This window comes from Endozoicomonas sp. Z74 (assembly GCF_057680865.1).
This window is the reverse complement of the sequence record NZ_JBLYZI010000048.1, coordinates 1-40,867: the sequence shown is the minus strand read 5'-3', so window position 1 is coordinate 40,867 and position 40,867 is coordinate 1. Positions and strand designations below refer to the sequence as shown.

General features: G+C 50.5%; 38 protein-coding genes. 22 read left to right on the top strand and 16 right to left on the bottom strand.

The window, feature by feature from the left end; translation table 11 throughout:
- Positions 1–110 precede the first annotated feature (110 nt).
- On the bottom strand, positions 111–911 hold the full coding sequence (locus ACNRUY_RS14650) for a UvrD-helicase domain-containing protein (protein WP_488112381.1): 801 nt from the start codon (positions 909–911) through the stop codon (positions 111–113).
- Positions 896–2,899, bottom strand: a complete 2,004-nt coding sequence (locus ACNRUY_RS14645; protein WP_488112380.1) for an ATP-dependent nuclease — start codon at positions 2,897–2,899, stop codon at positions 896–898. The genes ACNRUY_RS14650 and ACNRUY_RS14645 overlap by 16 nt, the downstream gene beginning before the upstream one ends.
- A gap of 1,079 nt (positions 2,900–3,978) precedes the next feature.
- On the opposite strand from ACNRUY_RS14645, the gene ACNRUY_RS14640 reads away from it, so the two are divergent.
- Positions 3,979–5,313 carry a Na+/H+ antiporter family protein gene (locus ACNRUY_RS14640; RefSeq protein WP_488112379.1) on the top strand — a complete coding sequence of 445 codons (1,335 nt, stop codon included), beginning with the start codon at positions 3,979–3,981 and terminating at the stop codon, positions 5,311–5,313.
- Between the two features lie 186 nt (positions 5,314–5,499).
- Here the strand turns inward: ACNRUY_RS14640 and ACNRUY_RS14635 are convergent, their stop codons facing one another.
- Positions 5,500–6,000 carry a hypothetical protein gene (locus tag ACNRUY_RS14635; protein WP_488112378.1) on the bottom strand — a complete coding sequence of 167 codons (501 nt, stop codon included), beginning with the start codon at positions 5,998–6,000 and terminating at the stop codon, positions 5,500–5,502.
- Positions 6,001–6,105: 105 nt separating this feature from the next.
- A complete protein-coding gene (locus ACNRUY_RS14630) occupies positions 6,106–6,297 on the bottom strand; it encodes a hypothetical protein (RefSeq protein ID WP_488112377.1) in 192 nt (63 codons plus the stop codon).
- Between the two features lie 367 nt (positions 6,298–6,664).
- Here ACNRUY_RS14630 and ACNRUY_RS14625 point away from each other — a divergent pair, with 367 nt between their 5' ends.
- From ACNRUY_RS14625 to ACNRUY_RS14615, 3 genes are all read left to right on the top strand, one after another.
- Complete coding sequence (locus ACNRUY_RS14625; RefSeq protein WP_488112376.1) at positions 6,665–7,291, top strand: hypothetical protein; 627 nt, start codon at positions 6,665–6,667, stop codon at positions 7,289–7,291.
- Positions 7,292–7,567: 276 nt separating this feature from the next.
- Complete coding sequence (locus ACNRUY_RS14620; protein ID WP_488112375.1) at positions 7,568–8,164, top strand: acetate uptake transporter; 597 nt, start codon at positions 7,568–7,570, stop codon at positions 8,162–8,164.
- A 178-nt stretch (positions 8,165–8,342) separates the two neighbouring features.
- A complete protein-coding gene (locus ACNRUY_RS14615; protein ID WP_488112374.1) occupies positions 8,343–8,831 on the top strand; it encodes a DUF29 domain-containing protein in 489 nt (162 codons plus the stop codon).
- A 43-nt stretch (positions 8,832–8,874) separates the two neighbouring features.
- Here ACNRUY_RS14615 and ACNRUY_RS14610 read toward each other — a convergent pair whose 3' ends face one another.
- The gene (locus tag ACNRUY_RS14610; RefSeq protein WP_488112373.1) at positions 8,875–9,510 is read right to left on the bottom strand and encodes a hypothetical protein; all 636 of its coding nucleotides are present in this window, start codon (positions 9,508–9,510) and stop codon (positions 8,875–8,877) included.
- Positions 9,511–9,693: 183 nt separating this feature from the next.
- Positions 9,694–10,695, bottom strand: a complete 1,002-nt coding sequence (locus ACNRUY_RS14605; RefSeq protein WP_488112372.1) for a PstS family phosphate ABC transporter substrate-binding protein — start codon at positions 10,693–10,695, stop codon at positions 9,694–9,696.
- 362 nt (positions 10,696–11,057) lie between these two features.
- Between ACNRUY_RS14605 and ACNRUY_RS14600 the strand changes: the two genes are divergently transcribed.
- The 3 genes from ACNRUY_RS14600 to ACNRUY_RS14590 all read left to right on the top strand — a co-directional run bounded on the left by ACNRUY_RS14600 (position 11,058) and on the right by ACNRUY_RS14590 (position 13,467).
- On the top strand, positions 11,058–11,624 hold the full coding sequence (locus ACNRUY_RS14600) for a TRAP transporter small permease subunit (protein WP_488112371.1): 567 nt from the start codon (positions 11,058–11,060) through the stop codon (positions 11,622–11,624).
- Positions 11,621–12,997, top strand: coding sequence for a TRAP transporter large permease (locus ACNRUY_RS14595; protein ID WP_488112370.1), 1,377 nt, complete (start codon positions 11,621–11,623; stop codon positions 12,995–12,997). The genes ACNRUY_RS14600 and ACNRUY_RS14595 overlap by 4 nt, the downstream gene beginning before the upstream one ends.
- 62 nt (positions 12,998–13,059) lie before the next feature.
- Positions 13,060–13,467, top strand: coding sequence for an acyl-CoA thioesterase (locus ACNRUY_RS14590; RefSeq protein WP_488112369.1), 408 nt, complete (start codon positions 13,060–13,062; stop codon positions 13,465–13,467).
- Positions 13,468–13,532: 65 nt separating this feature from the next.
- Here ACNRUY_RS14590 and ACNRUY_RS14585 read toward each other — a convergent pair whose 3' ends face one another.
- The 3 genes from ACNRUY_RS14585 to ACNRUY_RS14575 all read right to left on the bottom strand — a co-directional run bounded on the left by ACNRUY_RS14585 (position 13,533) and on the right by ACNRUY_RS14575 (position 15,996).
- A complete protein-coding gene (locus ACNRUY_RS14585; RefSeq protein WP_488112368.1) occupies positions 13,533–14,726 on the bottom strand; it encodes a hypothetical protein in 1,194 nt (397 codons plus the stop codon).
- Between the two features lie 21 nt (positions 14,727–14,747).
- On the bottom strand, positions 14,748–15,164 hold the full coding sequence (locus ACNRUY_RS14580) for a response regulator (protein WP_488112367.1): 417 nt from the start codon (positions 15,162–15,164) through the stop codon (positions 14,748–14,750).
- A gap of 169 nt (positions 15,165–15,333) precedes the next feature.
- Positions 15,334–15,996, bottom strand: coding sequence for a fumarylacetoacetate hydrolase family protein (locus tag ACNRUY_RS14575; RefSeq protein ID WP_488112366.1), 663 nt, complete (start codon positions 15,994–15,996; stop codon positions 15,334–15,336).
- A gap of 157 nt (positions 15,997–16,153) precedes the next feature.
- Here ACNRUY_RS14575 and ACNRUY_RS14570 point away from each other — a divergent pair, with 157 nt between their 5' ends.
- The 7 genes from ACNRUY_RS14570 (at position 16,154) to ACNRUY_RS14540 (ending at position 27,098) form a co-directional block, all read left to right on the top strand.
- On the top strand, positions 16,154–16,414 hold the full coding sequence (locus ACNRUY_RS14570; protein WP_488112365.1) for a DUF4404 family protein: 261 nt from the start codon (positions 16,154–16,156) through the stop codon (positions 16,412–16,414).
- Positions 16,415–16,760: 346 nt separating this feature from the next.
- On the top strand, positions 16,761–17,990 hold the full coding sequence (gene serA, locus ACNRUY_RS14565; RefSeq protein ID WP_488112364.1) for a phosphoglycerate dehydrogenase: 1,230 nt from the start codon (positions 16,761–16,763) through the stop codon (positions 17,988–17,990).
- Positions 17,991–18,085: 95 nt separating this feature from the next.
- The gene (locus ACNRUY_RS14560; RefSeq protein WP_488112363.1) at positions 18,086–18,565 is read left to right on the top strand and encodes a CreA family protein; all 480 of its coding nucleotides are present in this window, start codon (positions 18,086–18,088) and stop codon (positions 18,563–18,565) included.
- A gap of 92 nt (positions 18,566–18,657) precedes the next feature.
- On the top strand, positions 18,658–19,953 hold the full coding sequence (gene sbcD, locus ACNRUY_RS14555) for an exonuclease subunit SbcD (RefSeq protein ID WP_488112362.1): 1,296 nt from the start codon (positions 18,658–18,660) through the stop codon (positions 19,951–19,953).
- A complete protein-coding gene (locus tag ACNRUY_RS14550) occupies positions 19,950–23,627 on the top strand; it encodes an AAA family ATPase (RefSeq protein ID WP_488112361.1) in 3,678 nt (1,225 codons plus the stop codon). The genes sbcD and ACNRUY_RS14550 overlap by 4 nt, the downstream gene beginning before the upstream one ends.
- Positions 23,628–24,066: 439 nt before the next feature.
- Positions 24,067–25,350, top strand: coding sequence for a hypothetical protein (locus ACNRUY_RS14545; protein WP_488112360.1), 1,284 nt, complete (start codon positions 24,067–24,069; stop codon positions 25,348–25,350).
- A gap of 416 nt (positions 25,351–25,766) precedes the next feature.
- Entirely contained in the window at positions 25,767–27,098 is a 1,332-nt protein-coding gene (locus ACNRUY_RS14540; RefSeq protein WP_488112359.1) for a hypothetical protein, read from the top strand.
- A 12-nt stretch (positions 27,099–27,110) separates the two neighbouring features.
- Here the strand turns inward: ACNRUY_RS14540 and urtE are convergent, their stop codons facing one another.
- The 5 genes from urtE to urtA all read right to left on the bottom strand — a co-directional run bounded on the left by urtE (position 27,111) and on the right by urtA (position 32,701).
- A complete protein-coding gene (gene urtE / locus ACNRUY_RS14535) occupies positions 27,111–27,806 on the bottom strand; it encodes an urea ABC transporter ATP-binding subunit UrtE (RefSeq protein WP_488112384.1) in 696 nt (231 codons plus the stop codon).
- 8 nt (positions 27,807–27,814) lie between these two features.
- Positions 27,815–28,573 (bottom strand): urea ABC transporter ATP-binding protein UrtD, encoded by a 759-nt coding sequence (gene urtD / locus ACNRUY_RS14530; RefSeq protein ID WP_488112358.1) that lies wholly within the window; start codon positions 28,571–28,573, stop codon positions 27,815–27,817.
- Positions 28,566–29,657 (bottom strand): urea ABC transporter permease subunit UrtC, encoded by a 1,092-nt coding sequence (urtC, locus tag ACNRUY_RS14525; protein WP_488112383.1) that lies wholly within the window; start codon positions 29,655–29,657, stop codon positions 28,566–28,568. The genes urtD and urtC overlap by 8 nt, the downstream gene beginning before the upstream one ends.
- Before the next feature lie 102 nt (positions 29,658–29,759).
- Positions 29,760–31,367, bottom strand: a complete 1,608-nt coding sequence (gene urtB / locus ACNRUY_RS14520; protein ID WP_488112357.1) for an urea ABC transporter permease subunit UrtB — start codon at positions 31,365–31,367, stop codon at positions 29,760–29,762.
- A 104-nt stretch (positions 31,368–31,471) separates the two neighbouring features.
- Positions 31,472–32,701 carry an urea ABC transporter substrate-binding protein gene (gene urtA, locus ACNRUY_RS14515; protein WP_488112382.1) on the bottom strand — a complete coding sequence of 410 codons (1,230 nt, stop codon included), beginning with the start codon at positions 32,699–32,701 and terminating at the stop codon, positions 31,472–31,474.
- A gap of 501 nt (positions 32,702–33,202) precedes the next feature.
- Here urtA and ACNRUY_RS14510 point away from each other — a divergent pair.
- The 8 genes from ACNRUY_RS14510 to ACNRUY_RS14475 all read left to right on the top strand — a co-directional run bounded on the left by ACNRUY_RS14510 (position 33,203) and on the right by ACNRUY_RS14475 (position 38,690).
- Entirely contained in the window at positions 33,203–34,093 is an 891-nt protein-coding gene (locus ACNRUY_RS14510) for an urease accessory protein UreD (protein ID WP_488112356.1), read from the top strand.
- Positions 34,094–34,132: 39 nt separating this feature from the next.
- A complete protein-coding gene (locus ACNRUY_RS14505) occupies positions 34,133–34,435 on the top strand; it encodes an urease subunit gamma (RefSeq protein ID WP_488112355.1) in 303 nt (100 codons plus the stop codon).
- A gap of 9 nt (positions 34,436–34,444) precedes the next feature.
- Positions 34,445–34,813 (top strand): urease subunit beta, encoded by a 369-nt coding sequence (locus tag ACNRUY_RS14500; RefSeq protein ID WP_488112354.1) that lies wholly within the window; start codon positions 34,445–34,447, stop codon positions 34,811–34,813.
- Positions 34,810–36,516: an urease subunit alpha gene (gene ureC, locus ACNRUY_RS14495; RefSeq protein ID WP_488112353.1), complete on the top strand. Its 1,707-nt coding sequence runs from the start codon at positions 34,810–34,812 to the stop codon at positions 36,514–36,516. The genes ACNRUY_RS14500 and ureC overlap by 4 nt, the downstream gene beginning before the upstream one ends.
- Before the next feature lie 9 nt (positions 36,517–36,525).
- Positions 36,526–37,017, top strand: coding sequence for an urease accessory protein UreE (gene ureE / locus ACNRUY_RS14490; protein ID WP_488112352.1), 492 nt, complete (start codon positions 36,526–36,528; stop codon positions 37,015–37,017).
- Positions 36,923–37,675: an urease accessory protein UreF gene (locus tag ACNRUY_RS14485; protein ID WP_488112351.1), complete on the top strand. Its 753-nt coding sequence runs from the start codon at positions 36,923–36,925 to the stop codon at positions 37,673–37,675. The genes ureE and ACNRUY_RS14485 overlap by 95 nt, the downstream gene beginning before the upstream one ends.
- A gap of 122 nt (positions 37,676–37,797) precedes the next feature.
- Positions 37,798–38,484, top strand: coding sequence for an urease accessory protein UreG (gene ureG, locus ACNRUY_RS14480; protein WP_488112350.1), 687 nt, complete (start codon positions 37,798–37,800; stop codon positions 38,482–38,484).
- Between the two features lie 2 nt (positions 38,485–38,486).
- Positions 38,487–38,690, top strand: coding sequence for a HupE/UreJ family protein (locus ACNRUY_RS14475; RefSeq protein ID WP_488112349.1), 204 nt, complete (start codon positions 38,487–38,489; stop codon positions 38,688–38,690).
- Between the two features lie 56 nt (positions 38,691–38,746).
- On the opposite strand, the gene ACNRUY_RS14470 is transcribed toward ACNRUY_RS14475, so the two are convergent.
- Both ACNRUY_RS14470 and ACNRUY_RS14465 read right to left on the bottom strand, forming a co-directional pair.
- Complete coding sequence (locus ACNRUY_RS14470; RefSeq protein WP_488112348.1) at positions 38,747–39,826, bottom strand: hypothetical protein; 1,080 nt, start codon at positions 39,824–39,826, stop codon at positions 38,747–38,749.
- A 35-nt stretch (positions 39,827–39,861) separates the two neighbouring features.
- The gene (locus ACNRUY_RS14465; protein ID WP_488112347.1) at positions 39,862–40,698 is read right to left on the bottom strand and encodes a hypothetical protein; all 837 of its coding nucleotides are present in this window, start codon (positions 40,696–40,698) and stop codon (positions 39,862–39,864) included.
- Positions 40,699–40,867: the final 169 nt, after the last annotated feature.

Here is a 40,867-nt window from a genome sequence, read left to right as displayed (position 1 = left end):
CAACAAAATACCTGTCTCGTTACCTCGGGTGGAAAAGGTTTCTTAAAACTCAACTCTTCTCAGAGGAGGCTTTTTTAGATCAAGTTTCTATACATTGGGTAGAGCAACACTTAATTTGAACAGCGCCTGGTTTCCCTACTTGTAGGGAGATACTTTAAGAACGCTTCAACCACGTCTTCGTGAGTATCTTGATACTCGTCTATTAGAATAAAATCATACTTATCACACAAGATTCTTCCTAACTTTGGATAGCGTCTAAATAGCAAGGTTGCAATCTTGAGTAGGCTATCATGCCCAAATGAAAGGTCACTGAACCTGTCAAAACGTGAATCATTGTATTTTATGTTTCTATGATCCTTACTATCAATTATCTGTCGAACTTCATTGTTCAACTCGGCTATTCTTTCATTTAGTTCCTGATTGATATCATCTGCTGCTTTATCATAGTCCTTTTTTCCGACCTCTTTGGGTGAAGGTTCACCTTTAACAATGTATTTTAACCTTGCATACTTCTTATAAGCACTCTTGTAGTTTTCATGATTAGCTTTTTTGAGGTCATTACCAGTTAACCCGGAACTCTCCTCAGTCTCAACTTCTGCATTAGCGACTATAAATATTTCATGTATAACTTTGTGAATTGCTTTGGTGTGGTTCTTGATTAGGGAGCCGAGAAACGAATGTATAGTGGATACGTTGTATCCTTCTCCTACACGATCAATGATTTCATTGACCGCCAAGTTGGTGTGGGTGATACACGCAATTCTCTTCTTGGGATAATCTTTGGATAGAAACTGTAGTGTTTGTTTTAGTGTTTCAGTCTTCCCACAACCAGCTCCTCCCTGCAAAACAAAACTCGTCTTATCGACAATGCATTCTTGAATTCTTTGCTGTGGTGTTACTTGGCGATCCACTTTAATCCCTCCTTGATATATGATGGGGGATTCCACTTAAGGTTATCCTTTGAAAGAGCGAGGTAGAGTATAGATGAGGCAAAACTAGACTTCCCTTTGCTATCAAGAATTTCCTCCACAAACTTGTCAGGGTCAGATTTGCAGTCATCAAACCTATTCTTGTTTTTAAGTCCATCGACATCGTCTAGATTAATGCCTATAGCCTCCATATTCGCACTCACAAATGCTTCTTCAAAGCTTCTACCTTGGTACCCGTCTTGAACATCCTGATAAGCAACCTTGATCAATGGTGATGGGTCATCATGGCTATGTTTTTTTAGCTTCTCCATCCATTCTGAAAAGCCCTTCGCGCTAAACTCCGGTGATTTATAGTAATGCCGTAAGGTTGCATTGCTGGTGTGTGTACCAATCTTTGCAGGGCAAGCCTTGTAAGTCTTTCTTCCCTTTTCACTTCCACTCTCTTCTGTTGTATCCAGATCTGTAATAATAAGCGTCTTTATCTCAAGGAAGTCGAGAAAATGCTTGAATGCTTTTGCATTGGCTCCGACTTCGAGGATTGATATGTTTTGAGAGGTAAGTGCAACATCCCCTTCATCACCTATGCCATCTGTATCAAATTGATTGATGAAGTATGGAAGGAGCATCTTTTCAGAAGTTCCTTCGATAAAGATTATCTTTTCTGCAAAGAATAGTTCTGAGGACTCAATTGTTAAGTATTGGTTGAGAAACTTGAAATTTTTCTTCTCGACCTTGTCAATATCAGTATTCTCTTCATCAGCATATCTTTCTTGTAACTCTATGTAGAAATTCCGTATCTCTGTATTAGCTTCGTCCTTTGAGGAGCGAAAGTAACGAATATCCTTGAAATTACATTTCTTGACGATATGAGCAGAGTGAGTGGAGATGAAAGTTTGAAGCCCTTTAATTCCTTTTAGAGTTTTTGTAATTTGGTCAATAAAAACATACTGTAATTGTGGATGGGTGTGAGCTTCAGGTTCTTCAATAAATAAAAGGTTTATATCCCGCTCGGTCTTTTCAAAATCAGCCTTCTCAATCTCTATGTTTAGAAGAAGGTAGAGTATGTTCATGTACCCCAAACCATTTTGATGTTCAGGAAGTTCGGCGTCATTTTTTCCATAGGTGATCTTAGAATGACTTGCCATAACCTCCTTGGACTGAAGATCGGATACAACGTTTAGGTCGGTAAGTCCAAGAAAGGACTTAGCGTTCTGAAGGAAAGGCTCAAAAAAGGTTTTGTAGTTACTGCTAAGTTGACTGTCTGCTTCAATAATTGATGAATTAATCCCGTCTAGGTCATCATGAGAAATCTTGACTTTACTATTGTAGAACTGAGTTGTTAGGTGTGAAAGAATCTTTCGTTCTTGAGGCTTTGCATCCGAACTCGTTACATTTCTATTTGCTTGGATTATCTTTAAATTGATTAGGTTATTAACATCAGATGCATCTTTTTGGATTAGGTTAGAACGATGTTTCGGCTCAAAATCACTATACTCATTAAAGATGTAGCAATGAACTTGAATATAATCAGAAAGGTTTTTTTTGATGAACTCATCTTTTCTTTTGGTAACACCATCAAGATCCTTTAACAGTTTTGATTTGTTGATCGTTGCTTCAAAGGAAATTCGTGCTGTGTTGCATTTCGGGTCAAGATCTACAATGAATTCAGAAAGGTTCTGTAGATTATCTTCTTCGCCATATTTAATACTAAGGGATAGCCTTATTGCTAGCGAATACTCATCTGTCTCTTGACTGAGCTTGAAGATATCTTCACGCTGACTCAATGGAAAGTCATCGTAGTAAAACTTCTTTGACTTCAAAAATTTTTCAAACAGTACGATGAAAGATGTTTTACCAGAATTATTTTTCCCTATCAGAAGAGATAGCTGATTATTTAACTCATCTTCCAGATCTAGTGTTGTGTCTTTAAGTAACCTGAAATTCTGTATTCGTATCTTGCTTATGTGCATTTTTTCTCCTTCTGAAAAAGAGGGAAGTAGTTGGGTATCCCTATTTTGAATTCTGATTTCGAGAATCCGGGTTTAATGATATTACGAAAATATCCATGAATATCCTCGACTATTCAGGCTGACAGCTATTAGATCTCAACCGAGTAATATTGGATATTGACCTCACTTGCCAGATATTACCGGATTTCCTTTCTTATGAACTCACATGAGTTATATTATCTTTTTTGGAGATCTTATATAACCGACTGTAATTAAAGAAGAAATCCGTCAATATCAGGAACAGGCTCCCAATATCTCTCACTTGAGTTATTTGCAACAATAAATATTTGATCAAAGACACTGACTATATATTCAGCACTCTGCACCAACTGAAAGTTGTAAAAATGGGGCTCTGGATCTCAAAATCCTGCTTGCATGCACGCTACCGCCCATCCCGGCCATATCAGGAATCATCAGGCCCTGCGATGTATACGACTGAAATCACATAGTTTATGCAGCGTGAAATAATACCATCGTCCAACATTATTTGACATTGCCCAATATCGTTCTTTCCTGCACTTTTCCAAGTGTCGGATGAAACCGCTGTGCAATTTGAGGGCCAAGGAGATTCCTTTGACTTTTCTGGCGGTATCATTGTAAGTTAGCGAGTGCTTGCCGCTGTCCGTTTTTCAGAGAGAACTCTGGAAGGCCGATGGTTTAGCTGGCAATCCTTTGAGCACTTTTTAATGCATTCTCTAATACCCAGAGCAGCCAACAAGCTGGATCTGTGGAAAAACAGAGTGAGAGCGTACGCTATGATGTTACCCGGCGTTTATTCAGGAAAATCATCCCGTTGCCTTGACTCCGGTTCCCCTGCCCGATTCACCGCCACTGCTGTTACCTCCTCTGTCCATCCCCACCGACACCCCCACCACCATTGATCCGTCCCTTTCGGGTTACGCTCATTTCGTTTATTTTTACAGTCTGAACATCTGAACCCAGTGATGGCCACTCTTTTGCGTTTGCGCCCACCGGATCGTACAGAGACCAGGCAAAACCAACCGCCGTAACAGCGGCGACTATAACAAAACTGGATTTTTATGAACGCAGTCATTTTGGCCGTTGCCATCATGCTGACCCTGAGTGTCATGCGTGTAAATGTTGTACTGGCTCTTTTCATAGGAGCCATGGGTGGAGGCCTGGCGGGCGGTCTGGGCATGACCGAGACTCTGGATGCCTTCACCAGCGGGCTGGGAGGGGGGGCCAGCATTGCCATCAGCTATGGCATGCTCGGCGCCTTTGCCATGGCCATTTCCGCCTCTGGCATTCCCCAGTGGCTGGCCGACCGGATCATTCTTAAAATTTCCCAGACCCGGAAAACCGGCAGAATACGCCTCTCTCTGCTGGTTAGCATTGGTCTGATGGCCTTTGCTTCCCAGAACCTTGTGCCCGTGCACATCGCCTTTATTCCCATTTTGATCCCACCCCTGCTGGGCGTGTTCAGCTCCCTGCAACTGGATCGCCGGGCAGTTGCCAGCACACTGTCGTTTGGGTTGATTGCCACCTACATGCTGGTTCCCATTGGTTTCGGCAATATTTATCTGACCCAAATCCTGGCGGGCAACCTGAATAACAATGGCCTGAACATCAGCCCTGGCCTGATGCCGGTGGCCATGGCTCTGCCCGTATTCGGTATGTTCCTGGGGCTTCTGGTGGCGATCTTCTGGAGCTATCGAAAGCCCCGTCACTACCGGGTTGAAGAGCCCGAACTGCCTGCAACACCGGAGAGCACAGGCAGCTCACAAAGTGAGTCCCTGAGCACCCGCTCAGTCACCACTTCTTTTCTGGCCATTGGCCTGGCCCTGGGCGTGCAGCTCACCACCGGCTCAATGGCCATGGGTGCTGCAATCGGGTTTCTGGTGATGATGATCGGTGGTGTGGTTCACTGGCGGGAGGCAGACAGTGTCTTTACCCAGGGAATGAAAATGATGGCCCAGTGCGGCTTTATCATGATCAGCGCCGCAGGGTTTGCGGAGGTGCTAAGAGCCACCGGCGATATTCCGGCACTGGTCAGTATGGTGGAACAATTGGTATTCGGCAGCCAGGCTATTGCCGCACTTCTGATGCTGGTAGTGGGATTGCTGATCACCATGGGCATCGGTTCTTCGTTCTCAACCATCCCCATTATTGCCACTCTTTATGTGCCACTGGCTCTGTCCCTTGGGTTTTCCCCTCTGGCCACGGCCGTTCTGGTGGGCGCCTCCGGCGGCCTGGGCGATGCAGGCTCACCGGCCTCTGATTCAACCATTGGCCCTACCGCGGGTTTGAATGTGGACGGTCAGCATGACCACATCCGGGACACCGTTATTCCCACCTTTATTCACTACAATATCCCGATGATTCTGTTTGCCTGGGTGGGCGCGATGATTTTTTAACGGTGCTCTGTCGGCCAGCTGTGGGTACTTCTATTTCTTGGTATAAAACGTTTTGTAATGACATAAAACCACTTATGCGAGACTGACCCAGGAAGGGAACAGCAATGCTCATTACAGCACCTTAACCCGGAAGTCGGGCATGAACTCCGGGTTAAGGTGCTGTCATTCAGTTGACCCCAGGCCGATTTACAGGTCAATGATGCCCATTTTCATTTCACTGACTTTCCCGAGGTAACTGGCAAAAATCACCTTTGCCGGAAGCGCGGCCACCCCCTGTTTGTCAAACGTCTGAGCGGCGGCGGCAAGTGCTGTGCCCCATGAAGTAATTTCTGAAACATTGGGACCACCCAGCCACCAGTTGTTGCGTAGCCGGGCATTACTGCCCTGGGCGAGCACGATTTTTTGGCCAGTATAGGTCTTTCCTTTATGTTGAAAAGACATTGTTCCGATAAAGGCAAAATTGAGTTTGCCGGGCAAACCATCATAGCTATCGCAGGCTATGGCGGAGCCAGGTTTGATTGCCGACTTAAACCAATGGGCTACTTCAGTTGATTTACTCCTTCCTGCACCAACAACAATGGTAGCTCCTGTTTCATCGGTTTCGATGCATTCAATTCCTTCCCATGGCTGACCTTTGGTTATGCAGTGGTCTTCAATGTCAAAGGACAGATCGGAAAGCCCTGTCATGGATAAACGGAATTCATTGTCACGAAGTTTGGTCATTTAAGTTTCCTTGAATTGTTATTCAATGGCCAAAAAATTATGTCTAGTCCTGTCCCACACTGGCTGACTTTACATATTACAGCGCAGGGTTACAGTAACTTCGTCATCTATCTGATCAACATCCGGTTGCCAGGCATTGCAACCTGGACGCTCCAGTGCAGTGAAATGCCAGGTGTTTTGTCTACATTCTGCTTTTAGGCCAGTGCGCCCCGTATCACCGTCGCTTTGCACCCATGCGATCAAGGTAAACCCATCTTTCATTTCCCCCTCTGCCCGAATTTCTTCGGCGTCTTCAGATTCGGGAGTGTATTATTTCGACAAGTAATAGGATTTCATTACCCTTGAATTCGTCACGCCTTGTGGGACTGAAATGATTTCAAAATATCAGAGATGAACCACTGATATTGATATGCGCCCCATAGACCACTTCAGTGAGTCGTAAAGGGAGCGGCTGGGACAGCAGAGAGCTTCTTTCATACCCTGCTGATCACATGGTCTAAGCTGTCAGATTTCATTCAGGTAGCCTGTAGTGATGTTCAAAACCCTCACCTCTCTTATTTTGACCCTGCTACTCAGCTTACTTCCTGCCCTGGTTTACGCCACTTGCGACAAGTGCACAGGAGGGTGTATGTGCAAAAGTGAAAGCAAAACTCTCAATCAGCCCAGTGCCCCAGAAGGCACTTCAGACCCTGGCCATAGTGAAGAAAAAACGAATAATACTCATCAAGGTTCAGGAAAAAATCACTCAAATTCTCTTAAAATCGCACAGACTCCAGCCCTTCCCGGCGTCCAGGCATCAGCAGCCCCAATAACGGATATCTGGCATACATGGGTTGACGGGTTAAGTCTATCCATTACAAACCAGGATCACCCTTTTCCTGAGCTATCTGCATTTACACAATCTCAGGGCTACTGTCTGGAAGAGCTGGAATTACAATCCTCAGAATCCCCCTCAAAGAGGCGTGACATTCTATCCGATATCAAGAAACACCTGGAAAAGGGAAACACTCTATTCTACCGTGACACCCGCATTGGCCGTAACAGAGTACCCACCACCCAAAGATGGCGTGCTCTTGTTCCTATGGCCCATAGAAACCAAGGGTCCCCAGGGTATGTTGTATACGATTTAAAACCAGAAACAGGCAAATTTAACAATGTTGGTACCGGCCCAATATCAAATGTTATAGAGACATTGAGATTTGAAATAGACTTGATATTTCCCGCTAGCCCAATTACACAGCCTGCCACGAAATAAAATCAACCTTTCTTGACGAGCAAACTAGACGGCTCCGTCAATGTTGCGACAGACTTCCACCCCATAATACGTGTCCCTACGATAACTGGGTGAGTTGCCGCAAGAGTGGTTGTCACCATGGTGACAGCCTCATAAAATCGCGCGCGCTGGCTATTCAGTGTTCCAGGAGCCTGTCATTTACCTGAACCGAAGTATCCAGCAACCATTTAAATGTATAAAAGTTATCAACCGTTGCAGGCAACGCCTGTTTGCAACTGACCTCCGTCAGGACACCCAATGAGCACAAATTACGCGAATCCGGCCCCCCTGGGTCTCTGTGGTTTTGGTATGACCACCATTCTTCTTAACCTGCACAATGCCGGTTTTTTTGAAATCAGTGCGGTCATTCTGGCCATGGGTCTGTGCTATGGCGGCCTGGCTCAGGTACTGGTGGGCATGATGGAATTCCGTCGTGGCAACACCTTCGGCACCATGGCTTTCACCTCCTATGGCCTGTTCTGGTGGTCACTGGTGCTGATCTGGGTTCTGCCTGCCACCGGTGTCACTCCTGCATCTCCCGCCGGATTCGTTGGCTGGTACCTGTTGCTCTGGGGCATCTTCACCCTGTTCCTGTTTGTTGGCACCCTGAACGCCTCCCGGGCCGCCCAGTTTGTCTTTGGCTCCCTGACCACCCTGTTCTTCCTGCTGGCCTACAAAGACTTCACCGGTAATGCTGCCATCGGAACACTGGCGGGCTATGTAGGTATTGTCTGCGGAGCCAGCGCCATCTATGAAGCCATGGGCCTGGTACTGAACGAAAAGCTGGGACGCACCGTTCTGCCTCTGGGGGAACCCAAGCCCAAGGCAGCCATTGGCCAGACCGTCGCCGCCTGACCTCAGCCCTCTTGCAGCACCTGAAAAAGGAACCATTTACTGGTTCCTTTTTTGTATCTGGCTAACCTGTTGCACGGACGCTGCTCTCCTTCAGGAAAAGAATCTGCCATTCATGGTGCCACCCAGTCCTATGAGCTAAAGTTGAAAAGCGATACTAAGTGGGTAAAGGAGATGATTTATGGAAAATCTGTATGAACGTGATTACAACCTGTGGGCCGAGCAGCAAAAAGAACTGCTGAGAAGCGGCCGGTTTGATGCCCTGGATATCACGAATCTGATTGAGGAGTTAGGGGAAGTGGGTGGCAGTAACAGAACAGCACTGAAATCTCACTTCAACATTCTCCTTATTCACCTGCTGAAGCTGGATTACCAGATGCGGGTGCTTCAGGACCCCTGGATCGCTGACAAAGTGGCCTACACCTGGCTCCCCAGCATCCATAACTCCCGTTCTGGCATTGAGGATCTGCTGGAGGCCAGCCCATCACTGAAAACAGAGCTGAATGACGTCATTGAACAGGTTTACCCCAGGTCAAAAAACAAAGCCATTGAGCAAATGAACAAATACATCCAGCCCCCGGAAAAAAAGCTGACTCAGGCCTCTTTCCCCCATACCTGCCCATGGACTCTGAAGGAGTTGATGTCTGTTACTCTGTTGCCGGAAGGTTGATGCGGAAGCTACCGGCAATAATCGGGTTCGGGACTCGATAAAACTAACTGAACTGATACTCCCCAGTCTTACTCTGTCTCACTTGATAGAAATTCACCCCGGGGTACAGCTTGTTTTTGATGTACCAGACATAGGCAATCATGGCGACAGAAATGGTCAGGCTGGCAGCGGTCATCAACGGTGCTTCCGAAAAGCCCTGCAAGGCTTTGGGCAACTGGGTGATACTCAGAATAAGGTAAACGTTATAGGTCGCCAGGCTGTATTTATAGAATCCCCAGACAAATAACAGCGCCACGGCTGAGACCGAGCCCGCCAGCCAGAAAGGCGCATTCCCCCCCAGGGCCGACCCAATGATGAAAGCATTCAAAACGGCAAAACCGGAAAACACCAGCATCAGGGTGATCAGAATATTGTTCAGTCGATCATACTGGAGACACAACCCCTGATCCTTGAGGGTTGCCACCATATGGGCCACCTTTTTTTCCTTGATGTCTCCCCCTTTGAAACGCTGGAAAATCTCGTCTTTACTGACACCACTGTCAAGCAACCGCTGCATTTCTTTTCTGGTCTGTTTTTTGTTCATTGTCTGGTGAGCCCACTGGCAGTATTCAATCCGTCGAGACAGCACCACGTCGGTTTCAACTCGCAGTATGTCCCCGAAAATTAACAGCAGGCCCATTGTGCCACTTCCCGCAGGAAAAAGAAGGCAGTCGTATAAGTGGTGTCAGCTGCGAGCCGCTATTGCTATGCAAAGGTGTATAAAAAGGGTTCAACGGAAGCGATATAGAAAATAAAACCCGGGGATGATTTATAACGAAAAAGGGGCTCATTTGAGCCCCTTTTTCAATGTTCCAAAAACCCTTTATTTACGGGCAAGTGTCGTATTATCCAGGCCAAGCTGAGCCAGATACTTTTCAACCACTTTGCCTGGCAGAGGGATGTAGCCATCCTTCACCACCACTTCCTGCCCCTGCCTGGACATCACCAGCTTAACAAATTCACGCTCCAGCGGAGAGAGAGGTTTGTTGGGCTGCTTGTTGATGTACACATAAAGGAAGCGGGACAGGGGGTAGCTGCCGTTTACTGCATTGAGCGGAGAGGCATCCACAAATTGCTGACCCGATTTTTTAGCCAGGGGCACAGTGCGGACACTGGAAGTTTTATAGCCTATTCCAGAGTAACCAATGCCATTCAGTGACGCAGAGACAGACTGGACAACGGATGCAGAGCCCGGCTGCTCGTTAACACTGTTCTTGAAGTCCCCTTTGCACAGTGCTTTTTTCTTGAAGTAACCATAGGTACCGGAGACAGAGTTACGCCCATAAAGCTGCAGAGAGCGATTCTTCCAGGCACCCTCCAGCCCGGCATCCCCCCAGGTACGGATATCAGTGGCACCACCGCACTTGCGGTTAGAAGAGAAAATGGCATCCACCTCCGCCATGGTCAGCCCCTTGATGGGGTTGTCCTTGTTCACAAACACCGCCAGGGCATCAATGGCTACTGGAATAGCCGTGGGCTTATAACCGTGCTTCTTCTCAAAAGCAGCCAGTTCCTTATCTTTCATCTTCCGGCTCATGGGCCCGAAGTTAGCCGTCCCTTCGCTCAGTGCTGGCGGAGCCGTAGAAGATCCAGCGGCCTGGATCTGTACATTGACATTGGGATATACCCGCTTGAAATCTTCCGCCCACAGGGTCATCAGATTGGCCAGGGTATCAGACCCCACGCTGGACAGGTTCCCGGATACACCCCTGGACTTTTCATAGACTGGCAGTGATGGATCCAGCGAGCTGGCGGCTGCAGCGCCACTTCCCACCACCAGAGCGGTAGCCGCCGAAAGGGCTGTCATCAGTTTCGTTATTTTCATCCTGGAGCTCTCCCGTAAGTTGATGATCAAGAGGCTATATCACTGACTACTATCGTTGCTGCCTGGGTCGCTGGTTAAGTTTCTGCAGCGAGACAGCCTCCTGGTGTAACCTCTGGAGCCCACTATAGGGTGCAAATATGACAGTTCTGTGAAAAGCCCGCCAATAATTCAGAACATTAGTGCCAGTCAATTGATCCTTTACCTGGGGCAGGCCTATAATGGCGCCGTAAAGCCATCGCTCTCGAAATAATGAGAATAACAAACAGCCCGTTAGCGGGAATGCCCGGACACTCCAGGAACACGACACAAGTCATCTGCATCCAGGACATTCACCAGACTTCGGCTGTCGGGGGAATAAAAGTATGCATCCCGTCCGGAAGCTATTCACACAAGCCATCCATCAATCCGTCAAGGCACTGGATCTGATCACCGAACACACCGGAAGACTGGTCAGCTGGGCCAGCCTGCTGCTGGTATTGGTGGTTTGCTGTGTCGTGGTGCTTAGATACCTTCTGAACATGGGCTCCATCGCCATGCAGGAGTCCGCCATGTACCTGCACGCCCTTCTTTTTCTGGGCGCCAGCGCCTATACCCTCAAACACAATGGTCATGTCCGGGTGGATGTATTCTATCGCCGGATGAGCCCCCGCCAGCAGGCACTGGTCAACAGCCTGGGTACCGTCTTTCTGTTGATTCCGGTTTGCCTGTTTATCGGATTCATGAGCTGGGACTACATTGCCCGCTCCTGGAGCATTATGGAGACGTCCCAGGACCCGGGCGGCCTGCCGTTTATTTACCTGTTGAAAAGCCTGCTGCTGGTCATGGTTTTTACCCTTCTGCTGCAAGGCGTTGCCGAGTTGCTGCGCTCCCTGATGATCCTTACCGGACAGGGCGCCATGGAAACCAGTGAAGAAGGAGCACAGGTATGATGGACTTTATCCCCCTGTTGATGTTTGCCTGTGTCTGCCTGGTGTTGCTCGCGGGCTACCCGGTGGCTTTTTCACTGGCGGGCACAGCCCTGCTCTTCGCCGGCGTCGGTTCCGTCACCGGAGCCTTTGACCTGTCTCTGATGAATGCTTTGCCCAGCCGACTGTTTGGCGTGATCACCAACCAGACACTGATCGCCGTTCCCCTGTTTGTGTTTATGGGGGTGATGCTGGAAAAATCGAAAGTGGCGGAAAGCCTGCTGGAAAGCATGGCCCGGCTGTTTGGCAAAACCCGGGGTGGGCTGGGATTGTCGGTAACCGTGGTCGGAATGCTGCTGGCGGCCAGTACCGGCATTGTTGGCGCCACCGTGGTCACCATGGGGCTGCTGTCACTGCCCACCATGTTACGTCGGGGTTACTCGCCGGCACTGGCCACCGGTACGATCTGCGCAACGGGCAGCCTCGGCCAGATCATCCCGCCCTCCATCGCCCTGGTTCTGCTCGGGGACGTACTCTCCAGTGCCTACCAGCAATCACAGATCAAAATGGGCGTGTTTTCCCCGGACACCGTATCCGTGGGTGATCTTTTTGTCGGGGCGGTGATCCCTGGCCTGCTGCTGGTCGCTGCTTACGCCCTTTATCTGGTCATCGTTGCCAGAGTCCGGCCTGACGCTGCTCCGGCCCTGAATGACGACGATATTGAAGCCCTGGGTAACAAAGAGCCGCTCTGGATCAGCCTGCTCCCTCCCCTTCTGTTGATCGTGGCCGTCCTGGGCTCCATTCTGGCTGGAGCCGCAACACCGACAGAAGCTGCCAGTGTCGGTGCAACTGGCGCTATTCTGCTGGCGGCAGCCAAAAAACAATTGTCGTTTAACACCCTGAGAGAAGTGGTTCGCTCCACCACTCAGGTCACCTGCATGGTTTTCCTGATCCTGATCGGAGCTTCGGTATTCTCCCTGGTGTTTCGCGGGTTCAATGGCGATGAGCTGATTCACGGACTGTTCGAAACCATGCCCGGGGGCACATTTACAGCGGTCCTGGTGGTCATGGTGGTGATGTTCCTCCTGGGCTTTATTCTGGATTTTATTGAGATCACCTTTGTGGTGGTTCCCATGGTAGCCCCGGTGCTGCTGGCCATGGGGCTCGACCCGGTATGGCTGGGAATCATGATCGCGGTCAACCTGCAGACCTCTTTCCTGACTCCTCCCTTCGGGTTTGCCCTGTTTTACCTGAGAGGCGTTGCGCCCCCGGAGGTGGCTACTGCTGATATTTACAGAGGCGTAGTTCCCTTTATCGTTATTCAGCTTCTGGTGCTCGGTGCCCTGGCCATCTGGCCACAACTGGCCACATGGCTGCCACAGACGCTTTATGGATAAGCTCTCCATAGAGAAAAATGCCCATAAAGAAAGAAAAACAATAAGAAAATGGAAGTAATCCCATGAATACCACCAAAGAACATCTGGACAACACGCCCTCCCCGGAAGGGGAGCTGACCCTTAAAGTGCTGGCGGACCACCGGTCCGTCAACAGTGCCGGGGATGTATTCGCCGGCTGGGTCGCCATGAACCTGGACCAGGCCGGGGAAATCCGGGCCAGAAAAGAAGCCAACGGCACCCGCCTTGTTACCGTCAGCATTGGTTCCATGAGTTTTCTAAGGCCCGTTCAGATGGGAGACCTGATCGGCCTGTTCACCCGGGTGACTGAGATCGGTACTACCTCCATTAAAGTGGCCGTTGAAGCCTGGATTGAAAATCATCAAGGTTGGGAAAAACTGACGGAAACCAGCATGGTGTTTGTGGCTATTGACCGGGGTGGGCGCACGGTGAGAGTCAGGAAAACCGGGTAAATTCAGTTTTGCTGGTATATAGGATCTTCTTTCAGTGGCAGAGTACAAAAAAAGTCTTATTGACTTTATTTTTTGCGGTTTGCGGCTGAAAGTACTTTTTCTCTGTAATCACTAAAAGACAGTTTTGTTCGAGGGTATTTCTGTATGGTTTTAAAAACAGAAGAGTCCTTTGCGACAACTTGTATTTCGCAATGACCATGCTCAATCGCATTCTTTGACTTTAAAACATTAACCATTGCTCTCAAATTTTGCTCCATAGGGCAAAAATGACCACTGGTGTTATCCAAATAAATAATTTTTCCATTTTGATCCGTATGAATGTTGCCAGCAGCCACTGGCCAGTCATTAACAGCCAGGCAGGAATGAACCACTGTTTTATTACGATAAGGCCCAACTGAAGAGTGGGGCGCTCCATAAATATTACCTTTCTTATCCATGACAATTTTAAACTCAACATCTTCCAGAACCTCTACCCCAGGCTCTTTCTTAACTCCAAGAAGCCTCGATGTATCTAGTATTTCTCCCTGCCAGATGACGTGACCATCAGGATCAATATTAAGTTTGAAATGATCAATCTCCGCTTCACCAATAATTAAAAGCTCTCCTTTTTTTGCCATCAAGCAATCCTTAGAGGTGATGTTATCATCCAGTACCTGGAGAGGCTTTAAACCTCCCGGTTTATCAGCAATTTTATCCTTAGCTTCGCCCAGTGAAAGTGTTTCCAGGTCAAGTAACTGTTCTTGCTTCCAGCCAAATGCAGAGTCCTGATTTTTCAGTGCTATCTGTTTAATATCCTCTGCGGCTTGCTTTGCCTCTTTGTGATAACGTTTCTGATCTTTCTTGTTGATCCAATCTCCTACTACAGGCACTTTCCTTACAGCACTTCCTAAAGCACTTGATTCAGCTTTATCTCCTACCTTTAAGCGGCCATCTTTCACTCTAAGAAGACCATCGACAGGGGATTCCTTTATATTTTCCTCAGAGAATTGTCGTTTGGGTAACCTCTTCAAGTTTTTGGTTGGTCTGGAATCATGATGAGACACATTAGCATCAAGAATCTTTTTCTGAAAATCTTTGACTTTCTCCCCAACCTTTTTTAAATATTGGGAAGATTCTTTTACCACGTGCGCAACGGATCTGCCCTTAAGAAAGCCGGTTTTCTTTTTGGTTTTAGGAGCAGCTGTATTTTCATTGCCAGAATCTATACCAGTAACCTGATGGTTAGGAATACGGTTTGAGTAGTCATTGTCTGTGCCCATTATAATTCCTTTTAAGGTTCATCAACTGTGACTGCTCATTAATTTCACTCGCCACTTTTCCAGCAACTCCCGCATACGCTCCATGGTCACCGGCTTATCAACGCATTCATTCATACCGGCTGCCAGGCAGGCCTGATGGTCTGACTCCATGGCGTTGGCACTGAAAGCAATAATGGGGATATCAGCACAGTGACTGTGAGAGGCACGGATACGGCGGGTGGCTTCCAGTCCATCCAGTTCAGGCATCATGCAGTCCATCAGCACCAGGTCATAGCGATCCCGGCTCAACCTCTCAATGCACTCAAGGCCATTAGCGGCGATGGCACAGCTGCACCCCAGTTTTTCCAGGAGCTTGGCAACTACCATCTGATTGACCGGGTTATCCTCCGCAACCAGTATATGAAGCCCGATGGCTTCCCTTCCCTGATGATCTGTCACTGACCCCGTGCCCTTGCTTTTCCCTCTATCCCTATTGATATCTGGCACAGGGTGCAGGACTTTAGAAATGGCACAACAGCTGGGCTCTTGCTTTGGCCACCAGAAAATGAAAATCGTCAGAGTATTTTTTCTATGACAGTGCGCTTATGGCAGCTTAATTTACACCCTCTTATACACAACGGGTCTTGACCGAAAAACTGTCTTTCAGGCTGACGTTTAACTCATCCCCGGGCTCCAGGGGGCCGACACCCTCAGGGGTTCCGGTCAGCACCACATCCCCAGGCAGCAGGGTAAAGTGCCGACTGATATAGCTCAGCAGCCCAGGAATAGAGGTCAACATATGAGCCGTTGTTCCCGACTGCCTGGGCTGCTTGTTCACATCCAGTGAAAACTCCAGCTCCCCCAGACTGTCAAAGTGCTCTTTGGCCACAAACCCCGTGAGCGGGCTGCTGTTATCGAAGGATTTGGCCACCTCCCAGGGAAGGCCTTTTGCTTTCTGCTGGCCCTGGAGGTCCCGCAAAGTCAGATCCAGCCCAAGCCCCACCGCCATAATGGCATCCATGGCCTCCTGCTCACTGGCGTTCACCAGGGCCGACTTTATCAGCAGGGCCACTTCCGTCTCATGGTGCACAGCACCACGATTCCGGGGTAATGAAACAGGGTGTTCAAGGCTGGTCAGTGCCGTACTGGGCTTGATAAACAGAACCGGATCATCGGGCAGGGGGTTATTGAGCTCCCGGATATGAGCCGCGTAATTTCGCCCCACGCAGACCACTTTACCGGCAGGCAGGTCAATCCGGTCGCCACTGATCCAATGGTGCCTGTACTTCATACAGCATCCCTTGTTGAGCCCGGTTATGGCGGTTAAAAAGCAGACAATACAACCGTCACCCGGGAAGATTATTATTAGTCATTCAATAAAAATGCTGCCATTTTACCCAGAGTGAGGACTATCATAGGGAAAGGCCGCACCGTGGAAGGAGCATATCATGTCAGAAGAACTGCACCTCAACATCCAGAGCCTTCACGACATACTGGAAGGGTCTCCGGTAGATGAGTGCACTGCCAGCACTCTCAAGCAGATTACCGGAGAGATCCAGATTGCTGTCGCCCAGGCAGAAGGGGATATCCCACTCCAAAGTTATAACGAACAACTGGAACAGGAGGCTATCCGCTTCAGCGAAGACCACCCGGCACTGACCCAGGCCATAAGGCAGGTTATGACAGTGCTTTCAAGCATCGGTATCTGAACAGTTAACCGGTCGTTCATTGCCAGAGAGTTTCTGGACTGAGGTCCCAACAGTAAATGGTTACAGCCAATCATCTTACCGTGGACCAGCCCATGGCTCTAGCCTATTTATCGATGAGGTGGATTATTTCACCTCTTTCCCCCTGGAAAGCGGCCTCACTGCTCATAAGAGAACATAACCTGCGCCGTTCTTACATCAATTTGCAAAACAGCACCACCTGTACAAAGCACTAGTCATTATCCCCTCCATCCGTAGCCCAGACAGAAGATCACGTAAAACCCGAAGCCCAGCTGTGCTATGATGCCTTGCCTGACATCTCCCAGAAAAACCAGAAGCAGAGTTTCACATGCCGGAAATATCCCTGGATAAAAGCAAGATCCGTTTTCTCCTCCTTGAAGGGGTTCACCCATCTGCTGTCGACATCCTGAAAAACAGTGGCTACACCAATATTGATTATGTCACCACAGCACTCCCCCCCCAGGAGCTGAAAGAGCGTATCGCTGATGCCCACTTCGTGGGTATTCGTTCACGGACACAGCTGACCGACGACGTATTTGAAGCCGCTAAAAAACTCTGCGCAGTGGGCTGTTTCTGCATCGGCACCAACCAGGTAGAACTGCCTGCAGCGACCCGGCGCGGTATTCCTGTCTTTAACGCCCCCTATTCCAATACCCGTTCCGTAGCCGAGCTGGTTCTGGCTGAAGCCATCCTTCTATTGCGGGGTATCCCGGAAAAAAATGCCATAGCCCACCGGGGTGGATGGAAGAAAAGTGCCGCTAACTCCCATGAAATCCGGGGGAAAAAGCTGGGAATCATTGGTTATGGCAATATCGGCAGCCAGCTGAGCATCATGGCCGAATCCATGGGCATGGAGGTTTACTTCTATGACATCGTCACCAAACTCTCCATGGGCAATGCCACACAGATCAACGATTTGAATACGCTGTTGAGCATGTCCGACATCGTCAGCCTTCATGTCCCGGAAACTCCGGAAACCCAATGGATGTTTGGGGAAGAACAGCTGGCTGCCATGAAGGACAACAGCATTCTGATCAATGCCTCCCGGGGTTCCGTGGTTGTGATTGAGGCCCTGGCGGAATACCTTGAAAACGGCAAGCTGCTGGGGGCCGCTATTGATGTCTTTCCTGAAGAGCCCCGGGGCAATGACGACGAGTTTGTCAGCCCTCTCAGAGGCAAAGACAATGTGATTCTCACGCCCCATATTGGGGGCAGCACCCAGGAAGCCCAGCAGAACATCGGGCGGGAAGTGGCCGAGAAATTCATCATGTACAGCGATAACGGTACCACCCTGTCATCGGTCAACTTCCCACAGGTGGCGCTCCCGGCCTACCCCGGAAAACACAGGCTGCTTCACATCCACGAAAACATTCCGGGTATTCTGGGCCAGATCAACCAGGTCTTCTCGGAAAACAACATCAACATCAGCGGCCAATACCTGCAAACCAACGAATCGGTTGGTTATGTTGTCATTGATGTGGATGCGGAACACAGTGAAATGGCCATGCAGAAAATACGACACATTGAGGGTACTATCCGCTGTCGAATACTTTACTGATCGCCAAAAGGCCTGGCTGGAGTGGTGCGGTTGCACCACTTGGCCCTCCAATAGGCCCTCCCAAATAGCCCCCAGAGAAAAACGGAGAATAACCTATGATGATCCGACCGGCTGCAGCCCTCACCCTGCTGGCTTCCTTGTGGCTCTCGGGTTGTTCCGACAACGAAGTGGGCGATGTCAGCCTGGGGCTGTTCACCACCAAGGACATCAAAATCCAGACCTTCAATGACCCCATCGTCTCCGGGGTTACCTGCCACATCAGCCACGTCAAGGCGAATCTGGATTTTGCCGACCCTTCGGATATGGGAATTTCCTGCCGTCAGACCGGCCCGATCACCCTGGGGATGATCGAAGCCATCGATAAATCGAAAAGCGGCGAAGTGATCTTCAAAGCCTCCAAAAGCATTCTGTTTAAATCCCTGAAAATCCGGCGTATCTGGGACGATAAAAACAAGACACTTATTTATCTGGGCTACTCCACCAAAGAGACGGAAGGCAGTGAAAAACACTCTTTATCCACTGTCCCGCTCTGGGGGAGCCCGGTCTGGAAGCAGCTGCCTGCCAAATCGAAATAAAAAGCATTCCCCCAATAACTGTGAATTGCAGTTGAAGTTCTGATATAAGATTCTCTCTGCCACTTTTCAGCGACTGCAATTCCACAGACATCATGCGCATTCTGCACACTTCTGACTGGCACCTGGGCCAGCACTTTCTGGGTAAAAGCCGGGGGCCAGAGCACCAGGCCTTTATTGACTGGCTTCTGAACACCGTGACCCGGCATAACGTGGATGCGCTGATCATTGCCGGGGACGTTTTCGACACAGGTACGCCACCAAGCTATGCACGAACACTGTATAACCGGTTTATTGTTGAACTTCAGAAGACACCCTGTCAGCAGCTGGTCATTATTGGCGGCAACCACGACTCAGTGGCCACGCTGAATGAATCCAGGGAGTTGCTGGCCTGCCTGAATACCCATGTAGTGGGCGGAGTAGCCAGCCAACCTGATGATCAGGTACTGGTACTCAATGATAACAACGGCCAGCCGGGAGCTGTGGTCTGCGCCATCCCCTTTATCCGCCCGAGAGATGTGCTGGAAAGCCAGGCCGGTGACACCGCAGAAGCCAAACAACAGGCTCTGCAACAGGCCATTGCCGATCATTACCAGACCATCCACCAGCGGGCGAAGGAAAAGGTGGACTTGCCACTTCCTATTATTGCCACCGGTCATTTAACCACCGTAGGGGGGCAGCTGACGGAATCTGTGAGAGAGCTTTACATCGGCACTCTGTCTGCTTTTCCGGTCAGTGCCTTTCCTGAAGTGGACTACATAGCCCTGGGTCACCTCCATCGCCCCCAGACCGTGGCTCAACAGGAGCATATCCGCTATTCCGGCTCTCCCATTCCCCTGAGTTTTGATGAAGCCGGGTCATCCAACAAGGCAGAAAAACAGGTGGTGCTGGCGGATTTTGCCAATGGCAAACTTCTCAAGGTGACCCCCCTGCCCGTTCCTGTTTTCCGCCCGCTCATCAGTATGAAAGGTTCCCTCGAGGCCATAGACCAGCAACTGGGGCAACTGCCCGAATCGCCAATGCTTCAGCCCTGGCTGGAAGTGGAAGTGGCAACGGATGACTATCTCCATGATCTGCAAAATCAGGTTGAACGTCTTCTGGAAGAGAGGGAGTTATCGACCCAGGTTGAGCTGTTGAGGGTCAGAAGGAAGCGCAAGCAAACCTCTGCCAGCTTTTCCAGCCAGCACGTTGGCGAAAACGACACACTGGCTGAATTAACGGTCTGTGACGTCTTTCAACAGCGACTGGCGGAAGAAACACTCACGGAAGAGCAACAGCACCAATTGACGGAAGCCTTTCAGGAAGTTCTCAGCGACCTGGAAGATACCCGGGAAAAAGGCTCTTATGAAAAACAGCCTGCGGTGGTGGTTTCAGAAGGGAGTATGCCATGAAGATTCTCAGCCTGCGCCTGAAGAACATCAACTCCCTGAGGGGGGAGTGGAAAATCAACTTTCAGGACCCGGAATTTACCAGCAACGGTCTGTTCGCCATTACCGGCCCCACCGGCGCCGGGAAAACCACGATCCTGGATGCGATCTCCCTGGCGTTGTATCACCAGACCCCACGGTTGAACACCATCTCCGCTTCCGAAAACGAACTGATGAGCCGCCACACCGGAGAAGCCCTGGCCGAAGTGGAGTTTGAAGTAAAAGCCAAAGTCTACCGGGCTTTCTGGTCCCAGCGCCGGGCCCGGGGTAAGGCAGAAGGCCGACTGCAGGCTCCCCAGGTGGAACTGGCCCAGGGGGATGGCACCATCATTACCGACCGGATTAATGACAAACTAAAAAAGGTCAGTGAGCTGACCGGGCTGGACTTTGGCCGGTTTACCAAATCCATGATGCTGGCCCAGGGAGGCTTTGCGGCTTTTCTTGAGGCCAGTGCCAACGACCGGGCAGAGCTGCTGGAGGAGCTCACCGGCACCGAAGTGTACGGAGAAATCTCCCGACGGGTCTTTGAGCGGATGCGTCATGAAGAGAGCCAGCTGAAACTGCTGAAAGCCAGGATAGAAGGCGTTCATTTACTGGACAGTGAACGTCTGCAAACCCTGGAACAGGAACACAAACAATTAGGTGATCAGCAGGCATCGCTGCAAACAGAGCAACAAAAACTGGGCAGCCAGAAAACCTGGCTGGAACAGCTGGCCAGCAAACAGCAGGAAAAAACCACTGCAGATCAACGTCATCAACAAGCCCTTCACGAGAAGTCCCGTCATCAGGAAGACCTGACACGGCTTGAGGCATCCGCCCCGGCGATGGAAATCCACCCTGTCTACGAGCGATTGAAAGAGACCGAGCAGCACCAGCAGGAAAGCCAGCTCAAGATTACCCGGCAGCTGGCGGAACTCAACGCTTCCCGTCAGCAGTCCAGCGATGCCCGGCAACTTTATGAAACCCATCAGCTCAGCCTGGAACAGGCACAACAGGAACTCTCCAATACAGAAGCCTTGCTGGTGGAAAAAGTCATTCCCCTGGATGAACAGATACGCCAGCTCGAAAATGAACGACAGAGGATCGGCGAACAATCCGGTGCCAGCCATAAAGAGCAAGATCAACTGCAGCAAGCCATCACTGACATCAACACCGGAAAAAAACAACTCTCAACCCATATTGCCCGGATTTCCACCTACCGGCAGGAACACGCGGCCCATGAAAAACTGGGAGAGCAGCTGCCCCTGCTGCGGTCATGGTTCGAACAGCGCAGCCAGCAATACCAGGAACAACAGCAGACTCAGAAGACCATTGAGCAGCACGAGAAAGCCGCTGCCCGGCTCATGGATCAAGAAAGCAAAACCGCGGAACAGCTGCACTCTGTGATTAAGGCGTCAGAAAATCGGAACAGCCTGTTCAAGACCACCGTCACCCAAAGGGAAACCTTGCTCAACGGCTCAGACGAATCTTCACTCAGGGAAAAGCTGCAGACCTGGAATGACCAGCAGCCCCTGTTTTCCCAGTTGGAAAACCTTGGCAGGCAACAGTCCCGTTACCGGGAAACCCTGCAACAGGAACAGGGCCAGCTGTCAGACTATCAGCAACAGCTGAAGCAACAGGAAGCCCAGCTGGAGGCTCTGAGAAAACAGTACAGGGCCACCCAGCAGCATCACAACGATCTGGACAACCTGCTGAAACAGGAGCGGCAAATCACCAGCCTGGCAGAACATCGCCAGCGCCTTCAGGAAGGAGAGGCCTGCCCCCTGTGCGGCGCCACAGAGCATCCTGCCATTCAGGCTTATCAACAGATTGATGTATCCGATACCGAAGCAAGACTCAGTGCCAAAAAGCAGAAACTTGAACAACTCCAGAATCAGGGGTCAGAGGTCAGTAACCGTGTGTCAAAGCTGCAGGCTCTTCTGTCCTCTGCCAATGACAACATCCAGAAAATTCAGCAGCAAACCTCCCTCCTTCAGGAAGAGTGGAATACCCTCTGCCAGAAGCTTGGCCTTGAGTTGAAACCAGACGACACCAGCACCCTGAACCATGGGCTGGCAACCTTCCATCAATCCGGCAAGACCCTCAAAGAGCAAATACATCAGCTGGACCAGCTGAACCAGACGCTTCAGGAGCACCAGGCCCATATTGACCGGCACCAGAAGCAGATGACTGACCTGCAGCATCAACAGGCATTACAGGCTCAGCAAAAGCTCGACCTTGAAAGACAGCTGTCTGAAGAGAAAACACGACTGGCCCGGCATATTGAAACCGCATCCGGGCTGGAAGAGCATCTTCTGTCTCTGACCCACAGCAATCCAGGACTGGAGCTTCCCACACTCAATGATCAGCAGCAGTGGCTGGAACATCAGGAACACCACTGGCAGACCTGGCAAACCTCTACTGAAGAGTTGGAGGCATTGCAGGAACAACTTGGTCAACTCAATCAGCAGCTCGCATTGAAAGGCCAGGAAAAAAACAGTGTCGACAAGAGAGTCCTTGAGCTGGAAACACAACGGTCTGCCCTCCAGAAACAGTCAGAAGACAAGCGCATGGAGCGCCACTCACTGTTTGCAGACAAAGATCCCCAGGGCGAAAGAAAGCAGAAGAAACAACAGCTGTCCGATGCCGAAACCCTTCTTCACAAAGCCCGGCAGCAATCACTGACCGCAGAACAGAAGATCAGCCAGCTGACCGGTGGGTTGGCGGAGCTGGAAAAAGAGCAGAAGACGTTGTCAGAGGCGCTGGACGATGCCCGTCACCACTGGCAGCAGGCATTATCCGGCAGTCCGTTCAAAGAGATCAGTCACTTCCTCCTGGCCTGCCTGCAGAAACCGGAACGGGAAGCCCTGGCCTCCCTGAAAGAACAGTTGGAACAAGCCCTTAATCAAACCCTTGGGCAACTGAACGCCACAGAAACCCGCCTGAGCCTTCACCTGAAAGACTCCCCAACGGATCAGTCCCTGGAGCAGGTCATGGAAAAACTGGGCCACCTGGATAACGATGTGCGACGGATTAACCAGCGTCAGGGGGAAATCAGTCAGGCTCTCCGGGATGACCAGACCAAACGCCAGGAGCAGGCCAGCCTGCTCACCGACATTGAGCAACAGCAGATCCGCCTGGATACCTGGGCACGACTCAGCAGCCTGATCGGCTCCAGCAAAGGCGACCGGTTTCGTAAATTTGCCCAGGGGCTGACGCTGGACCACCTGATCCACCTGGCCAATCGGCAACTGGAACAGCTCCATGCCCGTTATCTGCTGAACCGGAAAGAAACCGACGAACTCAGCCTGGAAGTGGTGGATACCTGGCAGGGAGACACCCCACGGGATATAAAAACCCTTTCCGGAGGTGAAAGCTTTCTGGTCAGTCTGGCCCTGGCTCTGGCCCTGTCAGACCTGGTCAGCCATCGAACCAGTATCGACTCACTGTTTCTGGATGAAGGCTTTGGCACACTGGACCAGGAAACACTGGAAACCGCACTCAATGCCCTGGACCGCCTCAATGCCAGCGGCAAAATGGTAGGCGTCATTTCCCATGTGGAGTCCCTGAAAGAACGGATTCCCACCCGGATAGAAGTCCACAAGGAAACAGGGCTCGGCTATAGCCGACTGGATAAACGGTTTGCTATTTTACCCTGATATTGCTTTTCCCTGATCAGCTCAGGCGCTCTAGCCTGAGCAGGGTCAATTACATTGGCTTTTGAAATATTGAATCTTAAGAATCATTTATTTTTTCATAATGAGTTCAAAAACCTAATTTTGATCTATAAAGATAGTTTGAAAATAACATCTGTTTAATAGATTCACCAGGCAAACAAAGCAGCACAGCAATTAAGGTTAATAGTGTTTTTATTACTGTGAAGAATGAGCCATGATACTCTCAGTGTTTTCCTTAAGTAAACGACAACAGATTGCATATCTTCTGAATATTGTTGCTTTATTCTCAGCTTCCTCTTTGTATGCCTCCCCTACTACGAATAACAGTGATTCAGACTTTTCTTTCCAGGATAAATTTTCAGAAACAACAGCGCAGAATATAGAGCTTAATCACGATAAAAGCACCCGACCGCTTATAAAAATGGAGGGAGGCAATGAGTGCCATGGCTATCTCATCACTCAGAACAAGCTCTTTTTGCCAGAGAGCTGCAAAGATAAAAGCGGCTTATTTCCTGAACGTGCCCAGTTAACCTTTTATGACTGCGAAGAAGGTCCTGTTTCCATTCGATGGCCTGATGGAGCCCTCCAGGAACCACCACCATTGCACCTCTCTACCAATCAAGACGCAGCCATTCTCACTTTTCAGCCCGACAGCCTGTATGATACCTGCTGGGTTAGAGAACATACCGGCCTCAGCCTCGAGCCACTTGCCGATGAAGACATAGAAACTTTGACTGAGTCCGGATCTGGATCCGGCTCAAGCTTATCGGACTCTGACTACGATCATGAACTCCATGAGTTGTCAGGCTCAGGGGATGATGAGGCCATTCCCCTCAGTGAGAACGTGGAGAAGAACGGCCTGGTCAAAGAAGACGCACAGTACAAATCACTCTTCTATATAAAGGATGATATCAAGCAGTTCATTGCCAGGCATACCGGCTGTCACACTATTGAAAAGCTCTGCCACTCTCCGAAAAGCAGTGCTGAACTCAAATCGGAAGATAGCCAACCCGACCTTGAAAGCAGGAATCAGGTCTGTGCTGACCAGGAAAACCCGGAGAGAATCTGTATTTTTCAATACTCTGAAAGCCATCCTGAAGGTCAGTGTGAATGCAAGTTAGCCGACCACCCTGGCATGGAAAAAGCCTCCAAGCCTGTGGCGATTTTATCCTTAAATACCGATGTACACTGGGTCAACCAGACGGAAGGCATTAAACCCGATGAGCAACCGTTCAGGTTACAGGCAAAAAAAACCAGGAAAACCACCAGTACTCCACGAATAGAGAGTGATACACCAGAGCCCAGGGAGGCCTTTCCTGAGAAAGAAGACATCTTATGTCAGTGTGAGGGTAAATCATCAACAACGAACAGCATAGGCTTTTCAGTTTATGAATATGAGCACCCAAATGAAGCATTTAATGGGGAATGTCATATTCCTGGCAAGCAAGAGGGAAGTGAATCTTGCAGTCATTATCAGCTGTTGGTATCCCACTCACCTCAAGGCGCTGCAGCGATCCTTTTAAAAGACGGTACGTTTCAATGGACCACAGAAGCTATCGTAGGGACGGTCTTTGCGGGAGCGATTGCTGTAGCTGTTGTCGTAGTAGGAGTTACGCTTTATTTCAAAACCCGGAAGCTGCCGCCTCTCTATTTTGAGAACCAAGTTTATCAAAAAACCGAACCTTTGCTACCTAAACAGTTATAAACCGCTTGCTGACAGAAGCCTATAGCAACGCGTCTTTCCCTAAACAGTCATCAACCGCCGGACTTCAGCTTCATCCATAGCATCACCAGTACCAGAGAGGGCCACCTCTCCACGATCCCCCCCCCCCCAAAGTACTGAAACGTACTTTCGGGCATGGCCATCAATAGGTGGTCAACGACAGAGTAAACCCATTCTTATAAATCAATATTGTGAAAAGAGCAGAACTTTATGACGAAAGCATGGGAGCTTTTTTTAACAAAGACTTAAATCTAACCTATAGTGATATGGCAATTTTAATCTCTCTTAATTGGGCATTTACCGTTTGTTTTACGAGCTGAGCACGGCAAGTCCCGGGTCTTAAGAGGGCATTCTTCAGACGGGTTCAATCTGAAACCGTCTGAAGAGAGGAGCCATCCATGAATACCAATGGTTCATCGTTAACACCCATCATTCCGTTTTTTCATACCCGGATTAGAAAATGCATTCTGTGTTGTTTATTACTCAGCCCATTTTCTGTTATGGATTATCTTGAGGCAGCTCCACGAACAGCTGACTCAAGAGCGTTCTGGAGCAACCCAATTACCATTGAAGAAAATATCAACAAAGAGACAGGCGAGACGCAGAAGTGTGAGGGTTTCCTTGTATCCAGAGACAGGCTGTTATTATTGGGCGACTGCAGAGGGAAAGACAAAGGTAAATTCCCATCGCACCTTTCGGTTACGTCAAAATGCAATATCAAACACCCCTATTACTATGAAGGTTTAAGGCATGTGCGATCATCTGGGGGGGATGCAGAAATAATTACCGTTCCCTTTGATGAGCACGAGCTGAACTGCTGGATCTCTTCATCAACTGGTTTAACCGTACGGGAAAATATTATACCGGATACGGATGATGAAGATATTTACCTGGCAGATGAAATCTCAGGTGACGGTGCTGGTGATTCTGAATCATCGTCATCAGAGTCAGAAGAGCATCCTGCTTCTCTTAAGAGAAGTGTCAGCCCTGAGATTGGAAAGTTCATCAGACAACAAACCAGCTGTGATGATATTGAACATCTATGTCTTAAGCCTGAAGAAAAACACCTCAATGATCAAGAGGGCTCCCTTCATCACAGGCTGATGCACTCTGTTTGTGCGGATGCCCGTCACCAGGAAAAAAGCTGCCTGTTAAACCACAATCAATGTGAGTGTTATTCGGTAAATGAAACCCATGACCCAGCAGAAGAACCGCTCTATCTATTCTCGTTAGACAACACACAGCGCTGGGTAGAAAAAGGCACAGAGCTAAATGCCCATGAAAAACCCTTCAAGTTTCGTGCAGAAATAACAGGTTCTGGATCAGCTTCAGAAGTTGGCTTATGCAAGTGCCATTCTAAAGAGCACCCTCACGGACATATAGGCTTCACCCTGCTGGATACATCCACACCTGATGGTAACTTCCAACATCAGTGCACTGCTAAGAACTCAGAAGGAACATTTTATTTCTGCGATGATTATCCAATATTAATGGCAAGCTATTCAACCAAGACTGGCTCTGACAATTATGATTACACCCCACTCTATGTCCTAGCCGTTGTTGGAGGCAGCGTTGTGACATTTGCAATTACGGGTGGTGTACTTTATGCAACAGGAGCGGGGGCAGCTATAGCCGCAAAACTAAAGCACGCTTATAGAAAAGTCCCTCAAAATGAACCCATACGCACACCTATATATACAGGTACAGGGAACATCAAATATTCTAAATAAAGATGCGCCAACCTAAACAGTCATCAACCGCCGGACTTCAGCTTCATCCATAGCATCACCAGCACCGGAGAGGGCCACTTCGCCACGATCCAGCACCACAAAGGTGTCGGCCAGGTCGCGGGCAAACTCAAAAAACTGCTCCACCAGCAGAATGGCCATCTCCCCCCGATCCCGGAGCATAGCAATCACCGACTGAATGTCCTTGATGATGGAGGGCTGAATGCCCTCTGTGGGCTCATCCAGAATCAACAGCTCCGGGCGGGTTACCAGTGCCCTGGCAATGGCCAGTTGTTGCTGCTGCCCACCGGACAGGTCGCCCCCCCGGCGATGCCGCATCTCCAGCAACACGGGAAACACATCAAAAATTTCCGGATCAATCCGGCGCCGGGAACGGGGCAGACAGGCAAAGCCGGTTTCCAGGTTTTCCTGTACGGTTAATAACGGAAATATCTGCCGCCCCTGGGGGACATAGGCAATTCCCTGCCTGGCCCGGGCATGGGAAGCACTGCCACCAATGTCTTTTTCCTGCCAGAGGATTTTGCCACTGGAGGGCCTGATCCGCCCTGCAACCGCATTCAGCAGAGTGGTTTTCCCAACCCCGTTGCGCCCCATAACACTGGTCACTTGACCCTTTTCAGCGGTGACTGAAACGGACTTCAGCGCCTGGCTGGCACCGTAAAAAACATCGATTCCCTGAACCTTCAACATGCCGCTCATTACCTCCCCAAATACACGTCAATAACCTTTTGATTGCGCTGTACATGATCCAGAGACCCGGTGGCCAGCACACTGCCTTCATGGAGCACCATGACCGGGCACTCCAGGGCTTTTATAAAGGCCATGTCATGCTCTACCACCACCACACTGCGCTCCCGGGCCAGGTCTTTCAAAAGATCCGCGGTACGAAAGGTCTCCTCGTCGGTCATGCCCGCCGCCGGTTCATCCACCAGCAACAACTCCGGCTCCTGAAGCAGCAACATACCAATCTCAAGCCACTGCTTCTGGCCATGGGAAAGGGATGCACCGGGTGTATCCCTTCGCTCAGTCAGGCGAATCATTTCCATCACCTCTTCAATCCTTTTGGCTCCAACGGCCGACAGGCTACTGAATAGCGAGGCAAATGGAGAGCGGCGGCCCACCAGAGCCAGTTCCAGATTTTCCCAGACGGTCAGGCTTTCGATCACCGAAGGTTTCTGAAACTTGCGGCCAATCCCCATATTGGCCACCTCGGCTTCATCATGCCGGGTAAGGTCAATGTTCCCCCGGAAAAAAACCTCACCGGAATCCGGACGGGTTTTCCCGGTAACAACATCCATCATGGTGCTTTTCCCCGCACCATTAGGGCCAATAATGGCACTGAGCTCCTTCTCCCGGACGATGAAAGAGAGTTCATTCAATGCCCGAAACCCATCGAAACTGACCGTCACGTTGTTTAGATACAACGGCGTGTCGTTGGCGATATGTCGATCAACCATGGTCTGCTAACTCCCTTTTCCCTGCCGGTTGAAGCACTGGCCACTTCGATCGGATAAAGCTCACGCTCTGCTGATAAAGCCCCACCAGCCCTTTTGGCAACCAGAGCGTGGTAATCACAAACAAAGCTCCCAGGGCAAAGAGCCAGGCATCGGGCATGGCCCCGGTAAACCAGGTTTTTGCGTAGTTCACCACTATGGCTCCGATCACTGCACCATAGAGCGTTCCCCTTCCTCCCACAGCGACCCACACCACCAGCTCAATGGAGTTGATTGGGGAAAACTCCCCCGGATTGATAATACCCACCTGGGGAACATAAAGAGCACCCGCAATACCGGCCAGTATGGCTGAGACTGTGAAAGCCACCAGTTTGTAATGCTCAACCCGGTATCCCATAAAGCGCGTCCGGCTTTCCCCATCCCTTACCGCCACCAGCACCCGGCCATACCGGGAACTCACCAGATAACGGCAGATCAGATAACCGGAGACCAAAGCCACTGCCGACCCCATCAATAGCACGACCCGTGTGCCATCACTTTGCAGGCTCTGCCCCAAAATATCCTTGAAGTCCGTCAGGCCATTGTTGCCCCCAAAACCAAAATCATTCTGGAAGAATAAAAGCATCAGGGCATAGGTCATTGCCTGGGTGATGATCGACAGATACACACCGGTCACCCGGGATCGAAACGCCAGCCAGCCAAACAGAAAGGCCAGCAGCCCGGGCACCAGGGCCACCATCACCATGGCAAACCAGAACGAGTCAAAACCGAGCCAGTACCAGGGCAGCTCTGGCCAGTTCAGAAAGACCATAAAGTCAGGCAACTCAGGATTGCCATAGACCCCCCGGTCACCAATCTGCCGCATCAGGTACATGCCCATGGCATAGCCCCCCAGGGCAAAAAAGGCGCCATGGCCCAGGCTGAGAATACCGCAATACCCCCAGACCAGATCCAGGGCCAGCGCCAAAAGGCCATAACACAGGTATTTGCCAAGCAGGGTCACGGTATAACTGCTCACATGCAGCGCCGACGTTTCAGGCACCCACTGGTTCAACCCGGATACCACCAGAGTGACCACCATAATCATCAGCAACAGCCGTTTACCCGCAGGGTCGTTCAGCAGCCAGCGACTCAGTCGCCCCCCTTCACTGCCTTTTTTGCTGCCTCTTGTACTCAAGAGTGTCATGACTTAACCCTCTACCGCCCGGCCTTTCAAGGCAAACAACCCCCTTGGCCGTTTCTGGATAAACAGAATAATGAACACCAGCACCAGAATTTTGGCCACCACCGCACCGGCCCAAGGCTCCAGGAATTTATTGACGACGCCCAGCCCCATGGCCGCCACCAGAGTTCCCCAGAGGTTGCCGACCCCGCCAAACACCACCACCATAAACGAGTCAATGATGTAGTTCTGTCCCAAGTTAGGGCCCACATTGGTCAGCTGGGACAGGGCAACCCCGGCCACACCGGCAATTCCGGAACCCAATCCAAAGGTCAGGGCATCCACGCGACCGGTGCGAATGCCCATGGAGCTGGCCATGGCCCGGTTCTGGGTAACCGCCCGGATATTGAGACCGAACCGGGTGTAACGCATCACAAACAGCAGTGCCATGAATACAGCAAGACTGAATCCAATGATGTACACCCGGTTCAGGGTAAACGACAGCGCTTCATTGATGACCCAGGAACCACTCATCCATGAGGGGGTGGCAACCGCCTGGTTCAGTGGCGAAAACAGTGTTCTAACTGCCTGTTGGAGAATCAGGCTGATGCCGAATGTCGCCAGCAGTGTCTCCAGGGGGCGGCCATACAAGTGCTGTATGACCAGCCGTTCAATAAGCACACCCACGGCACCCGCCACCAGAAATGCCAGGGGAATGGCAAGAAACAGGGACTGATCCACCAGAGAGGGAAACACCGACTGAATGACAAACGTCGTATAAGCCCCCAGCATCATCATTTCGCCATGGGCCATATTGATGACGCCCATCACCCCAAAGGTGATGGCCAACCCAATGGCGGATAACAACAACACAGAGCCCAGGCTCAGGCCAAAGAAAACATTTTCGGCAACGCCGTAGTAGGCCTGCCGCTGGTCAATGGTTGCCAGTGCCCGATCTATGGCAGAAGTTAATTTCGTATCCGGTCCCTCTGAATGGCGGGCCAGAACCGAGCGGATGTAATCGTTATCGGAGGAAGACAAATGCTCCAGAACGCTCAGTTTCATCACCTCATCACCCACCTGAAAATCATTGAGGGCAAGGGCCATGGACAGTGCTTCCCGGACCTCAGGATTGACCTCCCGGTCTTCCATCGCCCTCATCACAGAAACCAGCTGGGGATTGAGGCTTTTCTGGGAGTTTCGAATCGCCGCCAACCGTTTTTCCGGATCCTCTGACTGCAGATCCCAGGTGGCCAGGGCAGCCCGCAAGGCCGAGCGGAGCTGGTTATTGATCCGGGCTTTTTTCAGGGCCCGCTTTTTAACAGTGGCCAATGGCGTTCCACTCAGCGGATCCGTCAGCCGATAACGCTTGTCCGTTGTTTTTTCTGCCACCACCAGGCGGTTGTGTGCTTTTTCTATATAAAGCTGTCCGGACAACCAGTACTGCAACAGGTTCTGACTGGACTCATCCCCGGCAGCAGACAAGTCCGCGACTACCTGTTCCAGCTGCGACCAGGAACTCTTTTCCAGTAGAGGCTGAAGGGTCTTCACAGAGGCAGAAAAAGCACTGCGGGACAATAACAGCAGGACAAAAAGCAAGCAGCCTGACACCAGACGTCTGTATCGATATCGCATAAAAAGGCCTTTTAATGACCGGCTTCCCAAAGGAGGAAGCCAGTCAGCGGCAGAGACTCTTAACAAGAGGTTCTTAACAAAAGAGCGGCTCTCAATAAAAGAGATCAGTAGTTCTGGCCGGAACAGACACCGGTTTCGAGGTTGTAGTTGCCGCACTTCACTGGCGCAGACCAGTCCGCCACAATCTTGGCGCTTTCTGGCAGGTAATCGGTCCAGGCATCGCCAATCACCCCACCCTGGGTTTCCCAGACAATCTCAAACTGGCCATCCTCCTGGATCTCACCAATCAGAACCGGCTTGGTCAGATGGTGGTTGGTGTTCATAACCGCAGTACCACCGGTCAGATTGGGCACGGTGATGCCATACATGGCGTCACGAACGCTGTCCACATCCGTGGTTCCGGCTTTTCTGGCCGCTTCCACCCACATGTTAAAGCCGATATAGGTGGCTTCCATGGGATCGTTAGAGACCCGCTCCTCATTCTTCACAAACGCCTGCCAGGTCTCGATGAACTCATCGTTGGCCTCACTTTCTGCGCTCATGAAATAGTTCCAGGCCGCCAGATGGCCCACCAGAGGGGAGGTATCGATTCCGGACAGCTCTTCTTCACCCACGGAAAAGGCAATCACAGGAATGCTTTCCGCAGATACGCCCTGATTCCCCAGCTCTTTGTAGAAAGGCACATTGGCATCGCCGTTCACCGTGGAAATCACCGCTGTCTTTTTACCGGCACTGCCGAACTTTTTGATATCAGCGACAATGGTCTGCCAGTCCGAATGACCAAAAGGTGTATAGTTGATCAGGATATCCGCGGCTTTCACCCCTTTACTTTTCAGGTAGGCTTCCAGAATCTTGTTGGTGGTTCTCGGGTAGACATAGTCCGTGCCAGCCAGGACAAACCGCTGGACGCTGCCCCCCTCCTCACTCATCAGATAATCCACCGCAGGAATCGCCTGCTGGTTGGGGGCGGCTCCCGTGTAAAAGACGTTTTTCGAGGACTCCTCCCCTTCATACTGAACGGGGTAAAACATCAGGCCATTCAGCTCTTCCACCACCGGCAGTACGGATTTTCTGGAGACGGAGGTCCACCCGCCAAAAATCACATCCACCTTCTCTTTGACCAGCAATTCCCGGGCTTTCTCAGCAAACAACGGCCAGTCAGAAGCGGGGTCCACCACCACAGCCTCCAGCTGTTTGCCCAACAAGCCTCCTTTTTTATTCTGTTCTTCCACCATCATAAGAACAGTGTCTTTTAATGTGGTCTCACTGATGGCCATAGTGCCTGAGAGCGAGTGCAGAACGCCCACCTTGATGGTATCCGCTGCCTGGGTCATCACTGAAATAGACAGAGCGGCGGTAGCCACCGAAGCTCTCAACAATCCTTTACTCAGTTTTTTTAATTGACGCTTCATATCGCCCTCGTTGTGTTGGTTTTTTTATTGCAGTGCGGGTATGTGGGAAGCAGAACAGCAAGAGGCGTGCCATTGGATGTTTTGTATGCTGATCACTTCCGTAAGAAAGGCTTAAGATCGGGACTTCAGGAACCGTTAATGGCTTAACTGCCTCACAGGCCGGGGCTTGACAATGTCTGCCATATTTCAGAGCATCCGGCTCACCGTTTTGGATCATGCGCACCAGAATAAAGCAAAACAAATAACCAAATGGTCAATAATGAGCTGTTTCAAATGCATCAATAAAAGCTGATACCAGCAGCAACAGCGGGGAGCAGAGAGCCTGGAATGGCTTTTGCTATTTAAGCGTTCCAGGCTTCCCAGCCTCAAGCATAAAAACAACGGCTGATTATCAATAAAGGCCCCAATAAAAAAGGCTGAAGTATGCGGCTACCGTCTGATGAAGTGCTCAATCCTTCCACTGAGGATCAGTCCAAGGCTGAAACCAGAGCGGCAGGCTGGATCGCCGGCATTGATGTTGAGCTGTCAGCAGTGAACGGCCAGACCCGGATGGGCAGAACCCGCCATTATGGCCCCCTGCGGATTCAACGGCCTTTCTGGCCGGAAGGAAAAAGCCTGGCCCACTTGTACATTCTTCATCCTCCTGGTGGCCTGGTGGCGGGCGATGAGCTCAACCAGTTCTTCTCTGTGGCCAGGGACGCTTCCGGCCTGATCACCACCCCGGCGGCTGGCAAGGTGTACTTCAATGGCAACGGCCAGCAGCAAAAGCAAACGACCCATCTGAGCGTCAGTGACCAGGCCTCAGTGGAGTGGCTCCCCCAGGAAACCATTATTTTTGATGGGGCACAGGCTGAACTGAATACGACCATTGAGCTGTCTGGCACAGGCCAGTACGCTGGCTGGGAGATTATCTGCCTGGGCCGAACGGCCAGCGGTGAACAATTTACCCGGGGCAATCTCACCCAGACGCTTTTCCTGAGCCGTGATCACCGCCCCCTGTACCGGGAAAGACTTCAGTTTGATGCCACCTCCGGTTTCCAGCGCTCTCTGCTGGGACTGAATCGTCACAGCGTCTTTGGCTCTTTTCTAATGACGCTGGATAAAGCACCGGACGTTCCGGCATTGCATGCATTCCTTGAAGACAACCATTGGCAACAGGTGACCGCCATTACCTGGAGGGCCGGTGTGTTAATTATCCGTTACCTTGGCAACTCATCAGAGCAGGCCCGAACCGTGTTTACCCACCTGTGGACAAAAATAAGACCGCTGTTCAATGGACGGGAAGCCTGCTGTCCCAGAATCTGGAATACCTGAGCAAAATCCGAATAACACCATAAGAACGGGAGCCCTTCCATGGAACTGACCCCAAGAGAAAAAGACAAGCTGCTGCTCTATACCGCCGCACTGGTTGCCGAGCGACGTTTAAACCGGGGCGTAAAACTCAACTACCCGGAATCCATCGCTCTGATCTCCATGCACATCATGGAAGGGGCAAGAGATGGCAAGTCCGTGGCCCAGCTGATGAATGAAGGACGGGAGGTGGTCCGCCGGGAAGACGTTATGGAAGGTATCCCGGAAATGATCCATGAAGTGCAGGTTGAGGCCACTTTTCCAGACGGTACCAAGCTGGTCACCGTCCATAACCCCATTGCCTGAGGTGCCGTCATGTCTCATAAAGCGTCTGATACAGAGTCCCCACAAGGGGTTATTCCTGGTGAAATCATCGCCTGTTCAGAACCCATTGAGCTGAATTCAGGCCGTGAAACCCTGGCTCTGACCATTGCCAATACCGGAGACCGACCAATCCAGGTGGGCTCCCACTACCATTTTTTTGAAACCAACCCGGCCCTGTCCTTTCAACGTGAAAAGGCCCGGGGGTTCCGACTGAACATTCCAGCAGGAACCGCAGTGAGATTCGAGCCAGGACAGGAGCGTCAGGTTGAACTGGTCCGCTTTGCCGGTGAACAGAAGATTTACGGGTTCCGCGGCGAAGTCATGGGTTCGCTGTCAGCACACCCGGAGGAACAATCATGACGACCATCGACCGACAAACCTATGTGGATATGTTTGGGCCTACGGTGGGCGACAAAGTTCGCCTGGGGGATACCGAACTGTTTATCAGCCCGGAACAGGACTACACCGTCTATGGCGATGAGGTGAAATTCGGGGGCGGTAAAGTGATCCGCGACGGCATGGGCCAGAGCCAGCGAGCAGGGACAGAAGTGGCCGATACGGTAATCACCAACGCCCTGGTTCTGGATCACTGGGGCATCGTCAAAGGGGATATTGCCATCAAAGGCGGGCGAATCCAGGCCATCGGCAAAGCGGGTAACCCCGATGTTCAGGAAGGAGTAACCATCATCATCGGCCCAGGCACGGAAGTGATTGCCGGTGAAGGCCAGATTGTCACTGCCGGGGGCGTAGATGCCCATATTCACTTTATCTGTCCACAGCAGATTGATGAAGCCCTGACCTCCGGTGTGACCACCATGCTGGGGGGAGGAACCGGCCCGGCCACAGGAACTAACGCCACCACTTGCACACCCGGAAGCTGGCATATGGGCACAATGCTCCAGGCTGTGGATAACCTGCCCATGAACATTGGCTTTCTGGGCAAGGGCAATGCCAGCCTGCCAGAAGCACTGGAAGAACAGGTACTGGCAGGAGCCATGGGACTTAAGCTTCACGAAGACTGGGGCACCACTCCGGCATCCATCGACTGTTGTCTGTCGGTAGCTGAAAAGTACGATATACAGGTTGCCATTCACACAGACACCCTGAATGAGTCCGGATTTGTGGAAGATACCCTGGCCGCTTTCAAGGGAAGAGTTATCCACACCTACCATACGGAAGGGGCCGGTGGTGGACACGCGCCGGATATTATCAAAGCCTGCGGTGAAAGCTATGTACTACCATCGTCCACTAATCCTACCCGACCCTACACCATCAACACAGTGGATGAGCACCTGGACATGCTGATGGTCTGTCACCATCTGGACCCGAACATTCCAGAAGACGTCGCCTTTGCGGACTCGCGGATTCGCAGGGAAACCATTGCCGCAGAAGACATTCTTCATGACCTTGGTGCCTTCAGCATGATCGCATCGGACTCCCAGGCCATGGGACGGGTAGGAGAAGTGATCAGTCGGACCTGGCAGACCGCCCATAAAATGAAAGTACAGCGTGGCCTGCTGCCAGAGGATCAGGCCTCAGCTATGGATAACTTTCGGGCGCGCCGCTATGTGGCAAAATACACCATCAATCCGGCCATCACCCACGGCATAGCCCACGAGGTGGGTTCCATTGAGCCCGGAAAACTGGCTGACCTGGTGCTGTGGAAACCGGCCTTTTTTGGCGTCAAACCTTCACTGGTTTTGAAAGGCGGGGCCATTGCAACCGCCCCCATGGGCGACCCCAATGCTTCCATCCCGACACCGCAACCGGTTCACTACCGCCCCATGTTCGGCGCCATGGGACAGGCTGCTGCCGCCACATCTCTGTCGTTTGTTTCCCAGGCCGCACTGGCTGCAGGAGTTGGCGATCAGCTTGGCCTGAGAAAAACCCTTTCCGCCGTTTGCAATACCAGGAGCGTCCGCAAAAAAGACATGGTGCTCAATACCTGGCAACCGGAAATGGAAGTGGATCCGGAAACCTATGAAGTCAGAGCCAATGGAGAACTGCTGGTGTGTGCCCCTGCTGAAACCTTGCCTCTGGCACAACGTTATTTTCTGTTTTGAGGATCGTCTATGTTGAAGTTGGTTGAACGTCTTCCCCATGACAGCACCGGTTCTGATAAAAACACGCTCGTTTATGATGAACTGATGCTTCCCTTTGATAAGCGTAAACGAGGGCGACTCAGAGCCGTCACTGTTCAGGGAAAGGAAGTGGGTATTTTTATTGAGCGGGGGGAAGTCATGCGCGATGGCACCCTGCTGAAAGCCGAGACCGGCGAAATCATCCGGGTCAGGACCCGTGATGAGGCCGTTACCACGGCCCGGTGCTCAGACCCACTGACCTTTGCCAGAGCCTGCTATCACCTGGGCAATCGTCATGTTCCCCTGCAGGTTGGCGATAACTGGCTGCGTTACCAGGTCGACCATGTGCTGGATGAAATGGTGGCATTACTGGGCCTGGACGTCTGCCATGAGCAGGCGCCGTTTGAACCGGAAAATGGCGCTTATAGCAAAGGTCATGGCCATCACCACAGCCATGGGCACCACCATGAACATCACCACTGAGTCGCTCCTGAGCCTTCTGCACTTGTCCAGCCCGGCCCTGCCCGTTGGTGCTTTTGCTTACTCTCAGGGGCTGGAAACCGCCATTGACCGCCAGTGGTGTCATGATCGACAGACCACTGGAGACTGGATCAGTGAACTGATGCGCCAGGGGATGACCAGGCTGGATGTACCGGTGTTTTTTCGATGCTACAAGGCATTTGACCAATACAACCGGCAAAGTGTCACTGACTGGAACCATAGCCTGCTGGCCTTCCGGGAAACCCGCGAACTGTACGACGAAGATTGTCAGGTGGGGAGAGCATTCTGTACCTGGCTCAAATCCATGTTCCCTGACGAACCTCGTGCCAGCTGGTTGGACACACCCTGTCAGCCAGCCATGTTTGCCCTGGCCAGTCTCTGCCAGGGGGTTGATGTTCACAGTGCCGCCACCGGCCTGCTCTGGTCCTGGTGTGAAAACCAGGTTACGGCAGCCACCAAGGCTGTCCCCCTGGGCCAGACCGATGCCCAGCATATTCTCAAACGACTGATCAGCGAAATCGACCCGGCCCTGAAAATGGCCGAGTCTCTCGAAGACCATGAAATCGGCAACAACCTGGTGCACTTTGCCATGGCCAGCAGCTGGCATGAACAGCAATATTCACGGCTGTTTCGCTCTTGAAAGCGAACAGAAAACAAACAGCCAAACGGTAAAAGGGCCGGAAAAGGCAGCCCTCCCTGAACCATGAAAGTGTCTCAAGAATCTGAAAACGGCATTTTCATACTATAAAAAGGATAACGATAATGACTGCAACAGATAGTCCCAACTCCCAACCACCCCAGACGTTACGGGTAGGCGTCGGTGGCCCGGTGGGCTCAGGAAAAACCGCATTGCTGACCAAGCTCTGTGCGGCCATGCGGCATCACTACAACCTGGCGGTGGTCACCAATGATATTTATACGAAAGAAGACGCACAGTTTCTGATCCATCATGAAGCCCTGGAGGAAGACCGGATCATCGGAGTGGAAACCGGAGGCTGCCCCCACACCGCCATCCGGGAAGACGCCTCAATGAACCTGGCTGCCGTGGATGAACTCTGCCAGCGCCATCCCGGACTGGATCTGGTTCTGGTGGAATCCGGCGGTGACAATCTCAGCGCGACTTTCAGCCCGGAATTATCGGATTTGACCCTCTATGTCATTGATGTGTCCGCCGGCGACAAGATCCCAAGGAAAGGAGGCCCGGGCATCACCCGCTCTGATCTGCTGATCATCAACAAAACGGATCTCGCTCCCCATGTTGGCGCCTCCCTTGAGGTGATGGATCGTGATGCACGGAAGATGCGGGGAGACCGCCCCTTTGTCTTTACCAACCTGAAAGCCGAAGAGGGTGTGAAGGACATCATCCATTTCATCATCGAAAAAGGCATGCTGGAAGCCAAAATGCCTGAAGAAGAACAGCATACACAGAACCAGGAAGAGGTGGCTTAATCATGTTTACAAAAACCCGTTTATTGGCAACTGCCGCAGCCATGCTATCTACATCGGCCATGGCTCACCCGGGAGACCATTCAACTGGAAGTCTGATGTCGTCAATATGGCACCAGATCACAGAGCCGGACCATCTTTTATTGGTGGTTCTGGTCGCCGCCGTCGTGGGGTATGGCATCAAGATACTGAGAAAAAGAAAAGCCTGAGCATTTACAGGGGGGGGCACTTACCGTTTCCCCGGTGAATAGTGTGGGTACCAGAGTCACTTTCTGTTTTCAGAAGGTGACAACTTGGCCTCAAGGCGGGATAATTTTTTCAGTACTTTCCTGGCGTCCTGACAAAATAACTCCTGCTCAAACGCAGCAGAGGTCAAGCCCTTATAATGAACGGCCCCCTTTCTTTTAGACAGGTCCCCTGTTTCATGTATGGGCATTAACCGCCTCAATTCATGGAGCGGGATTTTACCACGATTGGCTTTTACCAACCGGCTGAGATGTTCTCTCAATGGAACTGAAACACTGGGATTCAGGCACCGCCATTCCAGCAATAGGGATGAAAGTTTCCGGGCATCTTCACCCTCAACAAACCGTGGATCTCCTAAATCGTTACCACCACTGATGGCTACCTTGATGGTTTTCTTCCCTATAACCTGGCCATTTTCCCCTAAAACATCGACCTCTTTTGGTACTCGTTGTATTCCTTTCTTTTTGGCCTGTCTGCCAGGACTTTTACTGACCTGCTCTTTCAGAAGATCTTCTATCTGCCAAAGCAGCATCAGATGCTTAAGAATATCAGAACGAGTTATCTCCGCCGGGCCAGTACCCGGTTTAAAAAACTCACCGGCAACACCGACCTTTTTATCTTTAAACTTGCGCTTCATTTTTTTAAACTTCTTCATTTTTTTTCTTATTTTTGAGTCCACCTCATCTTGCTTATGATCAACACGGCCATCAACAGCAGGATCCTGCTCTTTTTCCTGACCTATCAAATCCTGGTCAGAGCCTTCAACATATCCAGAGTCGTTTGATTCCATCGAATCATTCCGTTCAAGGAAAACTCTGGGCGACTCATTATAACAAGATGGGAATTCATCCATATTAAGTTCAGGTGACACTATAACATCTGCGGACCTTTGATTAAGATCGCCTTCCAGTCTTGATTGACTCGAATAATCAGGAATAAGAGGCTCCACATCACTGCGGCTTTGTACATTGTAACCGGCAAATAATGCCACAAGGCCTTTAAAAAATGACTTTATCACTCCATCATTATCGGCACGCGCCTGGTGAAAAGCTGCGCTACAGGCTTTGAAACCACGATCATAATGTTGAAAAGAATCCATTGATAACCAGACCCCACTCTTTTTTCAAATTTTTATTAATTAGACAATAAAGCCAAGAACTCCTGCCTCACCTTTTCAATATTGGATATGGCCTCTAGGTTTCGTTTCTTCATAGCAACGTCACTTTCTTTATGCTTTTCTGTAAACCGTTCTTTCATAAAACTATCTTCCGGCTCAACAATAAACTCACTATCTTCACTATCAATCGTCATTGGATTCAGTTTTACTGTCCAATAAACGCTACCTGACACAGGGGCTTTAACAACACATTTCGCAACACCATCCTTATCACGGTACCTAAGAACAGGAAAACCTTTTTCAGGTTTTCCTGCTTTATCCTTATAGCCATATGCGAACCATCCAGTTTGTTCCAAAGGCTGTTTCGTAGCTTTCTCATCAATCACAAAATGATTTGGCTTTCCGCGGATAACCTTATCCTGATCCAGTCGATACACTGAGAATTCATAATGGTCCTCTTCCGGGCTAGAGTCTTTTTTTCGCTTGTATGGGAGGAAGCCAACGGTCTCCATCGCCGAAGGGTCTTTCACGACATAGTAATCATCAGTTCCTCTCACGATAACGGGAAAATCAAAATACTTGTCCAAATAATCCTTGAAACCAATCATCCCATGAGGAATATCGCCATACTGTTTTTTAATGATGGCTTTTACTTTCTCTTCAAGGGCAACCATATCTCTTGCATCAACAACTCTAATATCAGGTTTTGCTTTCACTTTAACAACAGTTGGGTGAGGTTTTTTTCCCGCATAAGTAAAAGCAACACGAGTCTTATCACTCAGATAAAGGCCTTTCCCATGTAACTCCTGGCCTTTATTTATACGACTATTATGATAAAAGGTTTTTTCTTTCATCATATTTTCCAGATGTTTTCTTTCACCCTCAAAGTCCCCACCCCAGGGCAAAAACATGATCAAGAATCAATCAGCCCAAGCACTTTCATCATATAGTCTTCATCCCAGCCACAGGTTTTACGTTTGTTCTTGATACCAGCCTTCACTGAAGTATCAAGCTTGAGAAGGT

What these genes read in the sequence shown, in the direction of transcription:
- ACNRUY_RS14550 (WP_488112361.1), top strand. Translation starts at nt 19,950, where the DNA reads ATGAAGATTCTCAGCCTGCGCCTGAAGAACATCAACTCCCTGAGGGGG.
- ACNRUY_RS14620 (WP_488112375.1), top strand. Translation starts at nt 7,568, where the DNA reads ATGAGCACAAATTACGCGAATCCGGCCCCCCTGGGTCTCTGTGGTTTT.
- ACNRUY_RS14610 (WP_488112373.1), bottom strand. Translation starts at nt 9,510, where the DNA reads ATGGGCCTGCTGTTAATTTTCGGGGACATACTGCGAGTTGAAACCGAC.
- ACNRUY_RS14575 (WP_488112366.1), bottom strand. Translation starts at nt 15,996, where the DNA reads ATGAAGTACAGGCACCATTGGATCAGTGGCGACCGGATTGACCTGCCT.
- urtC (WP_488112383.1), bottom strand. Translation starts at nt 29,657, where the DNA reads ATGATTATGGTGGTCACTCTGGTGGTATCCGGGTTGAACCAGTGGGTG.
- urtA (WP_488112382.1), bottom strand. Translation starts at nt 32,701, where the DNA reads ATGACCCAGGCAGCGGATACCATCAAGGTGGGCGTTCTGCACTCGCTC.
- ureG (WP_488112350.1), top strand. Translation starts at nt 37,798, where the DNA reads ATGACTGCAACAGATAGTCCCAACTCCCAACCACCCCAGACGTTACGG.
- ACNRUY_RS14635 (WP_488112378.1), bottom strand. Translation starts at nt 6,000, where the DNA reads ATGACAGGGCTTTCCGATCTGTCCTTTGACATTGAAGACCACTGCATA.
- ACNRUY_RS14615 (WP_488112374.1), top strand. Translation starts at nt 8,343, where the DNA reads ATGGAAAATCTGTATGAACGTGATTACAACCTGTGGGCCGAGCAGCAA.
- ACNRUY_RS14625 (WP_488112376.1), top strand. Translation starts at nt 6,665, where the DNA reads ATGTGCAAAAGTGAAAGCAAAACTCTCAATCAGCCCAGTGCCCCAGAA.
- serA (WP_488112364.1), top strand. Translation starts at nt 16,761, where the DNA reads ATGCCGGAAATATCCCTGGATAAAAGCAAGATCCGTTTTCTCCTCCTT.
- ACNRUY_RS14630 (WP_488112377.1), bottom strand. Translation starts at nt 6,297, where the DNA reads ATGAAAGATGGGTTTACCTTGATCGCATGGGTGCAAAGCGACGGTGAT.
- ACNRUY_RS14560 (WP_488112363.1), top strand. Translation starts at nt 18,086, where the DNA reads ATGATGATCCGACCGGCTGCAGCCCTCACCCTGCTGGCTTCCTTGTGG.
- ACNRUY_RS14505 (WP_488112355.1), top strand. Translation starts at nt 34,133, where the DNA reads ATGGAACTGACCCCAAGAGAAAAAGACAAGCTGCTGCTCTATACCGCC.
- ACNRUY_RS14595 (WP_488112370.1), top strand. Translation starts at nt 11,621, where the DNA reads ATGATGGACTTTATCCCCCTGTTGATGTTTGCCTGTGTCTGCCTGGTG.
- ACNRUY_RS14475 (WP_488112349.1), top strand. Translation starts at nt 38,487, where the DNA reads ATGTTTACAAAAACCCGTTTATTGGCAACTGCCGCAGCCATGCTATCT.
- ACNRUY_RS14510 (WP_488112356.1), top strand. Translation starts at nt 33,203, where the DNA reads ATGCGGCTACCGTCTGATGAAGTGCTCAATCCTTCCACTGAGGATCAG.
- ACNRUY_RS14605 (WP_488112372.1), bottom strand. Translation starts at nt 10,695, where the DNA reads ATGAAAATAACGAAACTGATGACAGCCCTTTCGGCGGCTACCGCTCTG.
- ureC (WP_488112353.1), top strand. Translation starts at nt 34,810, where the DNA reads ATGACGACCATCGACCGACAAACCTATGTGGATATGTTTGGGCCTACG.
- ACNRUY_RS14465 (WP_488112347.1), bottom strand. Translation starts at nt 40,698, where the DNA reads ATGAAAGAAAAAACCTTTTATCATAATAGTCGTATAAATAAAGGCCAG.
- urtE (WP_488112384.1), bottom strand. Translation starts at nt 27,806, where the DNA reads ATGTTGAAGGTTCAGGGAATCGATGTTTTTTACGGTGCCAGCCAGGCG.
- urtD (WP_488112358.1), bottom strand. Translation starts at nt 28,573, where the DNA reads ATGGTTGATCGACATATCGCCAACGACACGCCGTTGTATCTAAACAAC.
- ACNRUY_RS14640 (WP_488112379.1), top strand. Translation starts at nt 3,979, where the DNA reads ATGAACGCAGTCATTTTGGCCGTTGCCATCATGCTGACCCTGAGTGTC.
- ACNRUY_RS14500 (WP_488112354.1), top strand. Translation starts at nt 34,445, where the DNA reads ATGTCTCATAAAGCGTCTGATACAGAGTCCCCACAAGGGGTTATTCCT.
- ACNRUY_RS14485 (WP_488112351.1), top strand. Translation starts at nt 36,923, where the DNA reads ATGAGCAGGCGCCGTTTGAACCGGAAAATGGCGCTTATAGCAAAGGTC.
- ACNRUY_RS14645 (WP_488112380.1), bottom strand. Translation starts at nt 2,899, where the DNA reads ATGCACATAAGCAAGATACGAATACAGAATTTCAGGTTACTTAAAGAC.
- ACNRUY_RS14590 (WP_488112369.1), top strand. Translation starts at nt 13,060, where the DNA reads ATGAATACCACCAAAGAACATCTGGACAACACGCCCTCCCCGGAAGGG.
- ACNRUY_RS14470 (WP_488112348.1), bottom strand. Translation starts at nt 39,826, where the DNA reads ATGGATTCTTTTCAACATTATGATCGTGGTTTCAAAGCCTGTAGCGCA.
- ureE (WP_488112352.1), top strand. Translation starts at nt 36,526, where the DNA reads ATGTTGAAGTTGGTTGAACGTCTTCCCCATGACAGCACCGGTTCTGAT.
- ACNRUY_RS14540 (WP_488112359.1), top strand. Translation starts at nt 25,767, where the DNA reads ATGAATACCAATGGTTCATCGTTAACACCCATCATTCCGTTTTTTCAT.
- sbcD (WP_488112362.1), top strand. Translation starts at nt 18,658, where the DNA reads ATGCGCATTCTGCACACTTCTGACTGGCACCTGGGCCAGCACTTTCTG.
- urtB (WP_488112357.1), bottom strand. Translation starts at nt 31,367, where the DNA reads ATGCGATATCGATACAGACGTCTGGTGTCAGGCTGCTTGCTTTTTGTC.
- ACNRUY_RS14545 (WP_488112360.1), top strand. Translation starts at nt 24,067, where the DNA reads ATGGAGGGAGGCAATGAGTGCCATGGCTATCTCATCACTCAGAACAAG.
- ACNRUY_RS14585 (WP_488112368.1), bottom strand. Translation starts at nt 14,726, where the DNA reads ATGGGCACAGACAATGACTACTCAAACCGTATTCCTAACCATCAGGTT.
- ACNRUY_RS14600 (WP_488112371.1), top strand. Translation starts at nt 11,058, where the DNA reads ATGCATCCCGTCCGGAAGCTATTCACACAAGCCATCCATCAATCCGTC.
- ACNRUY_RS14570 (WP_488112365.1), top strand. Translation starts at nt 16,154, where the DNA reads ATGTCAGAAGAACTGCACCTCAACATCCAGAGCCTTCACGACATACTG.